General features: G+C 59.9%; 49 protein-coding genes and 4 pseudogenes. 24 read left to right on the top strand and 29 right to left on the bottom strand.

All coding sequences use genetic code 11. The features are described 5' to 3' along the window. Window positions 1–214 precede the first annotated feature (214 nt). The 7 genes from HJB91_RS14875 to HJB91_RS14845 all read left to right on the top strand — a co-directional run bounded on the left by HJB91_RS14875 (window position 215) and on the right by HJB91_RS14845 (window position 5,903). Window positions 215–880, top strand: a complete 666-nt coding sequence (locus HJB91_RS14875) for a response regulator transcription factor (protein WP_210631990.1) — start codon at window positions 215–217, stop codon at window positions 878–880. After that, the gene (locus HJB91_RS14870) at window positions 877–2,232 is read left to right on the top strand and encodes an ATP-binding protein (protein ID WP_259665270.1); all 1,356 of its coding nucleotides are present in this window, start codon (window positions 877–879) and stop codon (window positions 2,230–2,232) included. The genes HJB91_RS14875 and HJB91_RS14870 overlap by 4 nt, the downstream gene beginning before the upstream one ends. A gap of 423 nt (window positions 2,233–2,655) precedes the next feature. Further along, window positions 2,656–3,951: a bifunctional sulfur transferase/dioxygenase Blh gene (gene blh / locus HJB91_RS14865; protein WP_221155152.1), complete on the top strand. Its 1,296-nt coding sequence runs from the start codon at window positions 2,656–2,658 to the stop codon at window positions 3,949–3,951. After that, window positions 3,942–4,289, top strand: coding sequence for a sulfite-sensing transcriptional repressor BigR (gene bigR, locus HJB91_RS14860; protein WP_210631988.1), 348 nt, complete (start codon window positions 3,942–3,944; stop codon window positions 4,287–4,289). The genes blh and bigR overlap by 10 nt, the downstream gene beginning before the upstream one ends. Continuing rightward, window positions 4,286–4,696, top strand: a complete 411-nt coding sequence (locus HJB91_RS14855; RefSeq protein ID WP_210631987.1) for a YeeE/YedE family protein — start codon at window positions 4,286–4,288, stop codon at window positions 4,694–4,696. The genes bigR and HJB91_RS14855 overlap by 4 nt, the downstream gene beginning before the upstream one ends. Then, window positions 4,693–5,124, top strand: coding sequence for a YeeE/YedE family protein (locus HJB91_RS14850; RefSeq protein WP_210631986.1), 432 nt, complete (start codon window positions 4,693–4,695; stop codon window positions 5,122–5,124). The genes HJB91_RS14855 and HJB91_RS14850 overlap by 4 nt, the downstream gene beginning before the upstream one ends. Next, entirely contained in the window at window positions 5,121–5,903 is a 783-nt protein-coding gene (locus HJB91_RS14845) for a sulfite exporter TauE/SafE family protein (RefSeq protein ID WP_409078120.1), read from the top strand. The genes HJB91_RS14850 and HJB91_RS14845 overlap by 4 nt, the downstream gene beginning before the upstream one ends. A 44-nt stretch (window positions 5,904–5,947) precedes the next feature. Here the strand turns inward: HJB91_RS14845 and HJB91_RS31255 are convergent. Beyond that, window positions 5,948–6,102, bottom strand: a pseudogene (locus tag HJB91_RS31255) (universal stress protein); the annotation flags it as partial. A 72-nt stretch (window positions 6,103–6,174) separates the two neighbouring features. Further along, on the bottom strand, window positions 6,175–6,996 hold the full coding sequence (locus HJB91_RS14840; protein ID WP_221147019.1) for a universal stress protein: 822 nt from the start codon (window positions 6,994–6,996) through the stop codon (window positions 6,175–6,177). A 315-nt stretch (window positions 6,997–7,311) separates the two neighbouring features. On the opposite strand from HJB91_RS14840, the gene HJB91_RS14835 reads away from it, so the two are divergent. From HJB91_RS14835 to HJB91_RS14815, 5 genes and pseudogenes are all read left to right on the top strand, one after another. Continuing rightward, window positions 7,312–7,617 (top strand): hypothetical protein, encoded by a 306-nt coding sequence (locus HJB91_RS14835; RefSeq protein ID WP_210631983.1) that lies wholly within the window; start codon window positions 7,312–7,314, stop codon window positions 7,615–7,617. A gap of 297 nt (window positions 7,618–7,914) precedes the next feature. Further along, on the top strand, window positions 7,915–8,280 hold the full coding sequence (locus tag HJB91_RS14830) for an EF-hand domain-containing protein (protein ID WP_210631982.1): 366 nt from the start codon (window positions 7,915–7,917) through the stop codon (window positions 8,278–8,280). Window positions 8,281–8,310: 30 nt separating this feature from the next. Further along, window positions 8,311–8,615: pseudogene (locus HJB91_RS14825) on the top strand (propionyl-CoA--succinate CoA transferase); the annotation flags it as partial. Window positions 8,616–8,665: 50 nt separating this feature from the next. Next, a complete protein-coding gene (locus HJB91_RS14820) occupies window positions 8,666–9,649 on the top strand; it encodes a zinc-dependent alcohol dehydrogenase family protein (RefSeq protein ID WP_221155148.1) in 984 nt (327 codons plus the stop codon). A gap of 204 nt (window positions 9,650–9,853) precedes the next feature. Then, window positions 9,854–11,761, top strand: a complete 1,908-nt coding sequence (locus HJB91_RS14815; RefSeq protein WP_259669890.1) for a PAS domain-containing sensor histidine kinase — start codon at window positions 9,854–9,856, stop codon at window positions 11,759–11,761. Window positions 11,762–11,864: 103 nt separating this feature from the next. On the opposite strand, the gene HJB91_RS14810 is transcribed toward HJB91_RS14815, so the two are convergent. Continuing rightward, on the bottom strand, window positions 11,865–12,536 hold the full coding sequence (locus HJB91_RS14810; RefSeq protein ID WP_247241771.1) for a hypothetical protein: 672 nt from the start codon (window positions 12,534–12,536) through the stop codon (window positions 11,865–11,867). A gap of 160 nt (window positions 12,537–12,696) precedes the next feature. Here HJB91_RS14810 and HJB91_RS14805 point away from each other — a divergent pair, with 160 nt between their 5' ends. Beyond that, window positions 12,697–13,344 carry a BON domain-containing protein gene (locus HJB91_RS14805; RefSeq protein ID WP_210631979.1) on the top strand — a complete coding sequence of 216 codons (648 nt, stop codon included), beginning with the start codon at window positions 12,697–12,699 and terminating at the stop codon, window positions 13,342–13,344. Between the two features lie 239 nt (window positions 13,345–13,583). On the opposite strand, the gene HJB91_RS14800 is transcribed toward HJB91_RS14805, so the two are convergent. Together HJB91_RS14800 and ftsH are read right to left on the bottom strand one after the other, a co-directional pair. After that, on the bottom strand, window positions 13,584–14,630 hold the full coding sequence (locus tag HJB91_RS14800) for a lysylphosphatidylglycerol synthase transmembrane domain-containing protein (protein ID WP_221155141.1): 1,047 nt from the start codon (window positions 14,628–14,630) through the stop codon (window positions 13,584–13,586). A gap of 9 nt (window positions 14,631–14,639) precedes the next feature. Beyond that, window positions 14,640–16,487, bottom strand: a complete 1,848-nt coding sequence (gene ftsH, locus HJB91_RS14795; protein WP_221123494.1) for an ATP-dependent zinc metalloprotease FtsH — start codon at window positions 16,485–16,487, stop codon at window positions 14,640–14,642. Window positions 16,488–16,683: 196 nt separating this feature from the next. Between ftsH and HJB91_RS14790 the strand changes: the two genes are divergently transcribed. After that, window positions 16,684–17,115 (top strand): DUF3775 domain-containing protein, encoded by a 432-nt coding sequence (locus tag HJB91_RS14790; protein WP_210631976.1) that lies wholly within the window; start codon window positions 16,684–16,686, stop codon window positions 17,113–17,115. Between the two features lie 90 nt (window positions 17,116–17,205). Here HJB91_RS14790 and HJB91_RS14785 read toward each other — a convergent pair whose 3' ends face one another. The 3 genes from HJB91_RS14785 to HJB91_RS14775 all read right to left on the bottom strand — a co-directional run bounded on the left by HJB91_RS14785 (window position 17,206) and on the right by HJB91_RS14775 (window position 18,970). After that, on the bottom strand, window positions 17,206–17,370 hold the full coding sequence (locus HJB91_RS14785) for a hypothetical protein (RefSeq protein WP_210631975.1): 165 nt from the start codon (window positions 17,368–17,370) through the stop codon (window positions 17,206–17,208). Between the two features lie 133 nt (window positions 17,371–17,503). Then, the gene (locus HJB91_RS14780; protein WP_210631974.1) at window positions 17,504–18,256 is read right to left on the bottom strand and encodes a helix-turn-helix domain-containing protein; all 753 of its coding nucleotides are present in this window, start codon (window positions 18,254–18,256) and stop codon (window positions 17,504–17,506) included. Window positions 18,257–18,502: 246 nt separating this feature from the next. Beyond that, entirely contained in the window at window positions 18,503–18,970 is a 468-nt protein-coding gene (locus HJB91_RS14775; protein WP_221155140.1) for a hypothetical protein, read from the bottom strand. 314 nt (window positions 18,971–19,284) lie between these two features. On the opposite strand from HJB91_RS14775, the gene HJB91_RS14770 reads away from it, so the two are divergent. Next, window positions 19,285–19,743: a pyridoxamine 5'-phosphate oxidase family protein gene (locus HJB91_RS14770; protein WP_210631972.1), complete on the top strand. Its 459-nt coding sequence runs from the start codon at window positions 19,285–19,287 to the stop codon at window positions 19,741–19,743. Between the two features lie 241 nt (window positions 19,744–19,984). Here the strand turns inward: HJB91_RS14770 and HJB91_RS31150 are convergent, their stop codons facing one another. The 5 genes from HJB91_RS31150 to HJB91_RS14745 all read right to left on the bottom strand — a co-directional run bounded on the left by HJB91_RS31150 (window position 19,985) and on the right by HJB91_RS14745 (window position 25,084). Continuing rightward, on the bottom strand, window positions 19,985–22,630 hold the full coding sequence (locus HJB91_RS31150) for an erythromycin esterase family protein (protein WP_221155139.1): 2,646 nt from the start codon (window positions 22,628–22,630) through the stop codon (window positions 19,985–19,987). A gap of 637 nt (window positions 22,631–23,267) precedes the next feature. Beyond that, on the bottom strand, window positions 23,268–23,690 hold the full coding sequence (locus HJB91_RS14760) for a hypothetical protein (RefSeq protein ID WP_221155137.1): 423 nt from the start codon (window positions 23,688–23,690) through the stop codon (window positions 23,268–23,270). A 181-nt stretch (window positions 23,691–23,871) separates the two neighbouring features. Then, window positions 23,872–24,519, bottom strand: coding sequence for a BON domain-containing protein (locus tag HJB91_RS14755; protein ID WP_210631969.1), 648 nt, complete (start codon window positions 24,517–24,519; stop codon window positions 23,872–23,874). Between the two features lie 53 nt (window positions 24,520–24,572). Further along, the gene (locus HJB91_RS14750) at window positions 24,573–24,809 is read right to left on the bottom strand and encodes a hypothetical protein (protein WP_221155136.1); all 237 of its coding nucleotides are present in this window, start codon (window positions 24,807–24,809) and stop codon (window positions 24,573–24,575) included. A gap of 17 nt (window positions 24,810–24,826) precedes the next feature. Next, window positions 24,827–25,084, bottom strand: a complete 258-nt coding sequence (locus HJB91_RS14745; protein WP_210631967.1) for a hypothetical protein — start codon at window positions 25,082–25,084, stop codon at window positions 24,827–24,829. A 491-nt stretch (window positions 25,085–25,575) separates the two neighbouring features. Here HJB91_RS14745 and HJB91_RS31250 point away from each other — a divergent pair. The 3 genes and pseudogenes from HJB91_RS31250 to HJB91_RS14735 form a co-directional block, all read left to right on the top strand. Further along, window positions 25,576–25,794 (top strand): annotated as a pseudogene (locus HJB91_RS31250) (chemotaxis protein CheB); the annotation flags it as partial. Continuing rightward, entirely contained in the window at window positions 25,697–26,173 is a 477-nt protein-coding gene (locus HJB91_RS14740; protein ID WP_221155124.1) for a chemotaxis protein CheB, read from the top strand. The pseudogene HJB91_RS31250 and the gene HJB91_RS14740, both read left to right, overlap by 98 nt. A gap of 155 nt (window positions 26,174–26,328) precedes the next feature. Next, window positions 26,329–28,629 carry a heavy metal translocating P-type ATPase gene (locus HJB91_RS14735; RefSeq protein ID WP_221155123.1) on the top strand — a complete coding sequence of 767 codons (2,301 nt, stop codon included), beginning with the start codon at window positions 26,329–26,331 and terminating at the stop codon, window positions 28,627–28,629. Window positions 28,630–28,649: 20 nt separating this feature from the next. Here HJB91_RS14735 and HJB91_RS14730 read toward each other — a convergent pair whose 3' ends face one another. After that, window positions 28,650–28,817, bottom strand: coding sequence for a hypothetical protein (locus HJB91_RS14730; RefSeq protein ID WP_221155122.1), 168 nt, complete (start codon window positions 28,815–28,817; stop codon window positions 28,650–28,652). A gap of 221 nt (window positions 28,818–29,038) precedes the next feature. Here HJB91_RS14730 and groL point away from each other — a divergent pair, with 221 nt between their 5' ends. Next, complete coding sequence (gene groL / locus HJB91_RS14725) at window positions 29,039–30,658, top strand: chaperonin GroEL (RefSeq protein ID WP_210631964.1); 1,620 nt, start codon at window positions 29,039–29,041, stop codon at window positions 30,656–30,658. A gap of 47 nt (window positions 30,659–30,705) precedes the next feature. Here the strand turns inward: groL and HJB91_RS14720 are convergent, their stop codons facing one another. Then, a complete protein-coding gene (locus HJB91_RS14720; RefSeq protein ID WP_247241770.1) occupies window positions 30,706–31,734 on the bottom strand; it encodes a glucokinase in 1,029 nt (342 codons plus the stop codon). A gap of 66 nt (window positions 31,735–31,800) precedes the next feature. Here HJB91_RS14720 and ppsA point away from each other — a divergent pair, with 66 nt between their 5' ends. Further along, window positions 31,801–34,203: a phosphoenolpyruvate synthase gene (gene ppsA, locus HJB91_RS14715; protein WP_221155121.1), complete on the top strand. Its 2,403-nt coding sequence runs from the start codon at window positions 31,801–31,803 to the stop codon at window positions 34,201–34,203. Between the two features lie 124 nt (window positions 34,204–34,327). Here ppsA and HJB91_RS14710 read toward each other — a convergent pair whose 3' ends face one another. Both HJB91_RS14710 and HJB91_RS14705 read right to left on the bottom strand, forming a co-directional pair. Further along, window positions 34,328–34,975: a phosphoribosyltransferase gene (locus tag HJB91_RS14710; RefSeq protein ID WP_221155120.1), complete on the bottom strand. Its 648-nt coding sequence runs from the start codon at window positions 34,973–34,975 to the stop codon at window positions 34,328–34,330. A 105-nt stretch (window positions 34,976–35,080) separates the two neighbouring features. Further along, on the bottom strand, window positions 35,081–35,917 hold the full coding sequence (locus HJB91_RS14705; RefSeq protein ID WP_221147010.1) for a universal stress protein: 837 nt from the start codon (window positions 35,915–35,917) through the stop codon (window positions 35,081–35,083). A gap of 776 nt (window positions 35,918–36,693) precedes the next feature. On the opposite strand from HJB91_RS14705, the gene HJB91_RS14700 reads away from it, so the two are divergent. Then, a complete protein-coding gene (locus HJB91_RS14700; protein WP_221155119.1) occupies window positions 36,694–37,569 on the top strand; it encodes a bile acid:sodium symporter family protein in 876 nt (291 codons plus the stop codon). Here the strand turns inward: HJB91_RS14700 and HJB91_RS14695 are convergent. After that, complete coding sequence (locus HJB91_RS14695; protein WP_210631959.1) at window positions 37,556–38,851, bottom strand: DUF2254 domain-containing protein; 1,296 nt, start codon at window positions 38,849–38,851, stop codon at window positions 37,556–37,558. The genes HJB91_RS14700 and HJB91_RS14695 overlap by 14 nt on opposite strands. A gap of 492 nt (window positions 38,852–39,343) precedes the next feature. On the opposite strand from HJB91_RS14695, the gene HJB91_RS14690 reads away from it, so the two are divergent. Next, on the top strand, window positions 39,344–39,886 hold the full coding sequence (locus HJB91_RS14690; protein ID WP_247241769.1) for a host attachment protein: 543 nt from the start codon (window positions 39,344–39,346) through the stop codon (window positions 39,884–39,886). Between the two features lie 188 nt (window positions 39,887–40,074). On the opposite strand, the gene HJB91_RS14685 is transcribed toward HJB91_RS14690, so the two are convergent. From HJB91_RS14685 to HJB91_RS14660, 6 genes are all read right to left on the bottom strand, one after another. Next, window positions 40,075–40,593, bottom strand: a complete 519-nt coding sequence (locus tag HJB91_RS14685; protein WP_210631958.1) for an Hsp20/alpha crystallin family protein — start codon at window positions 40,591–40,593, stop codon at window positions 40,075–40,077. Between the two features lie 183 nt (window positions 40,594–40,776). Next, window positions 40,777–43,383, bottom strand: coding sequence for a magnesium-translocating P-type ATPase (mgtA, locus tag HJB91_RS14680; RefSeq protein ID WP_221155118.1), 2,607 nt, complete (start codon window positions 43,381–43,383; stop codon window positions 40,777–40,779). A 74-nt stretch (window positions 43,384–43,457) separates the two neighbouring features. Then, window positions 43,458–44,165, bottom strand: a complete 708-nt coding sequence (locus HJB91_RS14675; protein WP_221147007.1) for a CBS domain-containing protein — start codon at window positions 44,163–44,165, stop codon at window positions 43,458–43,460. Window positions 44,166–44,259: 94 nt separating this feature from the next. Beyond that, the gene (locus tag HJB91_RS14670) at window positions 44,260–45,372 is read right to left on the bottom strand and encodes an ABC transporter permease (protein WP_221155113.1); all 1,113 of its coding nucleotides are present in this window, start codon (window positions 45,370–45,372) and stop codon (window positions 44,260–44,262) included. A 2-nt stretch (window positions 45,373–45,374) separates the two neighbouring features. Next, window positions 45,375–48,113, bottom strand: a complete 2,739-nt coding sequence (gene rbbA / locus HJB91_RS14665; protein ID WP_221155112.1) for a ribosome-associated ATPase/putative transporter RbbA — start codon at window positions 48,111–48,113, stop codon at window positions 45,375–45,377. A 25-nt stretch (window positions 48,114–48,138) separates the two neighbouring features. Further along, window positions 48,139–49,248 (bottom strand): HlyD family secretion protein, encoded by a 1,110-nt coding sequence (locus tag HJB91_RS14660; protein ID WP_210631953.1) that lies wholly within the window; start codon window positions 49,246–49,248, stop codon window positions 48,139–48,141. Window positions 49,249–49,406: 158 nt separating this feature from the next. On the opposite strand from HJB91_RS14660, the gene HJB91_RS14655 reads away from it, so the two are divergent. After that, on the top strand, window positions 49,407–50,237 hold the full coding sequence (locus HJB91_RS14655; protein ID WP_247241768.1) for a universal stress protein: 831 nt from the start codon (window positions 49,407–49,409) through the stop codon (window positions 50,235–50,237). Window positions 50,238–50,277: 40 nt separating this feature from the next. Here the strand turns inward: HJB91_RS14655 and HJB91_RS14650 are convergent, their stop codons facing one another. The 5 genes from HJB91_RS14650 to HJB91_RS14630 all read right to left on the bottom strand — a co-directional run bounded on the left by HJB91_RS14650 (window position 50,278) and on the right by HJB91_RS14630 (window position 56,843). Next, window positions 50,278–52,968, bottom strand: a complete 2,691-nt coding sequence (locus HJB91_RS14650) for an HAD-IC family P-type ATPase (RefSeq protein ID WP_221155111.1) — start codon at window positions 52,966–52,968, stop codon at window positions 50,278–50,280. A gap of 225 nt (window positions 52,969–53,193) precedes the next feature. Then, on the bottom strand, window positions 53,194–53,571 hold the full coding sequence (locus HJB91_RS14645) for a hypothetical protein (protein WP_210631951.1): 378 nt from the start codon (window positions 53,569–53,571) through the stop codon (window positions 53,194–53,196). A gap of 161 nt (window positions 53,572–53,732) precedes the next feature. Then, complete coding sequence (locus HJB91_RS14640; protein ID WP_221155109.1) at window positions 53,733–54,905, bottom strand: acetate/propionate family kinase; 1,173 nt, start codon at window positions 54,903–54,905, stop codon at window positions 53,733–53,735. 21 nt (window positions 54,906–54,926) lie between these two features. Beyond that, window positions 54,927–55,229 carry a hypothetical protein gene (locus HJB91_RS14635; RefSeq protein ID WP_210631949.1) on the bottom strand — a complete coding sequence of 101 codons (303 nt, stop codon included), beginning with the start codon at window positions 55,227–55,229 and terminating at the stop codon, window positions 54,927–54,929. Then, window positions 55,230–56,843 carry an MBL fold metallo-hydrolase gene (locus tag HJB91_RS14630; protein WP_221147002.1) on the bottom strand — a complete coding sequence of 538 codons (1,614 nt, stop codon included), beginning with the start codon at window positions 56,841–56,843 and terminating at the stop codon, window positions 55,230–55,232. A gap of 123 nt (window positions 56,844–56,966) precedes the next feature. Between HJB91_RS14630 and HJB91_RS14625 the strand changes: the two are divergent. After that, a pseudogene (locus HJB91_RS14625) lies at window positions 56,967–57,264 on the top strand (universal stress protein); the annotation flags it as partial.

The raw sequence follows: 57,264 nt of genomic DNA, 5'->3' as shown, positions 1-57,264 counted from the left end.
GCGAGAGCGAGGGATCACCACGTGATCGTGGGTTCCTCGATTCCGACGACATCGAGCGTCACGGGGATGCCGGTCTTCATCATCGTTTCCTCTCGGTGTCGAACCGATAATTCAGGCCGCAGACTGACCGCCACCTGACGGACGCCAAGATCTTGCTTCAGCTTCCGGTAAGCTGGCGGATGGACTACAGAGAGGGCGAAGGGAGAATTCCTGCATGAGGGTTCTGCTGATAGAGGACGATAGGGCACTGGGGACGGCTATTCGTGACCAGATCGCCGCGGACGGTCATTCCGTCGATTGGATGAGCCGCCTCGACGAGGCGCGAGATGCGTTCTGCTCGGCCGCCTACGATCTCGTACTGCTCGACCTGATGTTGCCGGACGGCCTCGGCATTCCCTTCCTCAAGGGCCTGAGGGCGCGCGGAGACGCGACGCCCGTGATCATACTGACTGCGCTGGATCAGGTTTCCGACCGAATTGCCGGGCTGAACGCCGGCGCGGACGATTATATGGTCAAGCCCTTCGACCTAGACGAACTTTCCGCACGTATCGGTTCTGTGGCGCGTCGCTATACGGGCAACCCGAACCCGATCGTTACGCTTGGACCATTGGAGGTCGACCTAGCCGCCCGCAGCGTCAGGCTTAACGGCAAGCCGGTCGCTCTGACGGCGCGCGAATGGGTGCTGTTCGAGGTTTTCGTCCAGCGTCCTGGCCAATTGCTTTCCAAGGCACAACTCGAGGAGCGGCTCTATTCGTTCGATCAGGAAGTCGGCAGCAATGCGATCGAGGTTCATGTGAGCCGGCTGCGCAAGAAGCTGGGGGCTCATGTGATCGAGACGGAGCGCGGTCTAGGCTATCGGCTGGGACGGCCATCAAGATGATGTCTTCGCTTCAGGCGCGGCTGGCAGTCGCGGTCGGTGTTTCAGTGACCATATTGTGGCTCGCGGCCGCCATAGCCACCGCGCACCGCCTCGGACAAGACATGGAAGAAGTCTATAACGACGGGTTGAAAGCGACTGCCGAGCGCATCCTGCCGATCGCCCAACATGACCTGCGCGAAGGACACCAGAGACGTGAAAGCGTCGATGATGAGGAGGACGACGACGTCGGGCGTGATCCGCGACAAGAACGAAAGGCTCGCTACGGCGAGGATGTCACCTTCATCCTGCGCGACAGACAAGGCCGTGTGCTGCTTGGTTCGGCGGGTGCGGACGCCTCGATCTTTCCTCCGTTCGAGAGACAGGGGTTTTCCCGCACCAGGACGCATCAACTCTATTATGCGGCAAGCGCTAACGGAAACCTGGTCATCGCTGTGGCCGAACCACTGGATCGTCGTCGGGAACTGTCGCAGAGCATGCTGCTCGGGCTGTTGTTGCCGCTGCTGGTTGTCATTCCGCTGAGCCTTGTGGTGATCCTGTTCGCGGTCCGCTATTCTCTGCGTCCGGTCCGTGCTCTTCGGCAGGGACTTTCCCGTCGGGGAGCGCAGGATCTGTCACCTTTGCCGGACAGCGGCTTGCCAAGTGAACTGCGGCCGATTTCCGCCGGAATCAATCAGCTTCTCGACCGCCTGAGGGCCGCGTTCGAGGCGGAGCGGGCCTTTGCTGCAAACGCGGCGCATGAACTCCGCACACCGGTTGCCGGCGCGATAGCGCAGGCGCAACGCATCCGCTCCGAGACGAAGGAAAGGCTGACGGCACAGCGCACAAATGAGATCGAAGCCACGCTCAAGCGGCTGATGCGCATGTCGGAAAAGCTGATGCAACTCGCCCGAGCCGAAGGCGGTCGGCTGCGCGCCGACGAACCGTCCGATCTGAGGACGGTGATCCGCATGATCGTAGAGGACTTCGAACGTGCCGGAGAGCGGCAAATTGAGCTGACTATGCCGGAAGGGCCTGTTCTATCGCCGCTCGATCCAGATGCGGTCGGAATCCTCTCCCGTAATCTCATCGAAAACGCATTGAAGCACGGAGCACGAGGAAGCCCGGTCGAAGTGGTTCTAGAACCTGAAGGGGTTCTTTGTGTTGCCAATGATGGAGCGACGCTTCCTACAGAGGCAATGGATCGCCTGATGCGCCAGTTCGAGCGCGGCAACGTCAAGATTGATGGATCGGGGCTTGGACTCGCCATCGTCAAGGCGATCGCAGATCGTGTCGAAGCAGCTGTCGACGTCGTGTCTCCCCGCTCAGGAAAAAGCGAGGGCGTCGAAGTGCGCGTGCGCTTGCCTATCACGTAAGAGCCTAATCTTATTGTGCCAGTCAGCGATCATTCAGGACGGTCGTAGGTAGCGCCAATTCTGGTCGACGACCCCGTGGCGATCAGCCACCGGCGATCCAACGCGGCCGCCAGGACTGTTCCCGTGAAGACCAACGTGAAAGCATTCGCCTCGAGCGTCCGCTCGATGTTCCACTTCCGATCGAGCTCCGTCAGCCTGGATTCTATCTGGTCGGGATGTGAGCCTCTCCTCCATCTGCCAGCGCAGGTCGCCGGTTGATCTCGTCGGATGTCTGGGCGCGCTGACCCGGTTTTTATGTCATGGCCATGGCGGTTCCTCCTCTTCGGGGAGCCGCAGGCTAAGCACAAAGTTGCATGCCCGATCTTGATGAGATATCGATATATATTATATTATAACATATAATGATTAAGCACGGAGCCAGTCATGCCCATTACAGCAATATCCGAGAAGCTTTCCGTCTCGACGCAGCCGAGCATTGAGGACATCCAGTCACTCCGCGACAAAGGATTCAAGACACTCATCAACAACCGACCGGAAGACGAGGATCCTGCACAACCCGGCACGCAAGCGGAAAGCCAGGAAGCGAAGCACTGCGGCCTGTCCTATGCGTTCATCCCGGTCACGGCCAGCACGATCACCGAGGCGGACGTGCGTGCGTTCCAGCGCGCGGTCGACGAATCCGAGGGGCCTGTGTTCGGCCACTGCAAGACCGGCACTCGCTCGCTGAGCCTCTACTTGATCGGTGAGGTCCTTGACGGCCGCATGTCTGCCGATGAGGTCGTCGAGTTCGGACTCAGCCGCGGCTACGACACCAGCGCCGCCGCACGCTGGCTTGAGAAGCAAGCCGCGCGCCGTCCACAGGTAAAGGGCTTCTTCGACAAGCGTACCTGGAGCGTTCAGTACGTGGTTTCAGATCCCGCGAGCAGCGAGTGCGTCATCATCGACCCTGTGCTCGACTTCGACGAGAAGTCAGGGGCGACAGCGACCATCAATGCCGACGCCATCCTCGACTACGTCCGCGACCAGGGGCTGAGCGTCGAGTGGATCCTCGACACCCATCCGCACGCCGACCACTTCTCGGCGGCGCAGTATCTGAAGGAGAAGACGGGGGCGAAAACGGCCATCGGCGAGCGCGTCGTGGATGTCCAGAAGCTGTGGAAGGGCATTTACAATTGGCCAGAGCTCGCGACCGACGGTTCGCAATGGGACCGGCTGTTCGCCCATGGTGAGACCTTCAAGGTCGGCTCCATCGATGCCAAGGTGCTGTTCTCGCCGGGACACACCCTCGCCTCCATCACCTATGTGATCGGCGATGCGGCTTTCGTGCACGACACGCTCTTCATGCCCGACAGCGGGACCGCACGAGCCGACTTCCCCGGTGGTGACGCACGCGTCCTGTGGAAGTCGATACAGGACATCCTCACGCTCCCGGATGAGATGCGGATCTTCACCGGCCACGACTACCAGCCAGACGGGCGGGCACCTCGCTGGGAAAGCAGCGTCGCTGATCAGAAGAAGTTCAACCCGCATCTTGCTGTGACGGAAGAAGAATTCGTGGCGCTGAGGACGAAGCGCGACAAGACGCTGCCGATGCCGAAGCTCATCCTCCATGCCCTGCAGGTAAACATCCGCAGTGGGCGCCTGCCGGAGCCGGAAGCCAACGGCAAGCGCTACCTCAAGTTTCCGCTCGATGCGTTACAGGGAGCAGCATGGGGATGACCGCCGATCTGAAGGCAATGATGAAGGCTGGGCTGTCTCCTGCGGAGCTTTCTCTCCGCGCGGGCGAAGTGGCGAACCTTCTGAAGACGCTGTCCCATCCGGCGCGTCTGATGGTCGTCTGCACCCTGGTGGAAGACGAGTATTCGGTCGGGGAGCTTGAAGAGAAAGTCGACGTCCACCAGCCGCATCTGTCGCAGCACCTGACGGTACTGCGCGGCTCCGGCATCGTCGAAACGCGGCGGGTGGGGAAACAGATCTTCTACCGTCTGACGGAAGAAAAGGCCGCGCAACTGGTTGCCGCCCTCTATGACATCTTCTGCGTGAAGGAAGAAAAATGAGCGCCTATCTCCCATCTCTGCTCGGCGGCATGCTGATCGGGACATCGGCCGTCATGCTTCTGCTCCTCAACGGCCGGATTGCCGGGATCAGCGGGATCGTCGGGCGTCTCGCGCAAGGGATCGGCTTGACGACCAACCTTGCCTTTGTGCTCGGGCTGATGCTCGGGCCGCTCACCTATCTCCTCGTGTTCGGCGGCTGGCCGGTCGTGCAGATCACCGCCGGCTGGCCGCTGCTCATCGTGGCGGGACTGCTTGTCGGCTTCGGCTCACGCATGGGCTCGGGCTGCACCAGCGGACACGGCGTGCTTGGGCTTGCCCGCCTTTCTACACGATCGATGGTGGCGGTCGCCACGTTCCTGACCGCCGGTGTGATCGGCGTCGCAATTTTGCGAGGTGTCGGGTCATGAACAGGAAAGTCTACCAAATCGTCGCGGCGCTCGCCGCGGGCGTCGTTTTCGGCTTCGGGCTATCCTTGTCCGGCATGCTGAACCCCGTCCGCATCCAGGGCTTCCTCGACGTCTTCGGCGCCTGGGATCCGAGCCTCGCCTTCGTTCTCGGCGGTGCAGTTGCGGTCGCGGCCATCGGCGTGCAGGTGATGAAGCGGATGCGGCACCCAGCCTTTGACGACAGCTTCCATGTGCCGGCGAGCCGCCGGATCGATGCGCCGCTGGTTATCGGCTCCGTCTTGTTCGGCCTTGGCTGGGGGATCGGCGGCTTCTGTCCAGGCCCGGCAGTCGCATCCCTGTCAATGGGTCTTCCTCCGACAATCCTGTTCGTCGTCGCGATGCTGGGCGGGATGACCTTGTATGACAGAGTATGGGGCGGACGGGCGTGAACTATCCTATCGTTTCGGCAGTCGGCTCCGGCGGACTCGTCGGCTTCATGCTCGGTCTCCTGGGTGGAGGCGGATCGATCTTGGCAACGCCCCTTCTGCTCTATGTGGTGGGAGTGGCCCAGCCGCACATTGCCATCGGCACGGGAGCGCTCGCTGTTTCGGCGAACGCATTCGCAAATTTTGCCAGCCACGCGATCAAGGGTCACGTTTGGTGGCGCTGCGCGGCCGTCTTCTCTGCACTCGGCATCGCCGGCGCCGTAGGCGGCTCCAGCCTCGGCAAGGCGATAGACGGAGATCGCCTGATCTTTTTCTTCGGGATCGTGATGGTGGTCGTTGGCGCTCTGATGCTGAAACCCCGGAAGGCGGTGGCCGTCGACGGCCGCCCGGTCGACCTCAGGATGTGCCTCGCCACCGCGGCCGTGGCACTCGCCGCCGGCGCCGCATCCGGTTTCTTCGGGATCGGCGGGGGCTTCCTGATCGTGCCCGGCCTCATGCTGGCGACGGGCATGCCGATGATCAACGCGATCGGCACATCTCTCCTCTCCGTCGGTGCGTTCGGACTGGCGACCGCCCTGAACTATGCCAGTTCGGGCCTTGTGGACTGGTGGCTTGCCGCCGAGTTCATCGGCGGCGGCATTGTCGGCGGCGTTTTTGGCATGCTGCTCGCCACGCGGCTCAGCGCCTACAAGAACATCCTCAACCGCCTCTTCGCAGCGCTCATCTTCGTGGTTGCTGCTTACATTTTGCATCGGAACCGGGGGACGCTGGTGTCGGGGTAAGGCGCAAAGCAGAGGGACGGGGCGCGGTCATGTTCCGCCCTCGGTTAATGCGCCAGGAAAACTGGCATGCTGCTTTGCCCTATCATGTTGTGCGTCACGCCTTGAACAGCGTCTGCCGCCAACGAGCGTGATTGTATGCGCCCATGACGATCAAATCGGCAATCTCATCCGTCGCATGCTGCCTCAGGACCTCGTCAGTTTCAGCCCGGCGGCGGGTGTTGCCTCAGGAGGCGGTCGACGTGGCGGTCATCCGCAACGCTCTTCGGTTCCTCTAATGGGCGAGAAGCACCGGGAGCTCAGCGTGGACGAGCAATTCGCGAGTAACGCCGCCGAGGATGAATTCACGAAGCCGGGAATGGCCGAAACCGCCCGCAACCAGGAGGTCTGCTTTTCGTTCCAGCGCAGCCGATTGGATGGCCGCGGTCGCGGTCTCTCCACCTGCCTGGATCGATACGTCTTCCACATCCAATCCAGAGTGCTTCAAAGACGAGATGAGAAGGGCGCGGTTCACCTCGTCGGTCTGCTTGTCATCGGTGATCGAGATGACCTGCACCTTGGTCGCCCGCTCGAAGAAAATGCGGGCGCAGGATAGGGCACGCGCGGCGGTGGCGCTGCCGTCCCAGGCAACGGCGATCGTGTCTACGCGAGAGCAGACGCTGGTGGCGGGAAATAGAACGAGGGGACGGCCGCTTCCGAACAGCAGCGTCTCGGAAAGCTGGCGGGAGAGCTCCGAGGACTCGATGATGGACAGGTCGTGGCACCTGGCAATTTCGGAAAGTCGTTCATATACGAACGGCTCCGTGGCCTCGAATCCATGGATTCGTATTCGGACGTCAGTCTCCGAAACAGCGTGGGTGAGATGTTCCCGCAGCGCAGTCCCGCTGTCCCGGCTATACTGCTCTGCTTGCCCCCGCCATGTGTCGACATCGATCACTGTCGGAAAGGGCTGGTGGACCTGGGGGATGCGAACTTGCGGGATGCTGGCGACCAGATGGGCGTCATTCTGCCGAGCCAGGTCAATTGCATTGTCGATTATGGTGAAGGAACTTGCGTCGGGATAGGTCGACAACGGAAGATGGAACTGCGGGTGCATGCTGGCCTCCTGAGGTTAAACAGCCGTCATGATGCCTGCCGCAGAGGGAGTCTGCATTGCGCTTCGTCAAGGCCGCGGCGCAACCAGGCTGAGAATCTGGAAACTGGCCACCGTCTTGCTGAGGGGCTTCAACCAAGCATCCGGATGCCGCAGATTTCCTGCTGAACCGTTCGTAAGAGGGGCGAGACGTTAAGCTCCCTGAAAGCAAAAGCGTTGCCATTGTTGACCTGAATCAATGGGGCTCACGCCCGATAGACAGATGATGGCTCTATCGTCATGGCCGCGGCTTCGCGGTCATATGCGGAGGATCATTCAATGGCGAACACTACCTTGCATGCGCAACCGTCAACCTACTCTGCAATGCCGATTCATGTCTCCGTGCTGGTGCTTGGCACGACACTGGCCGCCTTCGTAACCATCTCATTCCTGCTCTGCATGGTTCTCGGCTTCGTAGCTCCCGACTGGGGGCTGCATCGGCCTTGGCTGCAGTTCTTTTCGGGTCTGACCGGCTTTGATCTTCGAAGCCTGGCCCTGGGGACGATTCAAAGCGTTATCTTCGGCGGCTACGCGGGAGCATTGATCGCTATTATCTTCAACTTCATCAGCCGACGTTTTGGCTGATGAAGGCGATCTGTGGAGCTTGGGCGCAACCTCAGCCTACGTGAGCAATTTCGCCAGAACCTGCTTCTGTTTTCATCTGAGGCTGGCGTTTCTATTACCGCAGGCGTGCGTTATCCGGGCTTTCGGACTGCGCCTGTCGCCGATCACTGCGACGGACGCAGTGTCATGGCCTCGGGTCAGCATCGGCAAGTTGTCAACTGGATGACCCGGCGCCGGATCCGACGGATCCGGCATTCGAAATCGTCCTGCTCCACTTCGGAAACAGGCGAGTAGACAGATCCACCAAAGGAGAAGGACATGAGAAAGACAAGAATTCCAAACACTCTCGTTTTGGCCGCAACGATCGCCCTCGGCGCTGCGGGATTCGCGGTCGCACAGACGAACGGACAGGGCCAGGAGTCCATGCCCGGCTCCGGCATGATGCCCGGCGGAATGATGGGGCAAGGTATGATGATGCAGCCCGGCATGATGGGAGGCATGCCCCAGATGGGCATGCGCGGTCAGATGATGAAGATCATGTTCGCAATTGCCGACGTGGACGGGGATGGTGCGCTGTCATTCGAGGAGGTCACGGCCATCCATAAGCGGATTTTCGACAGCGTGGATGCCAACAAAGACGGCAAGGTCACGCCCGAGGAGATGCAGGCGTTCTGGCGGCAATAGGCAGGACCGGTAAATAAAAGGGGCCTGTGCATGACGTTCAAGGACCGGCTTCCGAACGATCGGTTGTGGGATCGTGTCGTCGATGCCGCGGAGGCCGCGCAGCTGATCACCGATGGCATGACCGCTGGCATGAGCGGCTTCACCAGAGCCGGCGAGGCCAAGGCCGTGCCGCTGGCGCTGGCGGAACGGGCAAGACGCGATCCGCTGAAGATCACACTGATGATCGGTGCCTCGCTCGGCGACAATCTCGACGGCACGCCACCGAGGCTCATGTCATCGCGCGCCGCATGCCGGTCCAATCCGATCCCGTCTTACTCCGGGCGATCAATGCCGGCTAAGTGATGTTCGTCGACCAGAGTCGCGTCACAGAGGTGAGGAGGCGTTGATGAAGGCAATGGTCCTCGAAAGGGTGGGCTCTCCGCTGCGCTCGGAAGAGCGGCCCGATCCCGCGCCGGGATATGGGCAACTAATGCTGAGGATGGAGGCGTGCGCCATCTGCAGAACCGATCTTCACGTCTGTGACGGCGATCTGGCCGATCCAAAGCTTCCGCTCGTTCCGGGCCATGAGATCGTCGGCATCGTCGAGGCCGTCGGCGGGGGTGTCGCTTCGTCGCGGCTCGGGCAAAGGGTCGGCGTGCCGTGGCTGGGACACACTTGCGGGTCCTGCTCCTTCTGCCGCGCCGGACGGGAGAACCTTTGCGACCGTCCTGAATTCACCGGCTACACGCGCGATGGCGGTTTTGCCACACATGTCGTTGCAGATGCGGATTATGCCTTTGCGCTGGAGAACGATGCCGACCCCGTTGCGCTTGCGCCGCTGCTGTGCGCCGGCCTTATAGGATGGCGTTCGCTGAAGAAGGCCGGCGATGCCGGCAAGATCGGTCTTTACGGATTTGGCGCGGCCGCTCATATCATCGCCCAGATCTGTCGCTGGCAGGGTCGCGAGGTCTATGCCTTCTCACGCCCCGGCGACGAGGCGGCGCAAGATTTCGCGCTCGGCCTCGGCTCCGTCTGGGCGGGAGGTTCGGACGAAAGTCCGCCGGTCCCACTCGACGCGGCGATCATCTTCGCGCCTGTCGGCGAGCTCGTGCCGGCTGCCTTGAAGGCAGTGCGGAAGGGGGGCAGGGTCGTTTGCGGCGGTATCCACATGACCGATCTCCCGGCGATGCCCTATGCCCTTATTTGGGGCGAGCGAAGCGTGGTCTCGGTCGCTAATCTCACGCGCGCCGACTCGGAGGAATTCTTTCCGGTCGCTCGCAAGGCCAGGGTCAGGACCCATACGTCTGTCTATGCGCTTGTCGATGCCAACAGAGCGCTTGAGGATCTTCGGCTAGGCCGGGTGAACGGGGCCGCCGTTCTGACGCCTTGAGCGGTTGCCGCAGTCTTGACCCGAAAGCGAGACGCTCTCGTAGCCGGTAGGCGGCCGTGGGATAACCTGTTGTCGGCCGGCACCCGACGCTGTCTCGCAAAATGTGGCACGATAGTGCATTCTTGATGGCGGCGAATGTCGGATGATCTTACGATCGAAGCCGCGCCACCTGTCTTTTGATGAAGAAGTGCCATGAACGGCGACATGACGACCAGATCCACCAGCGAAACCCAGCTCGTCGAGCTCGCGCGCCTGCTCGATGGAGCTAATCTCATCATCCATGGTTTCGATGGCGTCATCAGCCGGTGGACCGGCGGCTGCGAAGCACTTTACGGCTGGTCGCGGGAAGAGGCTCTCGGCAAGGTCGTACATGAGCTTCTGGCAACGCATTTCCCCCGGCCGGTGGAAGAAATCCGCGAAGCGGTGCGAAGCGAAGGCGCCTGGGAAGGCGAGGTGCTGCATCGCCACAAGGACGGGCGCACCCTCTTCATCGCTACTCGCTGGATTGGGATCGACCCATCTTCCTCCAAGGGCATGATCGTCCAGACCAACAATGATGTGACCAGTATGAAGAGGGTGCAGGATGATCTCGCAGGACGGGAGGCGCATTTGCGCTCCATCCTCGATACCGTTCCCGAGGCGATGATCGTCATCGACAGTACCGGCACCATCTCCTCTTTCAGCGCCGCGGCCGAGCGACTTTTCGGCTATTCCTCCGAGGAAGTCTTTGGCCGGAACGTCAAGATGTTGATGCCGCAGCCTGATCGCGACGCGCATGATGGCTATCTCTCTCGCTACATGACGACTGGCGAACGGCGCATCATCGGCTATGGCCGGGTAGTGACCGGGCAGCGCAAGGACGGCTCCGTCTTTCCCATGGAGCTCGCTGTCGGCGAGGCCATTGCCAATGGCAAGCAGATATTCACCGGTTTCATCCGTGATCTGACGAGCCGCCAGAGGATCGACGAGGAACTGCGCCAATCGCAGAAGATGGAAGCGATTGGTCAGTTGACCGGAGGACTGGCGCACGACTTCAACAATCTTCTGACCGTCGTCATCGGCAATCTCGAGATGATCGAGGATAAGTTGACCGACGAAAGGCTGCGGCCGCTCCTGCGTGAGGCGCAGAATGCTGCTGACGATGGCGCCAAACTTACGGGCCAGTTGCTCGCCTTTGGCCGCCGGCAGCCGCTGAACCCGAAGCTCGTTGATGTCGCGCAATTGGTTTCAGGCTTTTCCGAGCTGCTGCGGCGCACTGTGGGCGAGGCGATCGAGTTCCGTACCATCGTCACCGGCGTAGACAACAAGGCGCTCGTCGACAGCTCGCAACTCCAAAATGCGCTTTTGAACCTCGTGCTCAATGGCAGGGACGCGATGCCCCGCGGCGGGCAGGTTTCGATCGAGATCTCGCGTGTCAAGCTCGATGTCGACTATGCCAAGATGTATCCCGAGGTGCGCACCGGCGATTACGTGCTGATCTCGGTCACCGACACCGGCGGCGGCATGACGGCCGAGGTCAAGCAGCGGGCCTTCGAACCCTTCTTCACCACCAAGGGCGTCGGCGCCGGAACCGGGCTCGGCCTTTCGATGGTTTATGGCTTCGCCAAGCAATCCGGCGGTTTTATCCAGCTTTACAGCGAGATCGACCGGGGTACGAGTGTGCGCGTCTTCCTTCCAGCCGCGCGCGCGGCGGCAGAAGGCGCCGGCGAAGAGGGAGCGAAAGAGCGCCTCCAACCGAGCATTCCGGGCGGCGTCGAAAAAATCCTCGTCGTCGAGGACGATCCGCGCGTGCGCCGCGTCGCTGTCTCCCGTCTGGCAGCCGCAGGTTACACGGTCGTCTCGGCCGCGAATGGTGGGGAAGCGCTGGAGCGGCTGGAGGAACATGATGATATCGCCTTGCTCTTCACCGATATCGTCATGCCAGGCGGCATGACCGGCGATGAGCTCGCCAACGAAGTGAGGGCGCGGAAGCCCGGGATCAAGATCCTGTTCACGTCTGGGTACGCGGAGCCGGCAATCGCAGGCCGGGAGCTGGCCCTTTCCGGGAGCTGGCTGAAGAAGCCTTATACCGCCCGTGAGTTGGCGTTCCGGCTCCGTGAGCTCCTCGATTGACTTCGCCTTTCGCTGGGGTTCCCGAAACTTCTCGTCGGCGCTGCCACGCGGGAAAACCTGTTGCGTGGGTGATTGCGGGGAGGAGCGGGCCGGATCTGGATAATCATGCTGCAACGACTTTCACATCGGCTGCCGCGAGTCCTTGATAGAAGCGGCGTTTAAGGGCGATGGACCACCAATCATAAAGGAAGATCTCGAGCGGGCGCCAATTCGCAACCCAGCCGAAAATAAGCAGACTTTCGCTCAGGACCTTTCCAAGGGTGTCCGATCCCATCACGTTGATGATGAGTTGGCTGCAAACGATGCTCAACGCCAGGGTCGGAATGCCAACGATCAGTTCACGTCGCCCTTCCCGTAGGAGCTCCCGCAATTCGCGGCGAGTTTGAACGGCTCGATCGCCGAAGTTATGTTGAATTGCCTCGCATATCATTGCAGCCGAGTCGGTTGCGAGTTCTTGAACTGGCAGCTGAACGACGATCTCCAGCCGAGCGCTTCTCGGTGCTTCCTGTGCCCATTCGACGATGAAGCGCTCCGCGTCTGGATCAAGGTCCCGCTCACGAAATGGCGTGGGGTCGAGGGAGTTGAATAGGCGCGCGGCGCAATCGACTTTCAAAATGATCGTGTGGCTCTCATCGTCCATCTGCCGAACAATCTCTTTTTGGCGCCCTATGTGACGCAAACCTTCATCAGCGGTCGGGCTCGATCTCAGCATCCACATGCATGATTTCTTGAGTTTATCGGAGTTTTGGCGACGCCTTTCCTTGAGATCGGTCAAATCAGGCGCCTGCGGAAGAGTTCATGAGGGAAATTGCAATCGGATCTCAAACGCGCAGTCGCAAGCTTTCTTTGATCGACCGCAATGCAGTCCTGCCGGGAAAGGGACAGAGTTGCCTCCGAGGGTCCCCCTCTATCATCTTCAAAAGTGGAGAGATCAGATGCACGACAGTACCATACAACAGGACGTTCTGGACGAACTTGAGTTCGAGCCAAGCATTGATGCTGCCAATATCGGCGTCGCGGTCGAAAATGGGATCGTCACCCTGTCAGGCCACGTCGAGAGTTATGCGGAAAAGGCCGCTGCCGAAGCAGCGGCGCGACGTGTGAGAGGTGTACGGGCAATTGCCGAGGAAATCGAGATTCGCTATCCGGAGCGGAAGAAGCATGCCGACGACGAAATTGCTGCCCGGGCGGTGAAGATCATCAGTTGGGATACAGCACTTCCAGATGCCGCTATCGGCGTGACCGTCCAGCGCGGCTGCGTTACGCTGACGGGCGAGGTGCCGTGGCACTTCCAGCGCGTCGCGGCGGAAAATGCCGTCCGCAAACTGGGCGGGGTTCTGGCGATCGTCAATCGTGTGACCATTCGGCCGACCGCAAGCGCGGCTGACGTTCGGGAGCGTATCGAGAGTGCATTGCGCCGCAATGCCGAGATCGAGGCGTCCGGCATTCGCGCTGACGTGGCCGGCGGCAGCGTTGTCCTCAATGGCGATGTCCATTCCTTGAACGAGCGTCGCGCCGCTGAACGCGCTGCCTGGTCTGTTCCCGGCGTGACCAAGGTAGACAACCGCATCGCGGTGCACTGAAGGGAAGGGAATCGTCAGGCGACGGCTCGGCGTCTGCTCAAGCAGCATATCGGCCTGGCTGAAGTCGAGCCGCCGTGTATGACCGAATGCCGCAGATGGGGCCTCACGCGTCGCATCGATTCATGCGACGCGTTTTAAGTGTTTGGTCTCGTGTATGCCGACATTGCCACGGCGACCTCCGCGACAGGCACCATGTGAATTTCACTACTGGCGTCTTCTCCTGGCTGAACCCATCGCGATTATGATGTCTGCTTCTCCCGGGCTTCTCGGCCAATAAGCCAGAGGCCAGGCAGCATCGGCAGCCAGAACGTGAAGCCTCGCAGCATAAGTGTCGCCGCGAGTCCCATTTCGACCTGCACCCCGAGCAGGTGAAGGAGAGCGACGCAGCTTCCTTCGAAGGGACCGAGACCAAGTGGTAGCGGCGAAAGTGTCGCGACGACGGAGGCCAGAATGAAACAGACCAGGGCGTTCGACAGCTCGATGTGCACGCCAATTGCCCGTAGCGCGAGCCATAACGTTGCAGCGTCGAGAAGAAAGATCGCTGCCTGTAAGGCCGTTGCCTGAGCCAGAACGGTACCGTCGCTCAGCAAGTCGCGCCTGACTTTGGCTAGCATGTCCGCAGTTCTCGCGATAGGCGGCCAGGACAACATCCGTCTGGGGATAAACCGGCCGCGGGAGTGGGCGACAAGGAGCAGAAGAGCCGCGATGAGGACGACGACGCCACTGAAGGCGATCGATAGGGAGAACCAGATGTCGGTCAGTTCGCCTCCGTACCACAGAAGTGCGAAGGCCATGAAGGCGACCAGCAGATAGGCGGCGTAATAGGAGATTGCCGCCACCAGCAGCGCGGTTATCGCAATCGGCGAGGGAACAGCCCGCTTGATCAGGCCGCGAACCACCATGAGGCTACCGCTCAGCCCACCGGTCGGGATCGCCTGATTGGCGAAAAGTTCAACAACTGCCAGGCAAAGGAGGTCGGGGATCCGTTTGCGGTGGCCGGCCTTGGCCATCACCATTGCCCAGATTGCCGCCGCACAGACATAGGTGGCTGCCTGGACTATCAGCGCCGCCGCAAGCCAGCTGGGATCCGCTGATTTCAGTGTGGCGATGAACAGACTGAGATCGCCGAAGTGCAGGATGAAGCCGACCAATCCTGCAAGGACGAGAACGCCAATTCCCCAGCCGACGAGCAGGTTGACGGTGCTCGGCTCACTTGAAAGCGATGGGAATTCCGACTCCAGCGATGGCTCCCCCGGTGCCACGAGATCTGGTCGGCGATTGACCATGATCGCATCCTATTGTGCCGCGAGTGGCAGGTCTTCCTGCACCTGATGGGCGCTCGCACTGTCGCCACGCTGCAGCGGCTCGAAATCGGCAGGGGTGATCGTTTCGCGCTCAAGCAGCAGCTTGGCGCCTGCGTGGAGATCGGCCATGCGTGTCTTCAGCAGCGCTTTAGCTTGTTCATAAGCCTCGTCGAGCATGGTGCGAATAGCGATGTCGACCTCGCGTGCAGTAGCTTCAGAATAGTCTTTCTGCCGCAGGTCCGGCTGGCCGTCGCCCAGCCACTGAAGACGCTGCGGTTCCAGGACGGCTTGGCCGACCGAACTCATGCCGAAGCGAGTCACACATCCCCGCGCCACATCGGTGGCCTTGGCAAGGTCGTCGGCAGCTCCCGTCGACACCTCGCCGAAGACGACGGCCTCCGCGGCCCGGCCTGCCAACAGAGCGATCATCCGCTCCTTCAACTCGCCGAGGGTGATCAGAAAGCGATCCTCCGTTGGCCGCTGCAGCGTATAGCCCAAGGCCCCGATGGAACGCGGAATAATCGAAACCTTCTGCACCGGATCGGTCCTCGTCAGGGCAGCTGCCGCCAGCGCGTGTCCCATCTCGTGATAGGCAACGCGCTCGCGCTCCTGCGGATTGAGCAGACGGCTGCGGCGTTCGGAACCGGCGACGATGCGCTCCACCGCCTGAGTGAAATCATCCATATTGACGGTGGTGCCGTTGCGGCGCGTCGCGAAGATCGCCGCCTCGTTGACGAGATTGGCAAGGTCGGCGCCTGTGAACCCCGGCGTCAGGCCCGCTATGTCGTCGACCTTCACGTCAGGCGCCATCGTCACCTTCTTCGCGTGGACGGCAAGAATGGCGGCACGACCTTTCCGGTCCGGCCGGTCGATTACGACCTGCCGATCGAAACGGCCGGCACGCAGCAGCGCCGCGTCCAGAATCTCAGGTCGGTTGGTGGCGGCCAGGAGCACGATTCCCACCCGGGGGTCGAAGCCGTCGAGTTCGGATAGAAGCTGGTTGAGCGTCTGCTCCTTCTCGTCGCTGCCGCCGTAACCCGCAAGCGGGCTTCGAGCGCGGCCGAGCGCATCGAGCTCGTCGATGAAAATGATGCACGGGGCGGCGTCCCGCGCCTGCTCGAAAAGATCGCGGACGCGCGCCGCACCGACACCGACGAACATCTCGACGAATTCTGATCCGGAGATCGAGAAGAAGGGCACACCCGCCTCGCCAGCCACCGCACGAGCCAGCAGCGTCTTGCCGGTGCCCGGCGGACCCACGAGCAGGATGCCCTTGGGAATACGGGCGCCAAGCCGACCGTACTTGTCCTTCTCCTTCAGGAAGGAAACGATCTCCTGCAATTCGGCCTTGGCCTCGTCTGCACCGGCGACGTCCTCGAACGTGACACCGGTCTTGCGTTCGAGGTAGACCTTGGCCCGGGATTTGCCGATATTGATCAGCCCCCCCATGCCCTGCCGCTCCGCAAAGCCGCGGAAGAGGAAAACCCAGACGCCGAGGAACAGCAGCGTCGGCAGCACCCAGGAAAGGAGGGTCGTCAGCCAATTGCTGTCCGTGCCTCCCATAACCTTGACGCCGGCCCTTTCGAAAGCCTCGGCGGCGGCGGGATCGACGCGGTTGCTGACGAACAATGTCTTGCCGTTTTGCGGTTGCTTGAACATGCCCTGGATCGTCGTCTCAGTCAGCGTTACCGACTGTACCTTTCCGTCGCTGACCATGTGCATCAGATCGCTATAGGCAACCTCGACGACATCTCTCGATGCGAGCCAGAGCTGAAAAATTCCGACCAAGACCATCGCAACGAAGAAGTACCCAAGGTTGAAGCCGTGTTTGCGTTCCATCGGTCACTCCCGCATCCGCGTTCTTCCATTTTCCTTGCATAAGTGGGCGAGGCGATCATTGACGCCGATCAAGTTGCGGCGCGTCGCCATGGGAAAGTGTCGCGATCGGCGGAATTTGAAATTGATCCAACGCAACGCGGCCAAACCGAAAGCTGATAGACTGTGAGGTTAAGATGACGTGATGTGAGGAAGCGACATGCGCAATGATGCGAGCGGTGATTGGAAGCCTGGCATTTCGCCGGATAAAGTGCGCTTTCTCATTCTTAAGAGCCGGGAATTCGACGCGAAGGACGTGCTCACGGAGCCGGATCCCGGCTCCAATCCGACGGATGACAATATGATTGAAATCCTGGAAGAGCATCCGGATGACGTCGTCGAAAAGGAGCTGGAAAGCGCGATCTGGGCGCTCAACGAAGACGAGCAGATTGATCTTGTCGCTCTTGCCTGGCTCGGTCGCGGTGATGGCGACGCCAGCGAATGGGACGATCTGCGCCATCAGGCTGCCGAAGCGCATAACAATCGCACGGCTGCCTACCTTCTTGGCCTGCCGCTGCTGCCGGACTACCTCGAAGAGGCGCTCGACCAGTTCGGAGAGAGCTCGGCTGCCGCAATGGAAGGCAAATTGTAGAGGCACCAGTGCAACGGAAGGTACGTTGCAAAGCTTAGCCGTGCGCCGGCGAAGAGCCGCCGGTTCAAACCACACCAAGGATAGCGATAGTCAGGACCTCTTGAAGCTGTCAGCCTTTTTCTCAATCGCCTGTTCCAACTGCGCTTGCTCTTGGTCGATCATCCGACTTAGTTTTTCACGCTCTACAGGATCTCGCGCCAGTTCGAGCATGTCCTGAAATCGCCTGATGTTCTGCTGGATGACATAAGGGTCCATGGTCGTAGCCCTGTTCCGGACAGCGGGAACGCCCATTTTAGTCTCACGCCCGCCCAGATCAATAGCTCGTTTTAGCTATGGTCAGCTTCCATGATGTATGTTCGTTGTCACATCTATTTCCCGCCGCTGGCGTTCAGTGGTGCGACCCCCTTGCATAGCTGGCGAATTCCACCATGTTGTCGACGTATTCGTCGTCATTGCCCGCCAGTAGCACCAGAGCGGAGCGCTTGACGATCCTGACTGAATGACGACCGGCGGGGGCGACGACGCCCTTGTTCGTCAGCTTCGTCATCGTCCGCGAGACCGTCTCGATGGTCAGGCCGAGATAATCCGCAATATCGAGCCGGGTCATCGGCAGCTCGATGATGGCATCGCACTGGCGGCGGTCAGCATCGCGAAGGAGTTCCTTCAATAGAAAGCTGCAAACGCGCTCCTCGGCATTCTTGCGGGAGAGGAGCACCATCTGATCCTGGGCGGCTGCCATCTCGTCGCAGAGATGGACAAAGACCTCAGGCCGCAGATCCGGTGATTTGTCGACCGCTGTCTCGAAAGCCCTGCGTGAGATGCGGCGGACCTTGATATCGGTGACCGCTTCGGCGCTGTAGAGATAGTGGCTCTTTAGCGATACGCCGATAATGTCGCCGTCATGCAGGAAACCGGTGATGACGCGGCGGCCATCGGAGATGATCTTGAAGATCCGCAGGCTGCCCTCGATAACCTCGAAGAGATGCGTGGCGGCATCCCCCTCGAAGAACAGCGATTGGCCCGCGGCGACGCGTTCGACGGGCTGTTTTTGGAAAAGTGCCTGAAGGCCGGTCGGCGCGGAGCCAGGAAAGGTCGCGCTCGTGACGCCTTCTGCGTGGTGAAAATTGGCGACCTGCAGCATGTCCATCCCTCCGTGCTGTTGATGACGACAATTGACCAGCCGCCGGTGACACGCCGATGCCGCGCGTGTTAAAGATGGTGCGAATTTGTAACAGTTGGTAACAGGCAACGGCTTGTCGAGCAGATGGGTCCGGCGGGGCCCGTTCGACGGCGGGATAATAAGGTCCATGCCTCCAGATCATCCCGTTTCGGCAACAGGTGCATATTCGCAGCAGCCTCGGCCACAAATATAATGCGCCTTTCGTTGTCAGCGGCCTGCAAGCGAGCTTCCCGCAATTGGTACAATCACGCTGCCTTTCGAGGCCGGCTGGCATTGTGGAGCAGACCACCAGCAATCCTTTGCCAATCTGCGAAAATGTACAGTACGAACCGCGTACTTTCTCGCAATCTCGGTTGCGTAGTCATACAGCGCGCGGCAGATGGCATTCTGGTTTGCGCCTTCTTCAACAATAAGAACCGGCACGTCCAGCACCTCGTGATAAGGCCACTGTTGCGTGCGTTGGAGCAAACAAAAGCCTCTGATCATGCCAACTCTATCGACGGCGATGAGCATTTGGTTTGAGCCCCGATGGGTCATGCCCGCTGGATATTCGACGGTCAGCTGCTTGAGTTCCTGCCACACAGCCGGCGGCGGCATTGCGCCTCCCGCATCCAGAAACCGCTCGAGGTCCGGCCAATCGCACTCCTGAACCGGCGCTACAGTAAAGTCGCTCACACCGCTTGCCCTCCCGCTGCAATGAGGAGCAAAGATCTAACGAACTATAGATGTCGGACGGCTGGAGAACATTGCGACAGATCAAACGCTCCGGCCCGTGAGAATTGGCCTTGCACTGTCGAAGACTTGCTCGTGCGCGCTCGAAAACTCCTGCGTTGGCAAACTGTCGCGGCGCCTCCTCTCTCAAACGAGATCAGATTCAAACGGAACCCGCCTGGTGCGTTGTTCCTGAAATCTGTGGCGAATTGAGCTATCGCAAGGTCTTGTGGCGAGCAGTGTGGCATTGTCTCAATACTCGGCTGGAGGCGACGACGATGAGCGTGACGATTAAGGAAATGAACACAGACGATTGCTTCGATATGCTTCGCCACGCGAAAACGGGAATATTGGCATGTAGCCATGAGAACAAACCCTATCTCGTGCCGATCTCCTTTGCCTGCGAGGAACGAAAGATCTACGCCTTCTCGCTCGAGGGAAAGAAAATCGACTGGATGCGCGCAAATCCCCAAGTTTGCGTGCTGGTCCACGAACATACATCCCGTGGCTCATGGCGTTCCGTGATTGCCTCCGGACGCTTCGAAGAATTTCCAGATAAGAATGGCTTTGCCAGTGAACGTCAGCACGCCTGGAGTGTTCTGCAGAAGGACAGCGGGTGGTGGGAGCCTGGCGCGCTCACCCCTGAAGATGGGACCGCCGCAAAGCCACGCGAGCCGATTTTCTTTGGAATTTGGGTTGAAGAGATTTCGGGCAGGCATGGTGTCGAGGCAATTTGAGATGAATCGGAAGGAGTGCCGTGAGAGCTTTGGCTCTTCCCAATAAGCCGATGTGGCGACCCTTTTTCGTTTCGGATGCCTGGCAAAAATGCTTCGCCTTTAGATCCGGATGGCTGTCATTGGATCTTGACGTGGTGACGCCTTATGTGACGGACTCGTCGCGTCCACGGTTTTGAGGCTGGGACATAGACTTGAACAGCCTCCTGAAGTGGCGTGAGAAAAACTGAAGGATAGCGGCGCTTCATAGACCGAAGGGATAAGTCTCATCCTCTCCGGCGGCCACCTCAGTCGGCAAGGGAGTTACTGCGCAGGTCTGATCGAACCACACGAACGCATCGTACTGGTCGGACAACGACGCGTAACTGTAGTGACTCCATCGCTCCGTCTCGGGCCGATAGATGACACCAATGTAGCGTTCAAGCCGCGGGGCAGCGATGACGCGGCGGAGATTGTCGTGCTCCTTTGCGCGAAAATCTACCAGGAAGCGGTCGGCGCCGACGTTGTGGAACAAGTCCTCGTAACTGCCTGGGCGAGACGATCGTATGGCCTTGATTTCCATCGGCCCATCCCATTCCGATGCCGCCGCGACGGTACCGGAATGTGTGCCAAAGCCGATCAGCGCTGCATCACGTCCATACGCCTGTCTGCACAACTGGCCGATGTTCAGCTCGCCGCGCTCCATACCCATTTCGGTGAACCGCGCGTCTCCGATGTGGGAATTGTGTGCCCAGATAACCGCTTTCGCTTTTGGACCTGTCCATGCGAGGATATTCTGCAGCGCGTTGAACATGTGCTGGTCGCGGTGGTTCCATGATTCATGGGCCCCGTAATACATGGCCCGATAGTAGCGTTCCGCGTCAGCCACAAGACGGGCATTCTGCATCGCGTCGAAGAACTCAGCGCCATCGTTCTTGGCGTATTGGAGCTCCTTCTGCAGCAGGTCGATGAGAATGCGTGTCACCGGCCGTTCGCACAGTGCATAACCTTCAGTCAGCGATGCGCGGCCATAGGCAGCCGGCTCCCGCGACCACGGCGACAGGCAGGCATACCGTTCACGCGCAATTTGCGCAGCCTTGGGATCCACGCGGTCTAGATAGGCGAGCACTGCGGCGATCGACGCCGTCATGTTGTAAAGATCCAGGCCATAGAAACCGACCTTTTCACCTTGGAGTTTCGTGGCGTTGTGATCGCGCAGGAAACTGATGAAGGCGTCGACATCCTTGTTGCGCCACATCCAGGTGGGGAATCGCGCGAACGGTGTTGAGTGCATTGGCCGATGCGGGCTTTGCCGAACATAGCGGTCGATTGCGGCGGCATCGGGCCAGTCAGCCTCCACAGCGACAATCGTGAAGCCGTGCCGCTCGATCAGACGGCGCGTGATAGCGGCGCGAGCCCGATAAAATTCCGAAGTACCGTGGGAGGCTTCGCCAAGCAACACGACCCTTGCTTGAGCGAACCGGTCAAAGACGGCTGCGAAATTCGCGTCCTCCAGCGAAGGCAGTGGCTCGGCCGCAGTCCGCAACACGGCCACTGCCGATGTCTGTGAGATTGACTGAGGTATCGCGGAGGCTGGCTGGTTGGGCGTCAACAGGTAATGCTCGAACCAGGCACTTGCCAAGTCGGTCACCGCTTCAAGCGCACCAGGTTCTTCGAACAGATGCGTGGCTCCAGGAACGATTTTGAGCAGCTTCTCACATGCGAGTGCATTTAGTGCCTTGTGGTTCAGGGTAAGAACCTCCCGATCATCGCCGCCGACAATGAGCAGGGTCGGTGCTTCGACCTCGGCCAGACGCGGCCCGGCGAGATCAGGGCGCCCGCCGCGCGAGACTACCGCTGCCACGCGGCCTTGAAGTTCGGCAGCTGCCAACATTGCCGCCCCGGCGCCGGTGCTCGCACCGAACAGCCCCAACGGTAGATCGGCAATGTCCGGCTCAGCCTGAATCCAGATCGCAGCCTCGAGCAAACGCTCGGCAAGCAATGGAATATCGAAGACATTTCGGCGGTCTGTCGCCTCATCTGCCGTCAGCAGATCAAGAAGAAGCGTCGCGAAACCCTTGTCATTCAGCCGGTCAGCGACAGCAATGTTGCGAGGACTGAGGCGGCTCGACCCACTACCATGGGCGAATAATATGATGCCCCGTGGATCCGGTGGCACGCTCAAATCGCCCACCAGACTGTGCGGCGGGACCACGATACGGCGCCTGGAACGATCTTGGCCGGTGGTACTACCCTCGGCCCATCCTTGTCTCAGCAGCCCGATTGTCTCTTCATCGGTGAGTTGGTGGAAATCGCTGTAGAATGCGCCCACTCCCTGAAAACCTCGCGCCGGATGAAGACAGACGATAATGTCCGCATATGGACGCATTTCCGCCAGCGTTGCTTCTGGCGCCACGGGAACAGCAAGTACAACTTTTGCGGCACCCTGTTTTTTGATTGCGATGAGCGCGGCTTTGGCTGTTGCCCCCGTGGCAAGACCATCATCGACGACGATTGCGGTTCGTCCCGCCGGCTCCAACCGCGCATGACTACCGAGGTATAAGGCGCGCCGACGTTCGAGCTCGACAAGTTCCCGTTGCCGCGCACGCTCAAGGTAAGTATCGTCGGCACCCGTCGCCATTCGTACGTCTTCATTGATGACGGTTTCGGCCCCTGAGCCTTCGACGACAGCACCGAGCGCCACTTCGGGCGTCCCCGGCGCGCCAATCTTTCGGACCAGAAGGAGATCGAGCGGCGCTTGCAAAGCACGGGAGATTTCCAGCGCGACCGGTACGCCACCGCGCGGCAAGGCATAGACGACAGGTTGCTCGAGAGATAGCGCGACGAGCTTGGTCGCTAGCTGACGCCCTGCATCGAACCTGTCCCGAAATTGGAAGTGCAATTGAACCATACAGATAGAATGTGTGCCTGTTGATCTGCCACGCATTGATCAACATCAAATCCTCGCGGGAAATAGATGGACTAACTTTGCATTCGATGATGACGCGGAGCAGCAATCGGCGGCCATTTCGATAGGGAATCAATTTAGCACGCGGAACCTATTCAATTGAGCTCTACTACTGGCGCTTCCCTGCCTGCCAGTCCGGCGCTGCTTTTGCGAGCCCGGCTGGTATCGTTCTATGAACATGCTGTCGCGATCACGTGTGACGTCCGAGCTGCCTGCCAACATGCTCGTCATGGCAGCCTATGGCCATGCGCGGCTGCGAGCGGATATTCGTTACCCAAGCGATGATCGATAGGGCGACGGCCCCGATCCTGCTGGCGAGACAAGATGCGGTCGGCATGTTTCGCCAATCGCGGCATTGCGTCGCGATCAAGTCAGCTTGTACATCGGCTGATCTGAATACTCTTGCTGTCAGCTCGCTTGTTCTCAACGTGGAGCTCTGGCGGTGGGCCAGCGAGGGCCGAACCGAACCTATCTATCCTGACGTTTCGTGACTGATCTGCGCAGCGTTGAATTCTGCTGGACGAAATCGGACGCAACCCCGTCTTAGGGCGCCGAGCGATTACGGCGGCTGGAAGGAGGGTCAAAGCGGGTGCATGCTCCCGTGATCCCAACGATGACGATATTCCTGGTTATCGAGGAGGTTCCAGTTCTCTGGCCTGAGCGTCCAGACCCTCAAATAATTGCAGTTCGCGTCAATCGCCTTCTTCCTCACATTGGAAAAGAGCTTTGCGGCGATCTCCTGCTCGCGAAACGGGCTCACCACGATGAAAATCGCAACATCGAACAGACGCCCGGCAAGTGGGTGGTTCTCGATTCGAGCGTGGCAGAGTCCGCGGACGTGATCATCGATATCGGCCGCGACGATGAAGTTGCAGCGTTCCGAACCGCTAGTGACCTGACGCCAGGAGGCGAGCGTCAGACGTGGCATTGCCGCCTGGGCGACGACATACGCACGCTCTATCTGAGTTTCCTGCAACTGGCCGATCTTCAGTTCGGATGTCATATGAAACCATTCACGCCAAGCGACGGATTGCCGCCTCGCCGTTCTGACGGAGCAGCGCTTCTTGTTGCGCTGGCAACAGCGCGTCGCCTTCTCAGATGACCTGCATGCAATCGCTGATGCAGTCACGCCGGGGACAGCAAAACCTCCCCGGCACGAATTTTGATGTGAAGCCTTAATGCGATCATCCGATCGCTATCTGATCATTCAACGTCTTGATTCCCGGAGCCGACCAGGCTGCCCGTTCGGCCGCTCTCCGCTCCGACCAAGTATGGACCTTGCCTTTGAGAGTTACGCTGCCGCCGGACACTTCGACCCGAATTCCCTGCGATTCCAGCTCGGCATCACGCTTGAACGCATCCTCGATGCGCTTCTTCACGTCAGCAGCGCTGACACGAGGACTGATCTCGATCAAATTCGACAGGCCGACGACGCCCACGAGGTTGCGAACGGCATCGGACGCAGCATTTTTCTGATATTGCCATTCGGCCTTGCCGGTGAGCGTGATCCAGCCCTTTTGGACCTTGACCTGGATTGCGCCCTTCGGGACGGAAACGTTCCAGTCGAGCATGTTGGCGGCGCGGCGGGCGATATCATCGTCGGAAGCCTCGTAGTTTCCGAAGATCCTGACGTCGATCTCTTGGGCAATGCCTCGCACGCCTTTGATCCGCTTTACCACTCGCTCGGCGGTCTCCTTTTCTGAGTAGGAGCCGACGTGACCGGTGAGAGTGACGATGCCCTCTTCGACGGATATTCCGATGTTGGCGGCATCGATACTGGGTTCGAAGTCAAGCTCGTCGATGATGTTCTGTCTGAGAGTAATATCGTCCATGATTTGCTCCTTTCTGCTTTCAGGACTTTTTCCGGCAACGGCCGAAGGCGCTTTCAGACGGGAAGCCCCATGCGTTCGTTTGCCGATTTCGCGCGCAACCCCTCCTTCTGCTGAAGCAAGGCGCTGCGCAGTTGGTCAAGTTGTGCGCGCGATCTCTGAATTGGGCTTTGGTCGTTGTAGACCGCCGCCGGCAGGGTCACCCGTGGACCCTTCGAAATGCGGTGGCCTGCCCCGTCCAGGCTCATCAGACCGACGAGGCCGATGGAAGAAACGAAAATCGCTGCTGGCATCCGCATTTTCTTCTCCTTCAGAAATGAAAGGTGGTAACCGGCCCGACATATTCCGTCACGAAGCCGAAAGAACGGGCTTTCCTGATCAGTGCGTTGGCGCCAATGAGGTTGGTCTTGATGATCTGATCCTCTTTTGGATCGCCTTGGCCGAAATTCGCGCGCATCCAATGGGCTGCTCGGGGCGTGAGCGGGCTGATCGTCCAGTGGCTGGCCTCTTCACGCTTAACCCTGAAATCTGGCAGTTGCTGCTCATTCGAAGCAATTAAGACGGACATCCAATTTCTCCCCTATCGGCGCAACGATACGTTCGACATGAAGCCCGCGATACTCGGAGGTCTTCCGAGGCGCGAGCGATATACATGAGATGAGCTCCTTCTTCTTTCGTTCACCATAGGCGAAATGTTCCGGCGCTCTTTGATTCGAATCAAAGACGTCGAATGAAGTTGTTGCACGCGGGGGAAACAGGAGTGGCTCGCTTCGGACAGCCGCCTCCCAGTCGAGACGTCGACGGCGGTGGTCTGCGAAGGATTGAGCGGTTCAATGCATTTATGCAATTTCTGATCAAGGCATCGCCTACCGCGGGAGCTCAGGAGATGACCCGACGGATCTCGATCGGCATTGAAGGGTCAATTGCTCGAACTTCGATGAAGAGGAATTGCGCCAAACTCTGGTCACTGAGGCTGATTTTTTCGACCTTGACCAACGTCAATGTCCGAAAACCTATCATCGGCTAAAGGATCGGAAAAACGGATGGTCGAGGTAGATCATGAAACGGGATGTTGTCGCTATCGGAGCCTCTGCGGGTGGAATTGAAGCCGTTTCGAAGTTACTGAGTTATTTGCCGGCAGAACTCCCAGCCGCTGTCTTGGTCGTCATCCATCGACCAATTGAGCCGCCGAGTTACCTGCCTGAGGTTCTCGCACGACTATGCGCGCTTCCAGTGCGCTTCGCACGCGAAGGCGAAGCAACTCGAACACGGCACCTGTCTGTTGAGCCCGCCTGGCCGGCACCTGAGCGTGTCGAAGGATTGCCGAGTACATTTGTTGGCCGATGGCTTCTATCGAGCCCACAACGTCGACGCCCTTTTCATGTCTCTTGCCGCCGCAATTGCCCCGCGTACGATCGGCGTGATCCTTTCGGGCGCCCTGAAAGATGGAACGCTAGGCCTGAAGTTCCTGAAAGAAGCTGGCGGCATCGCTTTGGTGCAAGATCCGGCGGAAGCCTCCTTTCCGGACATGCCGGAGAATGCGGCGATGCACGACGGGGAGATCGATCTGATCGGTCCCATCGAAACCCTTGCTGAATTCATCTGCGAGCAGGTCGGGCTTCAACCTCTATCCCTGGGCGCGCCCCCCGCAGGATGATCATGCTCAAGGTTTGACCGATCGGCGTGGACTAGTGATGTATTCGGCTTTCCCAATGCGGGCGCAGTCCGAGTGTCCGGAGTGCAAGGGGTCTCCGGCCATATTCGTCACGTCTGCTTCGGGAGGCCGTGGTTCAGAAACGGAGAAACGTCCACATGCGGATGCCCGGCTGGCGTGTCGCCAAAGCATGGATGCTGCCATTGGTAACATTGGCTCTGGTCGGCGGTGGATTGGCCAGATTTGTGGGGCAAGAGAGCCTTGCGACGCAATTTTGGACGACGGGCACAGCAGTCGTCTTTGCGGTGCTCGTCATCGATATCGGCATTGGTCTGCACAGGAAGGATTTCGGCCTGGATCTCATCGCGGCGCTGGCGATGGGCGGGGCCATCCTGTTTGGAGAGTATCTGGCCGGGATTGTCGTGGCACTCATGTTTACTGGCGGGCAGTTCCTGGAGAACTTCGCGCAAAACAGGGCAAGCCGGGAGATGACAGCACTGCTGAGCCGGGTGCCAACGCGCGCGGCCCGGTATCAAGACAGCCGCATCGAGGATGTTGCGGTGTCGGCCATCGCGCCTGGCGATCTCGTTCTGGTCCGCCGCGGCGAAGTTGTTCCCGTCGATGGCATTGTCGCGGGCAACCTTGCCGTCCTAGATGAATCCGCACTGACGGGCGAGGCGCTGCCTATCCGACGGCAATCTGGACAGGCGGTGATGAGCGGCTCCACGAATGCCGGCGATGCGTTCGACCTGAAGGCGACGAGCGCGGCTGCCGACAGCACCTATGCCGGCGTCATCCGGCTGGTCGAGGCAGCACAGCGGACGAAAGCGCCGATCGTGCGATTGGCGGCCAAATTCGGTTTGGCCTTCCTGGCCCTCACCTTGTCGATTGCCGCTTCGGCCTGGGCACTGACCGGCGAGGCAACCCGGGCTCTTGCCGTCATCGTGGTGGCGACGCCCTGTCCGCTGATACTCGCCGTACCCGTCGCCATCGTGTCCGGCATCTCGCGCTGCGCAAAGAAGGGCGTCCTGGTGAAAGACGGAGGCGCCCTTGAAGCCCTTGCTGCCGCGAGGACGGTGCTTCTCGACAAGACGGGAACGGTTACCGATGGTCGGGCCCGCCTGATTGAGATCAAGGCACGCGGCGACCTCGATCCGCTCGACCTCTTGAGGGTGGCGGCATCGCTGGATCAGAGCTCGCCTCATGTCGTGGCCCAGGCCCTCGTGGCCGCCGCCCGTGAACGGGGGCTGCGGCTTGATGTACCCAGCGGCGTCCGGGAAACGGCAGGCTCAGGATTGACGGGCCGCGTCGCCGGGCGAGAGGTCGTGGTCGGCGGCTGGGCTTTCGCGAGCACAGGCATTGAGGACTCGGACTTTCGCCGCGAGATCGAGGCATGGATACGGCGCGACGGAACGGTCGCAGTCGTTGTGACAATAGACGGCGCCCTGGCCGGGGCGATGCTTCTGGCAGACCAGATTCGTCCCGAAGCGGGTTACGTATTGCGGCATCTGCGCGAGACCGGCATTGCGCGCATCGTTCTCGTTACCGGCGATCGCGCCGATCTCGCTGCAGGTGTTGGCGCATTCCTCGGAGTGGATGACGTCATCAGCGAAATGAAGCCCGAGGACAAGACGAACGCGGTCGACAAGGAGCGGGTGAGAGGCCGTCCCGTGCTGATGATCGGCGATGGGGTCAATGATGCGCCCGCGCTTGCCGCCGCCGATGTCGGCATAGCAATGGGAGCGCGCGGTGCCGCTGCTTCGTCCGAAGCGGCGGATGTCGTGATCCTGGTCGATCGTCTGGACAGGCTGGTCGGTGCCCTCCATATCGCACGCCGCTCGCGCGCGATCGCGCTACAGAGCGTTTATGCCGGCATGGCCCTTTCGGTCGCAGGCATGATTGCTGCCGCCCTCGGTTATCTGACGCCGGTCGAAGGAGCGCTTTTTCAGGAGGCGATCGATGTCGCCGTCATCCTGAATGCCCTGCGCGCCCTGGGGCCACCTGTCTCCTTCGCCATGGCCTCGCCGCGGTTGAGCAACGAAGACCTGCAGAGACTGGAGGCCGAGCATAAGGCATTGGCTGACGTGGTCGACGATATTGGCATGACGGCAGATCGAATTGCACGCCTGCCACAGGAAGAGGCAATAGACGAGCTCCAAAGGCTGGATCGCGGGCTGCGCGACCGTCTCCTTCCCCACGAGAAGAGGGACGAACAGGTTTACGCGCGGCTTCGCCAAAAAAACGCCAAGCCTGACATTCTGGCCGGAATGAGCCGGACGCACATGGAAATTCAGCGGCAAATTCACAACCTCACCGTCATGCGCAAGGCGTTCGACGGCAAGGCGCCGACAGAGGCGCAGCTTCATGAGGTCCAGCGGCTGCTGCACGGGCTGGAGGCGATCACACGTCTTCATTTTGCGCAGGAGGAGGAGATCTATCGCTCGCTGGAGGTCGAGTGAGGGGTCCCAGCCAGCACGGGCTACTGCGGTGTCGAACCCATCAGCGGCGCATTTCGCTGATCGTGCTCGATCATAGCTTTGATCGCTGGGATGCTGAAGACGGCCGCAACCATCAGAATGAGAACGATCAACAGGAGGTGATCGATGATAAGCCATCGCAGCCATCGTCCCGCGGAGAAGTGGTTCACGGCCTTGCTCCAATCGTAGCTGGTGAGCCAGTGAGAACGATTGTCTTCACGGCAACAGTCTAGAGGGCGCCATCGAAGAGGCATTGCGCAGGATCAAATTGCCGCCGCGCCGATTTCCTGGCGGCCGCTTTTGACGCCGGTCAATTTCATCACCGCGGATCTATGTCATTGATATCGTGCCAGCCTGTCAGGCGAGGTCATGACAACTTGGGGATAGGGCAATGCCGCACAAACAAGTTCTCTTTCATGCAGAGGCCAGGAGTAAGGTTCTTCAGGGGGCAACCAGACTGGCAGACGCCGTTCGCATCACCCTCGGCCCGCGTTCCAAGTCGGTTCTGATCGAGAAAAAGTGGGCTGCTCCCATCGTTTGCAATGACGGGGTGACGATCGCCAAGGAATTCGATCTGAAGGATCCCGAGGAAAATCTCGGCGCCCGCATGTTGCGCGCCGCTGCCGAGAAGACAGGAGATGTGGTTGGAGACGGAACAAGCACATCCACCGTGCTTGCGCACGCGATCTTGGCGGATGGTCACCGCAATGTCGTGGCGGGCGCGAGCGCCATCGACCTCAAGCGTGGCCTCGACCGCGCCGTCAACCGCACCATCAAGGCATTGCGGGATCTTTCCAGGCCGGTGACCACTGACAAGGAAAAACAGCAGGTTGCGGCGATCTCCGCACACAATGACGAAACCATCGGCCAGCTGGTCGCCGAAGCCATGACGCAAGTCGGCAAGGAAGGTGTCATCACCGTCGAGGAATCGAAGACGATGGAAACCCGGCTGGATGTCGTGGAAGGCACGCAATTCGACCGCGGCTATATCTCGCCCTATTTTGCGACGGATCCGGAAAAGATGGAATCCGTTCTCGAGGATGCTCGGATCTTGATCTTCGACAGGAAGATCTCTGCGCTTGGCGACTTGGTCGGCCTGCTCGAAGAAATCGCCAAGTCGGGCAGGCCGCTCCTCGTCATCGCCGAGGACGTGGAAAGCGAGGCGCTTGCCACTTTGATCGTCAACCAGATCCGCGGCACCTTCCGCAACTGCGCCGTCAAAGCGCCCGGCTTCGGTGACCGCCGCAAGGCAATGCTGCAGGATCTGGCGATCCTCACCGGCGCTCAGCTCATTTCGGAAGACCTCGGATTCAAGCTCGATAAGACGACGCTGGAGCAGCTCGGCACGGCGACGCGCGTTGTCGTGGATAAGGACACCACCACGATCATCGGGGGCGGCGGCTCGCAGCAGGCGATCAGGGCAAGGGGCGAGCAGATCCGCAAGGAGATTGAGACGACCACCAGCGACTATGACAAGGAGAAGCTGCAGGAACGGCTGGCGAAGCTTTCCGGTGGGGTGGCCGTCATTCGCGTTGGTGCTCCTGCGGAAGCGGAGGTGAAGGCCAAGAAGGAAGCTCTCGACGACGCGATCAATGCCACCAAGGCGGCGGTTGAGGAGGGTATCGTTCCCGGCGGCGGGCTTGCGCTCTTGCGCTGCATCGCGGCTGTGGCCGAGGAAGAACAGCTCTGCGATGGGGATGAGCGGACGGGCGTACAGATCCTGAAGCGTGCTCTGGAAGTCCCGGCGCGGCAGATTGCCGAGAACTCGGCTGTCGATGGCGGTGTCGTTGTTGCCAGGATGCTCGAAAGTCAGGGCGCGATCGGCTTCGACGCAGCGCGGAACCGCTATGTCGATCTCCTGCAGGAAGGCATTATCGATCCGACCAAGGTCGTGCGCGTCGCATTGGAAAACGCGGTCTCCGTCGCCAGCATATTGCTGCTGACGGAGGCGACGATGACGGAGATTCCCGAACCCGCCCGTCAGCCGACTGCGCCGCCGATGGAGATGTAGAGCCGGTCGACGCCGGCCGGACTTTGCGTGAGATTCTTTCGTGGCAATCAGGAAAGCGCCAGGGCGGCGCCGCGCAGGGCAACGTTCGAAGCGGTCACGATGTGGACCGGCACAGTCGACGCGAAGCCTGCTGGGCCGCCTGCAGCCATGAACGAGGCGGCGAATGTTCCCTCCGTCAGAACGTTCCGCAGATCGTTCGGCAGGCTGCCGGCCAGATAAAGTCCTCCCTCTGCGCCGTAAGCAGCAGCCAGGTCGCCGGCCAAGCGCCCGAGCCAAGTGGCAAAACGTTGGAGCGTTTCCCTCGCATGGGGGTCCGGCTCTTCGAGCGACGCGGCTTCGATGATCTCCGATACGCCCCAAGCTGATGCACTGAGACCGGCATGCTGCCGCAGCGCATCGTAAACACCGGCAAGCCCGGTTGAAGTCAGAACATTCCTTAGCACCATTCTGCCCGGTCCGCGTCGTATGCTATTGAGGACGAGGAGCTCATCCCCGTCTTCGGCACCGAACGAAATGTCGCCGGCTCGGCCCAATACGGCTTTCCAACCCGGGCCAACCGGAACGGCGGCAGCGACCTCCACGTCCCTTTCCACCAGCAGGATGGCTTTCGGTCCGACCCGCGGGGGCATTGCTTCGCCGATCCGCAGAAGGTCGTGCTGCGTCAGCAGCGGCACGGATCGACAGACTGCTTCGATGTCGCGCATAAGGCTGACTGTGGGAATGGAAAAGGCGTCGTGCAGCTGTTTGGCGGTAAAACTCCAGGGATGATGAAGGAGGCGAGCCTGGCCTCCGGCGACGTCGCCGGCCACGGCGAGGCTCATCCTCGCCGGCCGGTCCTGCAGCGACGTGAGATAAGCATCGATCGCCAGTTCGATCGAGTCGAATTCGGCGGTTCGAAAGTTGACATAGTGGTCCATCGCCAGTTCATCGATATCGGCCACCGCAAAGCGCAAGTGGGTCGGGCCGATCTCCCCGACAACGGCGTGACGATCTGAAAGGGTCGGCATGTTGGGTCTCCACATTCTTAAACTTTTCCCAGTCTGCGCCAGCTGCTGCGCCCTGGCCTTGATTTTCATCAAGGTCGAAGGAGGCGAGCCCGTCTACTCTCGGCGCAGTTCAAGGGGGCAGGCCGGGAGCGTGTCATGGGTGGCAGGATGGAACAGGTGATCTGGTTTGAGCATCTCCGGCGCGGCGACATCGCCCGAGTGGGCGGCAAAAATGCCTCGCTGGGGGAAATGATCCAGGATCTCGCGCCGAAAGGAATTGCCGTACCCGCGGGTTTCGCCACCACCGCCGATGCCTACTGGCATTATGTCGACGCCAATGGTATTCGGGGCGAGATCGCCGCACGCATCGCCGACTGGCACCAGGGCAAAGCGAGCTTGGCTGAAACCGGTTCGGCCATACGCAAGCTTTTCCTGCGCGGCGACTGGCCAGAGGACCTGGCGAACACCATCCGAACCGCTTACGCAGAGCTTTCGAAGCGCATCGGAAGCGAAGATGTCGCCGTTGCTGTTCGCTCCAGCGCCACGGCCGAAGATCTGCCGGATGCGAGCTTTGCCGGGCAGCAGGAAAGTTTCTTGAATATTCGCGGTGAGCGTTCGCTTCTCGATGCCTGCCGGCGCTGCTACGCTTCCCTATTCACCGACAGGGCGATCTCCTATCGCCAGACGAAGGGCTTTGAGCATCTGAAAGTCGCACTCTCGATCGGCATCCAGCAGATGGTCCGGTCGGATCTCGGCGGCTCCGGCGTCATGTTCTCCATCGACACGGAAACCGGCTTCGACAAAATCGTGCTGATCAATGCCGCCTGGGGGCTCGGTGAGAATGTCGTCCAGGGCGCCGTCGACCCGGATGAATACCAAGTGTTCAAGCCGTTTCTTGCAAAGGGCTCTCTCCGCCCCATCATCGCCCGCAAGTGCGGCGCAAAGGCAAAGAAGATGATCTATGGATCGGCCGAAGAGCCTACCCTCAACGTTCCGACCTCGAAAGCCGAACGGGCAAGCTATGTGCTTGACGATGAAGCGGTGCTCAAGCTCGCCCGCTGGGCGTCGCTCATCGAGCAGCACTACGGCTGTCCGATGGACATGGAATGGGCCCGTAACGGCGAGGCCGGAGAACTCTTCATCGTGCAGGCGCGGCCGGAAACAGTTCAGTCGAGGCACAGGACAGGGGTCTTCAGGAGCTACAGCATCAAACAGAAAGGCAGGAAGCTTGTCGAAGGTCTGGCGATCGGTGACGCCATCGTCTCGGGCCGAGTCTGCCTCATTGAAACGGCCAAGGATATCGATCAATTCATCGACGGTTCGGTATTGGTAACTGCGACGACCGACCCGGACTGGATGCCGATCATGAAACGGGCGGCGGCGATCGTTACCGATCACGGGGGCCGCACTTCTCATGCCGCAATTGTCAGCCGCGAGCTTGGCCTGCCGGCGGTGGTGGGGACCGGCAACGCGACGCTGCTGCTGCATACGGGCGAGGAGGTGACTGTGTCCTGCGCGGAGGGGGACGAAGGGTTCGTCTATGACGGGGCTGCCGAATACGAGTCCGAAACGTTCGATGCCCACGACCTGTCGGCGACGCAGACCGAAGTGATGCTGAATCTTGCAAATCCGGGTACGGCCTTCCGCTGGTGGCGGCTGCCCGCTGATGGCGTCGGCCTTGCCCGGATGGAATTCGTCATCAGCAACGCCATCCGCATCCATCCGATGGCGCTTGTCCACTTCGACAGCCTGAAGGACGAGGCTGCCCGGAACGAGATCGCGGCGCTGACGCAGGGTTATGACGACAAGTCGGAATATTTCGTCGACAATCTCGCGCGTGGCCTTGCCCGTATCACCGCTGTGGTCCACCCCAATCCCGCCATCGTCCGGCTGAGCGATTTCAAGACGAATGAATATGCCGGGCTTCTGGGCGGGGCTGAGTTCGAGCCCAAGGAAGAAAATCCGATGCTCGGCTTCCGCGGTGCCTCCCGCTACTATTCACCTCGCTACCGTGAGGGTTTTGCGCTGGAATGCCGCGCCATTCGCAAGCTGCGCAACGAGATGGGTTTTGCCAATGTCGTCGTCATGGTTCCCTTCTGCCGGTCGGTCGAAGAAGCTGAGAAGGTGCTGCAGGTCATGGCGGAAAGCGGCTTGAAGCGCGGCGAGGACGGACTGAAGATCTATGTCATGTGCGAGATACCCTCAAACGTCATTCTTGCTAAGGATTTCGCCCGCTATTTCGATGGCTTCTCCATCGGCTCAAACGATCTCACGCAACTGACGCTCGGCGTCGATCGAGACGCGGGCGATCTCGCCGATCTATTTGACGAGCAGGATCCGGCGGTAAAGTGGATGATTTCGAGAGTGATCACCGAAGCCAGAAAGGCCGGCGTCAAGATCGGCATTTGCGGCCAGGCGCCGAGCGACTACCCCGACTTTGCCGCCTACCTCGTCGAATGCGGGATCGACAGCATTTCCGTCACGCCGGACAGCTTCGTGGCTGTAAAACAGAAAGTGGCGGAGGCTGAGCGGTGCAGGGAGCAGACCGTTCGGGGGTGATTGCAGACGAGACCGGAATGAAGCCCCTGCGTCTATATCTTGCTGTGCCGTGCCTCTCGAGCGCGATTATTCGGCGGGGAGCGCCGCGCGCCATACAGATAAGACGCTGGATTAACCGACGCAATCAGTGTGCCGCCGGTGCAAGCTGCTTGAAGCAGCGGATGACATCTTCGTCTGACAGCTGAGGAAAGTGGAAGTAGAAATCACCGACCGCGCGGAAGGACAGCCCGACCTCAAGGCAAACCACCTCTTCGACCTCGTCCTCGAGATCGGCGACCACCTTTGCCGGCGCAACGGGAACGGCAATGATGATGCGTTCGACCCCGCATTGTCTGATTGCCATCGCCGCTGCCTTCATCGTGGCACCGGTAGCGATGCCATCGTCCGCCAGGATGACGGTCCTGCCTTCGATGTCGATATCGGGCAAAATGCCCTTGAACACGGATCTGCGGCGCGCGATTTCTTTCAACTCCATATCCGTGGCGGATTGAAAGACGGCGTCCGAGATGTCGGTTTGGCGTATGATGTCGTCGTTCTTGAAGATACAGGGGTGCGGTCCGTCGACGACCGCGCCCATAGCAACTTCAGACATTGCGGGCACTCCAATTTTCCTCACGAACACCATCGTCATTGGCGCGTCCAGAGCGCTGGCGATCTCGTAAGCAATTGGAATGCCTCCGCGCGGAAGGCCTACGACGACGACGTCTCGCCCACGATACCGGAGCAGGGCTGCAGCAAGTGCCCGACCAGCATCCTTTCTATCCTTGAACATCGTAAATCTCCTTTCGGCGCGCTTCTGAGCGCACATCGTTCTTTGGATCAATGGCCTCGGCCTACAGTGCGACTTGTTCCTGCAATACTGATCCCGATGCCTGCGCTAGTGACCGAGGAAAAGCGGCCGACTGCACGTCTCAATCATCGATCGCGTCACGCCGCCGAAAATGCGTTCGCGCAATCGGGAGTGGCTATATGCGCCCATGACAATCAGATCGGCCCCCATTTCCGCGGCGCGTTGCTTGAGGATGTCCTGGACGGGCCTTCCTCTGCTCATGACGGTTTCCGCCGTGACAGGCACGCCTTGTCGTGCAAGATAGGCAGCGATATCGGCACCCGGATCTTCGCCGCCGGGCGATGCCTTTGCCAAAGGATCGACCAGAACAAGACGCACTTCGCCGGCGCGCTGGAGAATTGGAAGGGCCTGCTGAACCGCGCGGGCCGCTTCTCTCCGGGAGTTCCAGGCGATCAGAACGGTGCGAGGGGTGAACTCGGCGGGCTGATCCGTCGGGTTCAAAAGCAGAGGGGCGGGCGCCTGAAACAAGGCTCCGCCGATGATCCGCGGGCAGAGATCGCGATCGCGGGCAGCCCGCCGGCCGACAAGAGTCAGATCGACATACAGCGCTCTTTCGGCGATCGCCTCGTCCGCCCAGGCGCCCTCCGTGTAGAGGTCCTGAACATCAAACGAAAGCCCCGAAGAGGCAAGCTGCTCTTCCACATGCCTCGTCTGCTCCGCAAGCTTCGCGATGTCGCCTCCGCGTTCCTCCAGCCAGACGGCTGAAATCTCCTCGGCAGATGCGCCAAAGGGCGGTGGCGCTGCCATGGCCGCCACCACAACCGACAAGTGCGCGCCAATCGTCTGACCACTGACGATGGCGTCCTTGATGTCGTCTTGAAAGTCGTTGACGCCAAGCACGACCAGTATCGTTTTGTAAGGCAATCTTATGCCTCCTTCTTTGGGCTGCACGCCGCAAGTCTAGTCCGCCTGCTTGCGGGCGCTTTGACTCACGTCAAGACGTGGAAGCCTTCATCCATGATCCGCCCCCTGCGAGGCAGAAACAGGCCCGTCACCTGCGGGGCTTTCACAATGGAGATGAATGCTGATCACATTTTGACCCGCATCAATGAGAAACGGCGTTAAGAGATGTCTTCTTGAAGCGCTCCAGCCGAGATGATGGTCGCTACCGCGTTTGGTCGGACGAAAGCGACTACGACATCCCTGGCGTTGATCGCACCCCATGAAAGAAAGGGGGATGAAATGAGCCAAGTTGTCTCGCGGACGGCAGAGGCATTGCTAGCCGGCGCAGGATGCCCGGATGTCCTTCGCGGTGGTGTGGACTTTCGCCTTGAGCGAACGAGCAATGATGACTGGCAGATAACGGCCGTGTCACCCCGCGCCCACGCCTGGATGCGTGACGAATTATGCGGCCCCTTCGCTCAATGCTTCAATGACGTCGTCCGAGCAGATGCTCTCAGCGCGAACTCTTTCGTGAAAGAGGCGCACGAAAGGGGATTGCGAACTGAATTCATTGGCCGCAGCGGCAAGGATCTATTTTAGCCTTTGGGGCACTAAACCGGCCGCTTAGGCAATCATTTGAAAGACCTAGGACCGCCACCGCACGCCAGGATTTGCCACCTCGGCGAGAGCACCGACGGCGCATAGCCACAGGGCAACAGACCGAGAGAGCGGAGCTCTCCGGCGGAGAGGAGAAGAACATGATATCGGAGTTACTTAGATACACCTTACAGGTCGCGCTGATCTCGTTCATGCTTGGCAGCCTGGCAGATGTCGGCCTTAAACTTGATGTCAGGGATGCCTGGACTGCACTGCATGACAAGGAATTCGTCGTCCCCAGCGTATTGTCAGGCTTCGTTCTGGGGCCAATCCTTGCCATTGTCATCGCAAGATTGCTCGCCTTGCCGGAACCTTACGCCATCGGTTTGCTGCTGCTGGGCTTGGCGCCGTGTGCGCCATTCATGCCAATGCTGTCTGACGTTGCGAAAGGAGACGCCGCCTATACGGCGGCGTTCATCCTGATTGCTGCTCTTGGTACAATCCTCTTGATGCCGATCGCACTTCCCGTTGTTGCCCCAGGCCTCCACGCGGGTGTAGGTGTGATCGCACGGCCGCTCCTGCTTCTCATTCTCGCACCTTTCGGCATTGGAATAGCAGTGCGTCAACTGTCGAACAGGTGGGCGGATAGGTGCGACCCGATTATTAGGAAACTGGTCGCCTTCAGCACTATCGTATTGCTTTCCGTCGCGTTCCTGCAGAATTGGGACCACATTCTCAGCGCCATAGGAACCTGGGCGATAGCAGCACAGTTTATCTACTACTGCGCGCTGGCTCTGGGCTCCTACGCCGTTTCGTTCAGGCTTCCTCGCGAGAAGCGAGGCGTAGTCACACTTGGGGTCTGTACCAGGAACGTCGGGGCGGCACTCGCCCCATTGTCAGCAGTTGCCAATGCCGATCCGCGATCCAGCACGATGTGCATCCTGGCAGCCTTCATCACTCTGGCGGTCGGATTTGCCGTAGCGAAAATATTGGCTCGACTGGCGCCGAGGCCCGATTTGGCGATCAATACTGGCTAACTCCGCTTGTCCGCTCGGCAGCCCCTCCGAGTCCCTGCGAGTCTGGTGTGCGTGCCAGCGCCAAATCTTCAGGAAAGACGTATGTCCTCTCGAGCATCCGGTCGATGAGGTCCAGTTCAGCGAGCAGCGCCGGGCGCCGGTCCTGAGGCAAAATTTGCAGGGCATATTCGATCAGGGCTCGCAGACGGCGGGCGATCTGAAAGTTTTCCGCGCCGTATAAGCGTATCTCGCTGAAGGTCAGCTGCACGAAATCCTCCCAATTCGGCGTCCTGCAGATAAACCGCAGTTTGCCGGATTTTCCGCGGATCTCATCGCCGAGAAGATGCCTTCCTCCCACGAAGCAAAGAAGGCGTTGAAGCTGATCGATCGCGAGAACGGCCGTTGTGGGATCGTTGATGGCCTTTGATAGAGCTTTGATTCCGATATCGACGATGATCCTGAAGGCAAATGTCGCATCCTGTTCGAGCGTGCGTTCCGGCCCGAAAGCGACCAAGGCTGTCACTACGCTATCCGGGGGCAGACCCTCGCCGTACAGGCGGAAAAGAATTTCGCCCGCACCAACGAAATCGCCGACTTTTGGCACCAGCTCGATGATCGAGTCCGTCCTCTCGGCCAGCGCGACGAGCGCCGTCATATTGACCGCGACCACGACCGCGGAATTGGCCCGATGGTAAACAATTCTATCGGGCGAACTCGTGAACGAGGTCACTCCACGATGGGAGCAGTCACTTTCGGCAGGTGCGGGATAGACTTCCTCAATGACGGCATGACCGCTTTCGCCGACTCTCAAGATGATGCTGACAGGACGCAGCAGGCGGGCCGCGTAGTCTATCAGATACAGGAAGGCCGCAATGGAAAGAAAGCCAAGCAGTCCCGCGATCGCAGAGACACCATGAGGAACGGTCGCATCGAGTCTGGAAAGGGCGCCGGTTGCAAACAGTAATGTAAAAATGAAAAGGCCCACGGTGAATCGGATGGCATTGTCGCGCAAAAGAGTCGTCGCGATGATCCGGGGCGTCAACTGGCCGCCGGCAACTTGAATTGCCACCAGCAGCGATCCGAACGTGAACACCACGAACGTCAAAGTCATTGTAATGATTGTCTCAAGCATCCTTTGCGTGCCCGCCACTTCCCAAGGCCAGAAGTCGATCCAAGGGGTCCAGTTTTCAAAAGCATAGACCAATCGGATGGCGGCGACGTAAAGGAGCAGGGCCACGAAGGGAACGATCCACAAAGAGGATCTGATGTAACTCCTGAAGCTATACCAGCGGTTCCAACGCATCGACTTATCTCACTCCTGAAAATTCTGAGGGCGAAATTTTGCCTTTCAACCATGGTTTATCGCCCGGAAAGATCATTGATGCCGATCAAGACACGGCGTCTATTTTGATCTCGCTTAATGTCCGGCCTGCGGAATGTGCGTAGATTTCGGACGATCCCGTCGCACCTCCAATTGCGAGGGCATACGAGGAAGGGATCACAACAGCAGCGAGCGGAACAAGCTGGCAGGTGGGAAGCCAAGACGATGTACAAGAAAGGGAAATACATCTGCGTCCCCGCACCCTTCGGTCTCTACAGCTGGTCGAAGCGGGCAGCGGTTCACCGGTGGAGGCGGGTGTGACATCGGTTTTTCTGACGCGGAACGAAGCCCGCGGAAGCGCCGCCCGCGCGGCGCGCTCGGCTCACTCTGCCGCCGCTTTCCAGCATGCCTGCAAGACATCCGGCAGACGCGCTCAGCGCAGGTTCCGTTGTGTCGTAAGCGCATGAAGAAGTCTTGATCGAACCGCCGAGGCCTTCTCCGGGCATTGACGCCGATCAAATCGCCAATCCAGCACCCGAGTATGATGAACCGCGCGAAAGAAAGGATATCGCGATGAATCAGAATATCATCTCATACAACGCGCGAGTGCTCGTCATGGACGCGAGAAAAGCCCTGCTTCTGCGCAATGTTGGGACAGCGTCCGACCTATCTCTCGAAGTCGAGCAGGTATTCGAGGCGCCGCACAATGCACCGACCCGTCAACAGGGAACAGATCGTCCCGGCCGGACCGCGAGCGGCAGCCATCGCAGCAGCCTCGGACAGACTGATTTCCATCAGCTTGAAGAAGAGCGGTTCTCTTCCATGGTCGCGGAAAAGTTGGAAATGATCTGCGCCGGCGACAACATTCAGAAGCTTTTTCTCGTGGCTCCCCCGAAGGCCCTTGCCGACTTGCGGCGTGTCATTTCGGAGGGTGTGAGGAAGCGGATCGTGGCCGAATACGACAAGGACCTCGTCAACCTTCCGGTCGACGAAATCGAAAAACATCTGACGTCGTGAACAACGAATTTATCATGGATGGCACGGCAGCGGCCAGGTCGACTCTCCGGTAGCTGATGACTGGCCGGGCAACGGCATCGGCAAAAGCACGGTGGGACGATGTGCATGGCGTTCGGCGATTTCTGTTGCCTCATCGCCAACGAAAACGGGCGTGCATCGCGACGCGCGCCCGTCCGACACGAATCCGATCAAGCGACTTTTATCTCCACCTTCCGCTCGTTTTTTTTGGCATCGGCGCTCTTTGGAAGTCTCACCTTCAGGACGCCCTTGTTGAAGGTGGCCTCCACCTTGTTGGCGTCTACCCCATCTGGGATCTGGAAGGTGCGCTGGAAGGAGCCGTAGCGACGCTCGGACACATGGTATTCCTTCTGCTTATCCTCCTTCTCCTCCTGCTTTTCGCCACGGATTGTCAGGTAGCTGTTGGACAGCGTGACTTCGATGTTCTTTTCATCGAGGCCGGGCATTTCGGCGGTGATCTCGAAGGCGTCGTCCTTTTCGATCACATCGACAGCCGGGGCTGCCCATCCATTCAGCGACGGAAAGCCGCGCGCGAAAATGGATCGGTCAGAGGAACGCCAAGGCGAGGGCACGAAGCCATCGAACAGACGGTCGATCTCGGAGCGCAGCGCTTCGAAGGGGGACCAGATTCCCGCCGACTGGACCGGCTTATCTTCGTTCTTAACAGCAAGTTTGGTTGCATCTGCCATGATTTTTCTCCTGTCTTCCAAGAAGGAGGCCGCATCGAAGCGCCAAGTGGAATTCGGTGCAGCCGACGTCAGCTCGTCATTGAGCATCTCCATTTCAAATCTTTAGGAGCAAGTCAGCATTGACGCGGATCAAGCTTCGTGCGCGGCGGACCTCATACGTGTTCGGCGCAACTCCCAGACGCCTCAGGCGCGTTCTGGCCGGAGACGCCGTGGAGATCTTCGACGTTTCCGGCCTGCGGTGCGGCGTCGTTGGTCCTCGCGTCGGAAGAACCAGTGTTTGGCCAGCTCCGACGACAAAAGATACATCACGCTGATGGAGACGATCCCAAGTATGGTGGGAAGCGGCAAGGGGAGGAAGCCGAACCAGCGCGCGACCGGCAGGAAGGGCAGCGCAAAGGTCACCGAGATGATCACAGCAGACAGAGCGGTGAGCAGGCGCGACGGCCAGCTCTGCCAGAACCTCTTGCGTGTACGGATAATGAAGACGATCAGCAATTCCGTCAGCAGCGATTCAACGAACCACGCCGTCTGGAAATGCCGCTCGCCGGCCCCCACCAGGAAAATCAAAAAGCCGAAGGTCAGGAGATCGAAGAGCGAACTGACCAAGCCGAAGGTGACCATGAACCGTCGTACGGAGCCGATTTCCCAATGACGGGGCCGACGCCTGTCCTCCTCGTCGACATTATCGGTGGCAATCGCGAAGGAGGGGATATCAGAGAGAAAATTATTGAGCAGGACCTGCTGGGCGAGAAGGGGCAGGAAAGGGAGCGCGACGGAGGCCAGCGCCATGCTGATCATATTGCCGAAATTGGCGCTGGTGGTGATCGATATATATTTCATCGTGTTGGCGAAGGTGGTTCGCCCGTCATCAACGCCTTGTACCAGTACGCCGAGATCGCGTTTCAGAAGGACCATATCGGCGGCTTCGCGCGCCACGTCTACGGCGCTGTCGACAGAAATCCCAATATCGGCTTCATATAGGGCGGGGGCGTCGTTGATCCCATCGCCGAGATAGCCGACGACGTGGCCGCGCGACCTGAGGGCCCTTACGATGCTTTCTTTCTGATTGGGATCAATCTCGGCAAAGAGATCGATATGCGCTGCTTTTGCCGCAAGTGCTTGCGAGGAGAGCTTCGATAGGTCCGCCCCCGTAAGAATCAGATCGGATGACAGCCCGATCACGGCAGCGAGGTGGGCGGCGACATAGCGGTTGTCACCGGAAATGACCTTGACCATGATGCCGCGCCTCGCCAGTTCGGAGAGGCAGCGCTGGATCCCCTGCTTCGGCGGATCAAGAAAAAGAAGAAAGCCTTCGAAGCAAAGGCCGTTTTCGTCCGTGCGGGCGTAAGGACCGGGAGTCCTCAAGCGCCGTGTTGCAAGACCGAGAACGCGAAAGCCCTGTTGGCTCCAGCTTTGGAACTTGCCCTCGACCGCAGCTCGGTTCTCCGGATCGAGGGGTGCCTCTTTTCCAGAGTCGCGGATGGTGCTGCAGATCCCCAGGACACCGTCGACCGCCCCTTTGCAGATCAGCACGGTGTGTCCTTCCGGAGACGTGACGATCACCGACAGTCGCTTTCGCACAAAATCGTAGGGAATTTCGTCCCGCTTGGCGAAGAACTGCTCGCGCGCATCAGTGCCCTCTGCGGCGAGGATCGCTTCGTCCAGGGGATTGGTGAGGCCGCTCTGGAGAGTGGCATTGAGACGGGCCAGCAGGAGCACGTCCTGCGATCGCTGTCCGCTCGCATCCAGGCAGCTCTCGAGACGGATGACACCTTCCGTCAATGTCCCGGTCTTGTCGGTGCAAAGAATATCCATGCTGCCGAGGTTCTCGATCGCTTCAAGCCTGCGAACGATGACGCCGTTGGCCGCCATTGCCCTGGCTCCCCGGGCAAGCGTCACACTAATGATGGCGGGCAGCAGCTCGGGCGTGAGGCCGACCGCAAGCGCAAGGGAAAAGAGGATGGAGTCAATCAGCGGGCGGCCGAGCAGCGCGTTTGCGAAGAAGACCAGAATAACCATGACGAACATGATCTCGGTCATCAACAGGCCGAACCGGCGGATACCCCGGGAAAACTCGGTCTCCGGAACCTGACGTTCCAGGCTCTCGGCGATGGAGGCGAATTCCGTGTGGATGCCGGTTTTGACGGTCAGGACGGAAGCCTTGCCGCTGCGCACGGATGTACCGGCGAAAACAACGTTACTGCGCCGGGAAAGAGGCGCACCGGCTTCCGCGATGCCCGGTATCTTCACAGCCGGGAAAGTTTCTCCTGTCAGTACTGCCTCACTGACATTGAGGTCGCGCGCTTCCAGGATGATACCATCGGCGGGGATCAGGCTGCCTGCGGAAAGATGCAGGATGTCGCCTGGCACGACCTCTTCGACGCGAATAGTACTCTCGGCGCCATTGCGCAGGACCACCGTTTTCTGTGACAGGCGCCGCTTGAGCTTTTCCGTCGCCTGCGAAGCCCCGTATTCCTGGAAGAAGCCGAGCAGACAACTGGCCAGCACGATGATCGAGATGATAAGCGTCTCATGCCCTTCGCCCACAAAAGCGGAGATTGCCGCGGCCGCGATGAGGATCAGGACGAGTGGGCTGCGGAACTGCCGCACAAGAGCCGCGGTCGCCGAGTGCCTCCGGTCCTGGCCAAGCGAATTCGGACCGCTGTCCTTCAATCGCCGTGCGACCTCGGAGGTGGAGAGGCCGTCCCGCGAACTGTGCAGCTCCGCCAAGACTGTCTCAGCGGATAAGGACCAGTAGGGCGGCCTCGCGTGATCGGAGATCGTGTCCATTCCAGATCCTTTTCAGCGATTGGCAACCGCGCCTGGCGGCCCCAAGAGAACGGAGAGACCGCCCCGCACAGCCGTCATAAATAGAAGCCGGGTGGCGGTACCGGCATGTCAGGCGGCACAACGACCTGGATCCGGTCATCCACCCGTTTCACGCCGATCGTGTTTTCCGCCGCCACGTGAAGGGCGGTCTTCTCTCGCGTGTCCAGCACCCGGCCTTCAAGCGTAACCACCCCATCGGCGACGTGCAGAGTCACGGAATCTCCCCATTTTTGACGAGCCAGCTCCGCTTCCAACGCTTTTCGGATGTCGCTATCGGCTCGTGCGGCGCAATGGCTTGCGAGTTCGCGGACGAGCGCGGCCATGACGTCGAAGCGGGTCACGATACCGATGATTTCGTCGCCTTCGACCACGGGAAGACGTTTGATGTTCTTCCTGGCCATTAGCTCGGCAGCGGTTTCGACGGATGCATCGGGCTGCACAGTCACCGCCGGACAGGACATCACTTCGCCAACGGTACTTCCGAAGTTTTTCGCGTATTCTTCAGCCAGCTCGCCCCGTGAAGAAAAGAAATCACGCCAGAGGCCGTGCGTTGCGTCGGTGTGGATTTCGCTGCGCCGCAGGAAGTCGCTTTCACTGATGATGCCGAGAAGGCCGCCTGATTGATCGGCGACGGGCAATCCGCTTATGCGGTGATCCAGCATCGCGTTGGCAGCCTCCCAGATCTTGGCATCCGGCCCGATCGTCGCCGGTTTTGGCGTCATGATTGATCGAATTTTCAACATCTTCCTGCCTCCTTAAATGACGGCAGGATACGACGTCTGCGGCGCTCTTCCTTGATCGCCGTCAATTGACATCGTCAGTCGCGATCAACGGAGGTCACCTTAACGACCGGCGAAATCCAAGCAGGGAGAAAACAAACAAGACTGTGGCAATCACTGCAAGCCAAACGAATTGCGGCCAGACGGTGACAAAGCCGGCGCCACGATAGAGGATCGCTTGCGCCATGGTGATGAAATGCGTGTTCGGCGCCGCGAGCATGATCGTCTGTATCGCCTCGGGCATGCTCTCGCGCGGAGTGGTGGCGCCGGAGAGGATCTGCAGCGGCATCAGCACCAGCATCAGCAGCAGTCCGAACTGTGGCATGGAGCCCGCAAATGTCGCTAGCGCGATGCCCATTGCCGTTGTCGCCAGGAGGTGGAGTGCCGCTCCCGCCATGAAAAGGGCCAGTGACCCCTCGATCGGCACCTGAAGCAGGCCCTCCACCATGAAAACCAAGGAAAGACCGGTTGCGACGAAGACGACCAGCCCCATGGACCAGACCTTGGCGAGCATGATCTCGAGTGGTGTAACCGGCATGACCAACAGATGCTCCACGGTACCGTGTTCCCGCTCACGTATCAGCGCAGTGCCGGTAAGGATGATCGACAACATCGTCACCATATTGATGACGTTCATCACCGATCCGAACCAGGTTTGATTGAGCTCGGGGTTGAATCGGGCCCGGAGCGCCAGATCAACCTGAGGGATTTGGGAGATTGTTTGTATGGCGGCAAAGCCCGTGATTTCCTGAGCAACAATGGATTGCACGTAACCTGATCCGGAAAATGCCTGGGTCATGCGGGTGGCGTCGACATTGAGCTGGATGACCGGCGATTTGCCGGCAATGAGGTCGCTCTGGAAATGTGGGGGAATGTCGAGCGCGAACGTATCCGTGGCTGCGTCCATGCGGGCGTCCATCTCGTCTGCGGTGATCGTCACCGGCGGCTTGAAATAGGGCTTCAAAAAAGCATCGGCGATGCGCAGCGAAAGCGGCGAACCATCTTCGTCGACGATGGCAATCGGAGCGTTGTTCAAGGTTTGGGGGACGGCCCTCGCTTCGGCATAAACGGCGACGGTGAAGGAATAGAAGATCAATCCGAGGAGGATCGGATCGCGCATCAACCCCCGCAACTCCTTGATGCCGAGATGTAAGATGGTGGCGAGGCGCATGGTTATCTCGCCTGCTTTTTGAGGAGAAGGGCGCTGGCGGCAAGGAGCAACGGCCCGGCGACGAGGATCGGAAGCAGGGTCGTTTCGAGATTGCCGAAGCCGAGCCCCTTCGAAAAAGTGCCGCGCGAGATGATGTTGAAATAGGTCGCCGGAAAGATGTGGCCAATTATCGCGCCAAAACCCTGCAGCGACGAGACCGGGTCGATCATGCCGGAGAACTGTACAGCCGGAATGATGGTCAGAAGCGTCGTGCCGAAGATCGCCGCGATCTGGCTGGACATGAAGGTGGAGATCATCAGTCCGAAAGCAGTCGCGAAGACCACGTAGAGGAAGGCGGATATCGTGAAGACGATAAGGCTGCCGGTGAACGGAACCTCAAAGATGAAGACCGCAAACAGCCAGAGCAGCGCGGCATTCATCATTCCGAGCACCAAGTAGGGAAGCTGCTTGCCGAGCAGGAATTCGAGCCTCGTCACAGGTGTGACGTAGAGATTGACGATCGATCCCAGTTCCTTCTCCCGGACGACCGAAAGAGCTGAAAGCATGGCGGGGATCAGAAGCAGCAGGAGCGGGATGACGGCCGGCACGATGGCGACCAGACTTTCAATGCCGGGATTGTAGCGAAAACGGGTCTCCACGGAGAACTGGCCGGGTCCTGGTTGGCCGTAGACTTCGCGTGCCCTGCGGGCGATCCAGCTATTGTGCATGCCCTGCACATAGCCGCGCGCCGTTTCCGCGCGCTGTGGCATCGCACCATCGATCCAGGCGCCGATCTCGACATTATGGCCGCGGGCGAGGTGTTCGGCAAAGCCGGGTGGTATCTCGATTGCGAGCTTCAGCGAGCCGTCGCGCATGCGTCGGTCGAGATCGGCGTAGTCGGTGATCGGCGACTGTTCGATGAAATAGCGAGAACCTGCAATATCCGCGATATAATCGCGGCTGGCGACCGTATCGTCCCGATCGAGCGCCGCGAAGGCAAGATCCTTGATGTCCATGTTGATGCCATAGCCGAGGACAAACATCAGGATAACGCTGCCGATCAAGGCCATGGTCGCGCGGACGGGATCGCGGCGCAGCTCCAGCGCTTCGCGGCGGCTATAGCTCAAAGCGCCGCGAAGATCGAAAGCGCGCCGCGGCTTGGCCGCGGGAAGTGGATGCGGCCTACCGATCATGGCAGACGGAGCGAGATCCGTTTTCGACGATTGACCGATCGCATCCTGGAGGTAGCTGACGAAGGCGTCCTCCAGCGTGGCCGCCCTGCGGCTTTCGCGGAGCGCCTCGGGCGTGTCCGTCACCAGAACGCGGCCGGCATGCATGAGCGAGACATGGTCGCAGCGCTCGGCTTCGTTCATGAAATGCGTGGAAATGAAGATCGTCACCTTCTCCTTGCGTGACAGTTCGATCAGCGCTGCCCAGAGTTGGTCACGAGCGATGGGGTCGACACCCGATGTCGGCTCGTCGAGAATGAGCATCTCCGGCCCATGGACGAGAGCCACCGCCAGTGACAATCGCTGCCGAATGCCGAGCGGCAGCGTGTCAGGCAGGAATTCCATGACGCCATCGAGCTGGAAGCGATGCCCCAGTTCCTCGATCCGCGCGGGGATGGTCTCGGCCGGCAATCCCAAAAGCCGCGCGTGCAGGTCGAGATTCTGCCGGACCGTCAATTCCGTGTAGAGCGAAAAGGCCTGGCTCATATAGCCGACGCGCCGGCGGACATCCATATTGCGCGTATCGACTGTTTTGCCGAACAGTCTTGCCGTGCCTCCGCTTGCCGGCAAAAGGCCGGTCAGCGTCTTCATCGTGGTCGATTTGCCGCATCCGTTCGAACCGATGAAGCCGAATATTTCGCCGCGGCGAATCTTGAAGCTGACGTTATCGACCGCGGTGAATTCGCCGAACCGTGTCGTCAGGCCCTCCGCCTCGATGACGAAGTCCGCTTCATCAGGTGTCGAGAGCGGCGGCAATTCCACGACATGATGCGACGCCCGCCTGTCTTCCGGCATCAGTGCGATGAAGGCATCGTCAAGTGTGGCCGTCTTCGTTCGCTCCAGCAGATATTGGGGCGATCCAGTCGCCACCAGCCGGCCAGCATCCATGGCCGCCAACCAGTCGAAATGCGCCGCCTCTTCCAGGTAGGCCGTTGCCACCACCACGCTGAGCCTCGGTCGCTCGGACCGTATGTCATCGATAAGGTCCCAGAATTGCCGGCGCGACAGAGGGTCGACGCCGGTGGTCGGCTCATCAAGAATCAGAAGCTCTGGGTCGTGGATCAGTGAACAGCAGAGGCCGAGCTTTTGTTTCATCCCTCCCGAAAGTTTCCCCGCCGGCCGGTCTTTGAAGCCGGAGAGGCCGGTGCGCTGCAGGAGCGTGCGGATGCGGTCCTGCCGTTCTTCTCGGCTCTGGCCGAACAGGCGACCGAAGAAGTCGGCATTCTCAAAAACCGAGAGGGTCGGATAGAGATTTTTGCCAAGGCCCTGAGGCATATAGGCGATCAGGGGGCAGGTCTGGCGACGGTGGCCGGCGCGGCGCATGTCGCCGCCAAGCACAGTCACATCGCCCTTTTGGATCTGTCGCGCGCCGGCGATCAGCGAGAGGAGTGAGGATTTGCCAACGCCATCCGGACCGACAAGGCCGGCCATCAAACCTGCCGGAATACCGATCGTGACTGCATCGAGAGCCGTGCATCCGCCGTAGGTATGCGTCACGTCCTTCAGGCGGGCGACATATGCCGAGTCTGTCATCTCGAAGGTCACAGGATGCTCCAGGTTACGGGGTGAGAGGCGTCGAAAGCGGGGCCGGCCATTTAGCGGCGGGATCGATCCTGACATAGGCTCGCCCAGGAAGGCCTGTCTTCACCTGCGTCACATATTTCTGCAGCAGTTCCTTCGGCACCTGCGCACGAAGGCGAAACATCAGCTTCTCGCGCTCCTCCTGCGTTTCGACCGTCTTCGGGGTAAACTGGGCGACGTCCGAAACGAAAGAAACTCGAGCAGGGATGACGTATTGCGGTGCGGCGTCGAGGACGATGCGTGCCTCGCTGCCGATCGCGGTGCGGCCCGCGTCCGCGGTTCCCAGAAAGAAGGTCATATAAACATCGCCAACATCCAGGAGGTTGAGGACTCGTCCTCCGGCCGCGACGACTTCGCCCGGATGCGCAACGAGATATTGGACGCGGCCGCTTCGCGGGGCCTTGAGATCGCAATCCCGCAGATCCGCCTCGATCCGCACGACGGTCGCCTCAGCGGCTTCAACGGCGGCTTCCGCGTCGATCACCTGCGCTTCGGCGTTGCCGATGGCAGCGTCAGTGGCGGCGAGGTTCGCCTTGGCTGCGCCAAGTGTGGCCGCCGCTGCGTCGGCGCGCGCGCGATCGTCGTCGAGCGTCTGCTCGGAGACGGTGCCGCTCCTTGAAAGTTGCTGACTGCGGGTAAGCCGCTTTTGCGCCGACTGAAGCTGGACGTCGTTCTGGGAAACGGTGGCTGCCGCGGCCTCCTTTTCCGCCTGCCGCTGAGCAACCAGCGTCCGTGCCGTGCCGATCGCAATTTTTGCCCTGGAGAGCTGCGCCATGGCCTCCCGCCTTTGGGCATTGAGCTGCTCGATGTCCATCGTCGCGACGACTTGGCCGGCCTCGACGAAGTCGCCTTCATGGACGAGCACGTCCGACAGACGTCCCGCCGTGCGTGCAGCGACGTCGATTTCGACGGCTTCGATGCGTCCGTTTCCACTCGCGATGCCTATCATGGCCTTCGCGGCACGCCGGTTTGCCTGAAACTGCCAGGCGGCATAGCTGGCACCCGCCAGGGCGAGGAGCAGGAGTGCAAGTTTCCAGTAACGGTTCAACGAAGGCTCCTTACCTGCGAGATCTGACGAGCCTTTCATCATACGATTCCCGGGAATCTACCTTGATGGGGATCAATCGCGACGGATTCAATTGATCTTCTCACGCGTGCTTGTGGCTATTGACAAAGATCATTGCGGCTTTCGGGCAGCCTTGTAGCCTCCCTAACATCAACCAGCCAAACCGGAAGGAGATCACCATGTCCTTGAAAACTCTGCTTGCGATCGTCGGAGCCACGGATCCTGAAACAGAGATCAAGAGCGCCATTCAACTGGCGGTCGAGAACAGTGCTCATCTGTCGATTCTGGTAGTCGGCGCCGCGTTGCAGCCGGTCACCGTCGAATACCCGGTGACCACAGCCTGGATTGACCAAGTGCAGAAGGAGACAGATGCCCTGCAGAAGATCCGGCTGGAGGCCGAAGACTTGTGCCGCACGAACGATATCTCCTTCAATGTCGAGTGCCTCTATGAAGATCTCTTTATCCTGGAGAGCAGTATCGGCATGCGCAGCATGTACGCCGACATCGTCTTGATCGGACATGGCTTACGCGCTGACGCCGAGCTGAGGAGAACCGTTGTGGCGGCAACAACCTTCGATTCGAGGACGCCGCTGTTGCTTGTTCCGAATGCGGGCACCGCAAGCCTGAAGCCGACGAACGTGCTCGTTGCCTGGAACTCGCGACCTGAAGCCGCCAATGCCGCCAAGGCAGCTTTAGAGCTGCTGATCGCAGCCGAGGAGGTTCATCTTGTGCTCGTCGATCCGGATGGCACCTATTTCAAAAGCGGCGATGAGCCAGGGGCGGATTTTGCAACATTTCTGGCGCGCCATGGAGTAAAGATTGTTGTCGAGCAGTTGGCAAGCGGTGGACGCAGAACCGAGGAGGTTCTCCTGAGACGCGCGCGCGAGCTTGGCTGTGACATGATCGTTATGGGCGCCTATGGCCATTCGCGGCTTCGCGAAAGAATATTTGGCGGCGTGACGGCCTCGATTCTCGAGGACTGCAACACGCCGGTTTTAATGGCCCGATGAGCCAGAGCTTGCTGCCATTGGCGAAAGAGGGCAATGGCAGCTACTTGGCTTCGATTCTCCTCGGATATGCGCGAGAAGACGTGCGTTCCCGCACCTTGTCAACTTCGATGACCAGAAGCAGTGATCCGGCGGCCAGAAGCGTCAGCGCCCATTCCGCGAGGGAAATCGGCGCCAGGCCAAGCACCTCACGGAACCACGGGACATGCATGGCGCCGATATGGATGGCCTGGGCTACGACCATACTGGCAAGCAGCAGCGGGTTTTTGAAGAAGGACCGCGAGAAGAGCGAGTGATGTTCGGAACGGCAGCCGAGGGTTTGCACATTTTCGAACATGACGAAAAGCAGAAGCAACAGATTGCGCGCCTCGGATACCGTGTAGCCCTGTGACAGCAGCCAATAGAAGACCGCAAACCCGCCGCCGCCGATGACGAGCGCGGATTGGACGATGCGGCGAACCATCAGCCGGTCGAAGATCGGCTCCTTCGGACGGCGAGGTGGCCGGGCCAGTTCGTCGCCCTCAGGCGGCTCTCCCGCGAGAGTCACGTCCTGAATTCCATTCGTCACGAGATTCAGCCAGAGGAGCTGCACGGGCAACAGTGGCATTGGAATGCCGAGCGGAATCGCCAGCAGGAACAGCAGCATTTCCGCAGCTCCTGTCGCCGTCAGCATCAGGATGACTTTGCGAATGTTAGAATAGGCGGTTCTGCCCTCGCGAATGCCGCCGACGATGGAGGCGAAATTGTCATCGACAACGACGATGTCGGCGCTCTCCTTGGCGACCTCCGTACCCTTCATGCCCATGGCGACACCGACATGGGCGTGTTTCAAAGCCGGAGCATCATTGACGCCGTCGCCCGTCACCGCCACGAAATGGCCGTTGCGCGCCAGGGAGAGCACAATCGCAAGCTTCTGATTGGGAGCGACCCGGGCATAGATGCGGGCGCCGTTTGTAAGCTCGTCCAGCCGCGCCGGGCCTGCGGCCTCGGCCTCGCGCACCGCATCGCCGGTGGTCACTTGGCTCGGTCCGAACTGCAAACCCGCCTGAGCGGCAATCGCCGCCGCTGTTTTCGGGTCGTCGCCCGTCACCATCGCCACCTCGACGCCGGCGGCGCGGCATTCGCGGATCGCCTGCGGAACTTCCCGGCGGATCGGATCCTGCATGCCTGTAATGCCGAGGAATATGAGATCGACCAGGTGATGATGGCCGAAGGCGGCGTCGGCATCACTCCGGATTTCGCCTTCCGCGAAAGCGAGGACCCGAAGGCCGCGGGCCGCCATCTCCTCTTTCTGGGCAAGAAGCCTGTGTCGGTCGATTTCCACCACGCGGTCGCCGATATCCATCCGGTCGGCCATGCTGAGCAGCGTTTCGGTCGAGCCCTTCGCGAAGATGTGCACGTTTTCGCTCCCGCGATGGAAGGAGGCGGCATATTTGAGATCGGGCTCATAGGGAATACGGGCGATCAAGGGATAGTCCGCAGCCACCTTGTCTTGCGCCAAGCCCGCCTTGCGCGCGGCGGTCAGAAGGGCGACGTCGACCGTGTCGCCGATACCCTTCCAGCCGTTCCCGTCCTGCATGAGCGAGCCCTCGTTGGGAAGGGAGGCGGCTCTGAGCAGTCGGCCGGCCCGTGCGCGCGCCTCCGCCACGGCCATATTGGCTGCCTTGATCTCGCAGGTGTCCGGGTCAGTCCCCGCATCAAGGGCAAGGTCGGTGCCATCCGGGAGCCGGATATCGGTAACGGTGAGCTCATTGAGCGTTAGAGTCCCGGTCTTGTCGGTTGCGATCATGGTGCAGGAGCCGAGCGCTTCGACCGCCGGCATTCGCCGGACGATAACGTTGCGTTTCGCCATGCGACGCATGCTGATCGCGAGCGCAATCGAGATTGCGATCGGCAGGCCTTCGGGGATGGCGCTGACGGCAAGACCGACCGACATAAGGAAAAGATCGCTCCAGGCGAGCCCTCGCATGAGGCCGATGCCGACCAGGACCAGCGACGTCAATCCCACCGCCCAGGCGATCGCATTGGAGAAACGAGCAAGTCGGATCATCAGTGGCGGTTGCGAGAGGGAAGTTTTGCCGATTTCGGCGGCGATCTTGCCAATCTCCGTTGCAAGTCCTGTCCCCGTCACGATGCCCGTGCCGCGGCCACGAGTAACGAGCGTGCCGGCGAATGCGGTTGCGGTCTTGCCCTCCGCAACCGGCGCGGCGGGGGACGGTGCCGTCTTGCGCGTCGCCATGGATTCTCCGGTAAGGAGGGATTCGTCGCACAGAAGCTCGGTCGCCTCGACCAGCGCGAGGTCGGCGGGAACCCTTCCGCCGGCTTCCAGCAGCACGAGATCCCCCGGCACCAACTGGCGCGCTTCAATGTCACGCACCTCTCCGTCGCGGATGACGGCGGCACGCGGTTGTTCCAGCTTGCGAAGCGCCAGCGCAGCTCGGCCCGCCGAATATTCCTGCAGGCTGCCGATCAAACCGTTCAACAGCAAGACGACGCCGATAAAGACCGCATCCTTTGTGTCACTGATCACCAAGGAGACCGCGGCAGCCAAAAACAGGATATAGATCAGCGGGCTGCGGAACTGCCGCATGAAGACGATGGCAAAAGAGGGGGCCTCGGGCTCGGGCAGAATGTTTGGACCGTAGCGCACGAGCCGGCTCTCGGCCTCTTCAGTGACGAGGCCTCTACGGCTGCCGAAGCTGGCGGCGAATGGCTGGGGAATGGGAACGGTCATGAGATGTCTCCTGCACGAAAGTGCCGGCAGCCTGGCGCATATCACCCGGAAAGGCTTTAGCCGACCTCGTCGAGGGATCTTGCCGCTTCAAGCCGAAGCTGCTTCATTTTCTCCGGAACCGCCTGAGCGCTGATCACGACGTCTGCATAGTCGCTGAAAATCGTACTGCATGTGGCTAATAACCCTTCACAGTTGCCGGCGCCGATTTCGCCGACCTCGGCAGGATCAAAAACCGTTGCCTTTTGTCGGCGGGATGAATGGATCTGGGTAGCCTTCCTTGGGAACTGTCTTCGTCTGCGGGGCGTTATCCGATTGATCGGGCTGCGGCCACCATGTCGCGCCGCTGTAGCCGGCCAGGATGGCAAGCAGGATCACAGCTGTTACTGTCACTATCTTCGGCATTGCGCGTTCCTTTCGCTCGGTGAGATGGCTATCTTCGAGCGAGCTTGGCCCCTGCGCATTGCGCTCGATCAATAAGCCGATCGAAGGGAATAACGATCGAGCGGGTTGCGCTTCAGCGCGATCGGCAGGTATCTCTTCGAAAGTGGCGCCGGCGTCCGCAAAGGTCGTGCGCGAGCTGGCGGAGGGCACCGCCAAAGACATGGTCGTGCGAACCTGCGCTTGAAAGCGGTGCAATAGACGTCAGCTATGCCGTTTTGGATCACGCGGCCGAAGACTTCCTGAGCCCCGTTGCCGATTATCGTCCAGCGAAAACCGTGCGGGAGCCTTCAAGTGACCCTCTGGCGGTTCATGCTCCACGATCATCAGTGCCGATGCCGATTTACGACAGCGAGCGCCTCGTCGGCTATCACCTGCTCCTCATCGGTTGGTATGACGAATGCGGCTATTGCGCTATCCCGGCCACTGATGATTAGCGCATTTGCCTTGTTCGCAGGCGCGCTGAGGTCGAGCCCCATCCAGGCGAGATAATGTGCCACGCTCTTTCGGACTTCCGGTTGATTTTCTCCGATTCCGGCGGTGAAGACGATGGCGTCCACACCGCCCAACGACACAGCCAACCTGCCTATCTCGCCTGCTATCCTGAAACAGAAGAGATCAAGCGCTTCCCGTGCCGCCGGGTGAAAGTCCTCTACAAGCACCCGCACGTCTCCGCTCACGCCGGAAACGCCGAGCAACCCACATTTGTGATAGAGAAAATCCTCAAGCTTGTCGGGGTCGTGGAATTTGTTTCGGAGAAGATGGATGACGGCGCCGGCGTCGATCGATCCCGGCCGCGTTGCCATGGGTATGCCGTCGAGCGCGGAAAACCCCATGCTGGTATCGATGCTGACGCCATCCACCATGCCACAAAGGCTCGCGCCGCTTCCCAGATGCGCGCAAACAACCCTGCCGCTGCCCAGATCCGGTGCGAGCTCCTTGAGTTTCGAAGAAACGAACTTATAAGAAATCCCGTGGAAGCCGTATCTGCGGATTCCCGCGTCATGCAGTGCGCGCGGGATGGCCAGACGTGTGGCCATGCTGCATTGAGACGTGTGAAATGCGGTATCGAAGGATGCGGTCTGCGGCACCTCACGACATGCCGTGCGCACAGCGCGGATCACATTCAGCGCTGGAGGCAAATGCAGAGGCGCCAGTGGTACGAGCTCTTCGATCCTCGCTTGTGTGTCCGCGTCTATCAGGACAGCGCCGGTAAACTTGGGGCCTCCATGAACGATGCGATGCCCGATCACTGCGGGCTGCGAACCTGGTGGCAGCAGCCGCGATAGAATTTCCGCAATCAAGGCGGGCCCGACTTCGGTGACGTTCGGCAGATCGGCTTCATAAACGGTCTCCCCTGTTTCGCATCTAAAGCGCGTTTCCTGGCCAATCGTCACGGTGCCCCTTGCCATCGGATGCGCGCCGGCCACTCCGATGTTGAAGGCGCCGATCTTCAAGCTCGACGATCCGATGTTGAAGGTAACTGCAATGCTGCTCATTGGACCTCCTGCAGATCTCCGCTAACGCGCCATCTTCTCGTCCTTCGTTTCCTCGCAGGCTAAAGTCAGCAGTTGAAGCGCGAGTTCCTTTGCGGCCCTTTTGTCGTCCGCGCACAACTTCAGCGGGGCGGACTTCGCTTTCAAATTTTCCAGGAGCCCGTGGCGAAGCCTGGGGATCTGATGCGAATCCGTTTTTGCGAGAAGCTCCTGCAAGCAGGTGATGGCAATCACTTCGAACATCAGAAGCTTGCCTTCGATTTCACCTTGCGAAGGAATAGCAAAGCGCTCGCCGCCTCGTTTGTAGTCTCGTTCTGTCGACAACATTTACGGGATCCCATTTTTCTTTGGGTCGTCCCCGTCGGCTTCGAGCGCGCGCTCAAGCCGGCGCAGGATGACGGCGCGGCTCTTGTGGTCGGCTGCATCCTTCAACCTGTCGGCCAGGTTGAGGACGAAGTTCTGGTAGTCGTTGTGCCAATCCCGATGTCCAATCTCCTCGGGCTGCAGGCGAGCCGGTGCCACCCTGGACAGAAGTCGAGCGGATGTCCCACTCAGCTCATAGACGTCGTCGAGGTGTGGGGAAATTATCGCGACAGACAGTTTCTCGGAAAGTCTGCTCGACATCGCATCCCGGGCCCCGGCCTCGCCATGGACAAGAAACAGGCCTTTGCGGATCGGACCACGCTCCATCACCCAGTCATCCAGTTCGCTGGCATCGGCATGGCCACTATAGGCATCAAGGGTTGCCATTCTCGCGCTCACCCGGATTTCCTCGCCTTGGATCCGCACGATTTTGGCGCCGTCCTGCAAGATTCTGCCGAGCGTGCCGGCTGCCTGAAACCCCACGAAGAGCACGGTGCACTCGTTGCGCCAGAGCCAGTTCTTCAGACGGTGTCTGATCCTGCCCGCCTCGCACATGCCACTTGCCGCGATGATGATGTGAAAACCGGTTACCAGATCCAGGGCTTTGGACTGTTCGGCGGTCTCCGTAAACCTCACATTTGGCGCATTGAGCGCGCGCAAAAAGTTCGCTCCGTTCTCCATCTCGACGACATGTTTCTTGAAGGCACCGGTCGCTCTCGAGGCAAGCGGTGAGTCGATAAAAATGGGACACCGCTGCAGCGTTCCGGCTTCCATGAGCGCGAGAAGATCTGTCAGGACTTCCTGAGTGCGCTCGACCGCAAAAGACGGGACGAGAAGCACGCCATTGGGCTGGTTTGCTTGTGCGACCAGCTTCTGAAGGCGTATCCGTCTTTCCTTCAGCGCGTATTCCTCCCGCTCGCGATTGCCATAGGTGGTTTCACAGATCAAATAGTCGATCTCGCTCGGCGCTTCCGGCGGGCTCTCGAAAAGCTTGGAACCCGGTCCAATGTCGCCCGAGAACAAAAGCCTTACCGGCCCTTCCATGCCGCTCGCCTCTATTTCGATCGAGGCGGATCCGAGAAGGTGGCCGGCGTCCCAGAAACGAAATCTCACGGCGCCTGCCGTCTCGCGCCATTCTCCATATTCCACCGCGATAAACTGCGGCATGATGCTGCGCGCGTCGTCTGCGGTGTAGATCGGCTCCACCGTTTCTCGCGAGCGCCGTCGGTTCCGGCGATTAAGCTGACGAACCTCGGCTTCCTGGATATGCCCGGAATCCTGCAGCATGATGGCGCAAAGATCTATCGAAGCGGGTGTCGCGTAAATCGGGCCGCTGAAGCCGTCCTTGGCTAGTTTCGGAAGCAGGCCCGAATGGTCGATGTGGGCATGCGTGAGAAGCACCGCGCCGATCTCGACAGGCTCAAATGGGAATGGTCTATAGTTAAGTTCCTTCTCGGTTTTGGAGCCCTGGAACATTCCGCAATCAATCAGAATACGGGCACCGCCGGCCTTGAGAAGAAAACAGGATCCGGTGACTGAACCTGCGGCTCCGTGAAACTCTAGGATCGGGGTGTCCATCACTGCTCCTGTGGGTTCGGAGCCACTTTACAAAGCTAAATTCGAAACCGCTTTGATGAAGGTCAAGGAAACCCAGGGCCATCGCGATTATCCTTTTTGCATCCAGCAGAGAGGTATATCGACATGGCCATCAGGACGGCACTCAGCATCCTCAGCGTTCATCAGTTCGAGGAAGATCTCAAAACCGCAATCGACTTCTGCGGTGCCCATGGCGCGCATTTGAATGCGCTGGTGATTGCGACGGGAGCAGCTCCGATCATCGAGGACTACAATGTCATCTCGCCCGTATGGATCGAGGAACGCCAGCGCGAGATCGACGCGCTCTCCGACAAGGCTGCGGAGATCAAGGATATTCTCGACCGAAGCGAGATCTCCTACGAAGTCCAGGACGTCTACACGGAATTCGCATGGGCCGACGAAG

The organism is Rhizobium sp. NLR10b, from assembly GCF_019685435.1.
Classification (GTDB): domain Bacteria; phylum Pseudomonadota; class Alphaproteobacteria; order Rhizobiales; family Rhizobiaceae; genus Rhizobium.
Note: the sequence above shows the minus strand (reverse complement) of the source record. Positions and strands in the feature narration are given on the sequence as shown.

Bases quoted from the DNA above. Each gene is read 5' to 3' on its own strand.
- HJB91_RS14835 (WP_210631983.1), top strand. From the start codon at position 7,312: ATGGCGAACACTACCTTGCATGCGCAACCGTCAACCTACTCTGCAATG.
- HJB91_RS14780 (WP_210631974.1), bottom strand. From the start codon at position 18,256: ATGCTGCAGGTCGCCAATTTTCACCACGCAGAAGGCGTCACGAGCGCG.
- HJB91_RS14770 (WP_210631972.1), top strand. From the start codon at position 19,285: ATGAGCGTGACGATTAAGGAAATGAACACAGACGATTGCTTCGATATG.
- HJB91_RS14655 (WP_247241768.1), top strand. From the start codon at position 49,407: ATGTCCTTGAAAACTCTGCTTGCGATCGTCGGAGCCACGGATCCTGAA.
- HJB91_RS14790 (WP_210631976.1), top strand. From the start codon at position 16,684: ATGCGCAATGATGCGAGCGGTGATTGGAAGCCTGGCATTTCGCCGGAT.
- HJB91_RS14760 (WP_221155137.1), bottom strand. From the start codon at position 23,690: ATGACATCCGAACTGAAGATCGGCCAGTTGCAGGAAACTCAGATAGAG.
- HJB91_RS14805 (WP_210631979.1), top strand. From the start codon at position 12,697: ATGCACGACAGTACCATACAACAGGACGTTCTGGACGAACTTGAGTTC.
- HJB91_RS14675 (WP_221147007.1), bottom strand. From the start codon at position 44,165: ATGTTGAAAATTCGATCAATCATGACGCCAAAACCGGCGACGATCGGG.
- rbbA (WP_221155112.1), bottom strand. From the start codon at position 48,113: ATGACAGACTCGGCATATGTCGCCCGCCTGAAGGACGTGACGCATACC.
- HJB91_RS14750 (WP_221155136.1), bottom strand. From the start codon at position 24,809: ATGCCAGCAGCGATTTTCGTTTCTTCCATCGGCCTCGTCGGTCTGATG.
- HJB91_RS14745 (WP_210631967.1), bottom strand. From the start codon at position 25,084: ATGTCCGTCTTAATTGCTTCGAATGAGCAGCAACTGCCAGATTTCAGG.
- HJB91_RS14635 (WP_210631949.1), bottom strand. From the start codon at position 55,229: ATGTTGTCGACAGAACGAGACTACAAACGAGGCGGCGAGCGCTTTGCT.
- HJB91_RS31150 (WP_221155139.1), bottom strand. From the start codon at position 22,630: ATGGTTCAATTGCACTTCCAATTTCGGGACAGGTTCGATGCAGGGCGT.
- ppsA (WP_221155121.1), top strand. From the start codon at position 31,801: ATGGGTGGCAGGATGGAACAGGTGATCTGGTTTGAGCATCTCCGGCGC.
- HJB91_RS14720 (WP_247241770.1), bottom strand. From the start codon at position 31,734: ATGAAAATCAAGGCCAGGGCGCAGCAGCTGGCGCAGACTGGGAAAAGT.
- ftsH (WP_221123494.1), bottom strand. From the start codon at position 16,487: ATGGAACGCAAACACGGCTTCAACCTTGGGTACTTCTTCGTTGCGATG.
- HJB91_RS14695 (WP_210631959.1), bottom strand. From the start codon at position 38,851: ATGCGTTGGAACCGCTGGTATAGCTTCAGGAGTTACATCAGATCCTCT.
- HJB91_RS14710 (WP_221155120.1), bottom strand. From the start codon at position 34,975: ATGTTCAAGGATAGAAAGGATGCTGGTCGGGCACTTGCTGCAGCCCTG.
- HJB91_RS14640 (WP_221155109.1), bottom strand. From the start codon at position 54,905: ATGAGCAGCATTGCAGTTACCTTCAACATCGGATCGTCGAGCTTGAAG.
- groL (WP_210631964.1), top strand. From the start codon at position 29,039: ATGCCGCACAAACAAGTTCTCTTTCATGCAGAGGCCAGGAGTAAGGTT.
- HJB91_RS14830 (WP_210631982.1), top strand. From the start codon at position 7,915: ATGAGAAAGACAAGAATTCCAAACACTCTCGTTTTGGCCGCAACGATC.
- HJB91_RS14685 (WP_210631958.1), bottom strand. From the start codon at position 40,593: ATGGCAGATGCAACCAAACTTGCTGTTAAGAACGAAGATAAGCCGGTC.
- HJB91_RS14855 (WP_210631987.1), top strand. From the start codon at position 4,286: ATGAGCGCCTATCTCCCATCTCTGCTCGGCGGCATGCTGATCGGGACA.
- HJB91_RS14850 (WP_210631986.1), top strand. From the start codon at position 4,693: ATGAACAGGAAAGTCTACCAAATCGTCGCGGCGCTCGCCGCGGGCGTC.
- HJB91_RS14645 (WP_210631951.1), bottom strand. From the start codon at position 53,571: ATGTCTTTGGCGGTGCCCTCCGCCAGCTCGCGCACGACCTTTGCGGAC.
- blh (WP_221155152.1), top strand. From the start codon at position 2,656: ATGCCCATTACAGCAATATCCGAGAAGCTTTCCGTCTCGACGCAGCCG.
- HJB91_RS14820 (WP_221155148.1), top strand. From the start codon at position 8,666: ATGAAGGCAATGGTCCTCGAAAGGGTGGGCTCTCCGCTGCGCTCGGAA.
- HJB91_RS14630 (WP_221147002.1), bottom strand. From the start codon at position 56,843: ATGGACACCCCGATCCTAGAGTTTCACGGAGCCGCAGGTTCAGTCACC.
- HJB91_RS14840 (WP_221147019.1), bottom strand. From the start codon at position 6,996: ATGCACCCGCAGTTCCATCTTCCGTTGTCGACCTATCCCGACGCAAGT.
- mgtA (WP_221155118.1), bottom strand. From the start codon at position 43,383: ATGGACACGATCTCCGATCACGCGAGGCCGCCCTACTGGTCCTTATCC.
- HJB91_RS14815 (WP_259669890.1), top strand. From the start codon at position 9,854: ATGACGACCAGATCCACCAGCGAAACCCAGCTCGTCGAGCTCGCGCGC.
- HJB91_RS14800 (WP_221155141.1), bottom strand. From the start codon at position 14,630: ATGGTCAATCGCCGACCAGATCTCGTGGCACCGGGGGAGCCATCGCTG.
- HJB91_RS14755 (WP_210631969.1), bottom strand. From the start codon at position 24,519: ATGGACGATATTACTCTCAGACAGAACATCATCGACGAGCTTGACTTC.
- bigR (WP_210631988.1), top strand. From the start codon at position 3,942: ATGGGGATGACCGCCGATCTGAAGGCAATGATGAAGGCTGGGCTGTCT.
- HJB91_RS14875 (WP_210631990.1), top strand. From the start codon at position 215: ATGAGGGTTCTGCTGATAGAGGACGATAGGGCACTGGGGACGGCTATT.
- HJB91_RS14870 (WP_259665270.1), top strand. From the start codon at position 877: ATGATGTCTTCGCTTCAGGCGCGGCTGGCAGTCGCGGTCGGTGTTTCA.
- HJB91_RS14700 (WP_221155119.1), top strand. From the start codon at position 36,694: ATGATATCGGAGTTACTTAGATACACCTTACAGGTCGCGCTGATCTCG.
- HJB91_RS14735 (WP_221155123.1), top strand. From the start codon at position 26,329: ATGCGGATGCCCGGCTGGCGTGTCGCCAAAGCATGGATGCTGCCATTG.
- HJB91_RS14660 (WP_210631953.1), bottom strand. From the start codon at position 49,248: ATGAAAGGCTCGTCAGATCTCGCAGGTAAGGAGCCTTCGTTGAACCGT.
- HJB91_RS14670 (WP_221155113.1), bottom strand. From the start codon at position 45,372: ATGCGCCTCGCCACCATCTTACATCTCGGCATCAAGGAGTTGCGGGGG.
- HJB91_RS14650 (WP_221155111.1), bottom strand. From the start codon at position 52,968: ATGACCGTTCCCATTCCCCAGCCATTCGCCGCCAGCTTCGGCAGCCGT.
- HJB91_RS14785 (WP_210631975.1), bottom strand. From the start codon at position 17,370: ATGGACCCTTATGTCATCCAGCAGAACATCAGGCGATTTCAGGACATG.